The organism is Candidatus Thermokryptus mobilis, from assembly GCF_900070205.1.
Lineage (GTDB): Bacteria > Bacteroidota > Ignavibacteria > Kryptoniales > Kryptoniaceae > Kryptonium > Kryptonium mobile.
Map to the genome: position 1 here is coordinate 188,010 of NZ_FAOO01000001.1, position 45,671 is coordinate 233,680.

Sequence of the window (45,671 nt, forward strand, 5' to 3'; positions counted from 1 at the left end):
AAAATAACCATGTGTAACGCAAGAAAAACTCAAACGCCAAGGGAAAGCTATGCAAACCCGGAAACGCTTAAAATTGGCGTGATTTTTATTCTGCTGTTGTTCATACCACTTGCTAATCTGAAATCTCAGGGTTGTTGTATTGTAGGAACACCAAAAACTGGTGGAACTTTTGACTATGGGATTCTTCTAAGAAATTCTTTTTTGATAAACGCTGGATATGAATTTTATAGGGGGACAAAACTTTACAATGGGAAGGAACGGGTAGTATCAAGCTTGATGCCCATTAAAGATAAAAAGGTGCACAACTTTTATATTGATTTAAGCTACGCCCCGTTGAATCGTTTAACCTTAAGTATAACCGCAATTTATACGCAAAAAATCCGCAAATTGACCGATGTAGTGCAAAAAAGCTATGGCGTTGGAGATGCAGTGATTTTAGGGAAATTTTCAATCATAGCACCTAATATAACCAATCAAAGGGAACTTACAGTTGGTTTGGGATGGAAAGTTCCAATTGGGAATTCATCCTTCCGTTTAGATGGGGTTAAGCTATCAATTGACATGCAACCAACAATCGGATCAATTGATAAAATCATTTGGTTTTACTTCTATCAAGCGTTCCTACCAAAACCGTTTAATTTCTTCGTCTCAGGGATATTTAAGCTAAACGGGAGAAATTTAGATGGATATAAATTGGGAAACGAATTCTTTTTGAACACCGGTTTCTACATAAAATTAAACAACTACTTATTTCTTACCGCCAGAGGGCGGTTAAAATACTATGCCTCTGATACTTATGCTGAATTACCAGTTCCAAACACAGGTGGGCAGTGGTTTTTTGTGTCACCAGAAGTTATTTATTTAAATGATAATGTGAGTTTACGTTTCTATCTTGATTATCCAGTTTACTTGAATGTGAAGGGCACACAACTTGTTCCTGATTATATCGTCGGGCTATCAGTTGGATATAATTTAAAAATTAAATAACTGATAAAATGATTTTAACCATAACATCAATTGACGGCGTTGAATTGAACATATCCCATAGGTTTTATCGTTTATTGAACGAGTCAAAGGAAAAAAGAGAAATGATATGTAAGGTTTGTGGGAGAGAGGCGTCAAATTCAGTTCGCAGGATAACGATGGATAATCTTGTGAAAGATGAGTATAAAAATTTTATAACCGAAGACAAATACTATTTCTGCGCAACTTTTATGTGTCCGGTTGTTTACTTTAAAAACGATCCAGATATTTACTTTACAAAAAATTCTTTAAAGGTTAGAGTTGGGATAAAAGAAGCAACACCGCCTATAACGGTTTGCTATTGTTTAAATGTTGATGAGCAAACGATCCTTTATGAGATTGTTGTAAAAGGGTGCTGTGATTCAATTGAAAAAATAAAGGAATACACAAAAGCAAGAACGGGTCGTGAGTGCCATATAAAAAATCCCTCTGGAAAATGTTGTGGTGAATTTGTGAAAAGAGTCCTTGAAAAGGGTTTATCATTTAACATTGAAGAAAGCTTGAAAAGGATCGCGATTGAAAATGCAAATCAAATACCTGACGAATAAGGGGCAAGCAAATGCTTGCCCCAAAAGAATCAAACGGTGACTTTTTCCTCGTGAATTATCTTCGTCCCAAGCAGTTCAAGAAACTTCGCAAGCCAATCGGGATGAGCTGGCCAAGCTGGCGCGGTTACAATGTTCCCGTCAACTATTGCTTTATCCCATGGTAATTCAACATATTCACCGCCGGCGACTTTGACCTCTGGTCCAACGGCTGGATAAGCATTAATTTTCCTCCCCTTCACAACTCCAGCTGCTGTTAACACTTGTGCTCCGTGACAGATCGCTGCGATCGGCTTATTATTGTCAGCAAAATGACGCACAATTTCAAGCACCTTTTCATTCATTCTGATATATTCGGGTGCTCTACCGCCTGGGATCACAAGCGCATCGTATTCAGCTGGATTGATGTTGTCAAATGTCGCGTTAAGCGTGAAATTATGCCCGGGCTTTTCACTATAAGTTTGATCACCTTCAAAATCGTGAACAGCGGTCCTTACCTTTTCCCCGGCTTTTTTACCCGGACAAACGGCATGAACGGTATGTCCAACCATTTGAAGTGCCTGAAATGGCACCATCACTTCATAATCTTCCACAAAATCACCAACAAGCATCAAAATTTTTTTCCCCGCCATGATACCCTCCAAATTTTTGTTTTTAACTTTGCAAGTTTAATTTAAATAAATAATCTGACTTTGTCAAGAAGGAAACTTCAAAAGCATTCAAGCATTTTTAAAATTTCACCGCGCGAGAAATCATTTACCACTAATTTTTTCTTTATTATCTTCTCCACTGTGAAAAATTTTCCCCTAATATGTTGTCATCTTTAAACCCGATTCTCTATGGCAACTTGCGCTTTAGGAAAACTTGTTTTTCATCCTGTCATTTTTTAAATTTTTTAATGAAACATTGCCCGGGTGGCGGAATTGGTAGACGCACAGGACTTAAAATCCTGTGTCCCCCAAAGGGACGTACCGGTTCGAGTCCGGTCCCGGGCACTTTCAAGGTCCGATGTTTGGGTCAGGTCCTGCGCAACGGGATGTTGCCAAACCCCGCCAGGCCCGGAAGGGAGCAACGGTAGGCAAATTATTCCGTGTGACGCAGGGTCGCCTGCCCATCATCGGACCTTCTTTTTAAAAGAAACAACTATTGATTCATCCCTTGGCCATCTCTCCAATGCTTTGTGGTCCTCATAAACATGGATGTGAAACTTCACCCTTGGTAAATCTCCAAAAGCGCAAAGCGTCTCACGGCTTATCTCAAGCTCAAAAACCTCACCAAAAGCATATTTCAAATCAAAAACCTCCTGCTTATTTCTCCGGCTAATTTTTCTAACTGAAAATCCCTCGTGATTAAATTCAATTCTTATCTCGCATGGTTCAACAAAATGAACCTCTATGCGATTTCTATCTGTCAATCCCCTTGAAGTATCAACGCGAATGAAAAATTTATCCTCATTATAGCCGAAATAAATCCTCTTAACAATACTTGTGACTTGATGCATTGCCGTTCCTGTTCGGGCAACATCATAATAGCCAGCCCCTTCCCACTCAAAATTTTTCTTCCTCATTCCATCAATACTCGGATAAATAAATCTTCTCGGTTCAACGATAAAGAACTTAACAAGCTTTCTCTTTATCGGATGATAAAGTTCAACAGGCGCTTCATAACCGAGAATTTCATAGACATTTATCAAATGTTTTCTAAAAAGGAAATCAAACTCATCTGCTTGTGCGCTCACATGCTCATCGCCAAACCACCAACACCAATCGCTCCCCTCAGCGATATAAATCTCCTCCCAAGCCCTTTTTATCGTCTCTTCACTATGCCTTCCGCTTGAAATCTCCCTCACAAGCAAATCCCTCACACGCTTCAAAAGGTCCCACGCTTTATTGTCCTCATCATGACCAATCCAAATGTTAAAATTAGCATTTATCCAAGAGCCAGGGAAAATCTTCTTCAAAGCGATGGCATCACAACTTTCAAAGAAATCACTTAATCTTACAGTTTCAAGCCTTTCATCATTTGAAATCAACCAATATAAAGTTCTTAAAAAATCCTTCCCATCGCTTTGGTAATACTCCCAGCAATTCTCACCATCAAGAATGATGGCAACAATTGAGTTCTTTAATGCTTCTTCACCCTCCCTTTGAATTATTTCATCACGTATCCTTAAAATTCTATTGACAAGATCATTCGCTGCGTCATCCGGAGACCAACTTGAATAAACAAATCCGATCAAGTCGGATAAAATTCTATCCCTAAATACGATTTTGACTTCTCCAAATGGCGTAACAAATTTATATGGTTTGTAAATTCTAATTCTCTCATTTACGCCATTTTCAACGAGAGATAAAGATTTTAGCAATACTTCCTCATCGGAAGCTGTCCATCTCAAGCCATTTTCAGCCATCAATTGAATCGCTTCTTCACTTATACTCCCTTCACTTGGCCACATGCCGACGGGCTTTCGCCCAAAAATTTCTTCATATAATTTTATCGCCTTCTTAATTTGTGCGTCCGCATCTTCCGGGTGGGAAAATTTTACCTTCGGCAACTTAATCTCGGGAGATGAAACTTTAGCAATTGAAACATCGCATAAAAGTGGTAAAATCGGATGATAAAATGGACTTACACTCACCTCTATCTGCCCGCGATTTTGTGCTTCAATATGTTTTGGGATTATCCTCCCCAAAATCTCATAATGACCGTTGATCAAAATATGTTTGTCATCCTCTGTAAATCCACCGCCTTTTTCAAAAAGTTTCTTAAACGGCTCGTCATACTTGCTGTATTCCCCAACCCAAATAAGGTTATACCAAACTTGAAGATCAAGCCAATCCTGGGAACTAAACCTTGTGACAACCTCATTGAAAACTTCAACACTAAAAGAGAAACCACCACGCTTATTAAAAAGCTCAAGATACCTCGGAAATGGCTTTATCATCCTGTCAAAATTAGCCAGAAAAAAATTCTTCAAAATCTCAAGCTTATCGTCCTCTGTTAGTTCATCAACCCTTTTTTTCGTCAATTTTAAAATTTTATCCTCAGCTCTGTTTTCAACATAATCCAAAATTTGAACTATAAGCGAGGGCGCAAGGTTGAATGTCTGCTTTATCCTTGGATAATCATCAAGTATCCGCACCATATCCCAATAATCCTTCACCCCGTGAAATCTAACCCAAGGCAATAAATACTCCCCATCTTGCTTATAATACGGCTGATGCTGATGCCAAAGGAAGGCAACTTTTATCGGCTCCATCAATAGATCCTAAAATTTGTTTTTTCAGTATAGTTTATGTCACAAATTTAAATTTACCCAAATCAATGCTCAAATTAAAGTTTGCTTTTATCAGTGCAAATTCTTTAAATTTTTTAAAACGAAAACAAAACCACTTGGAAATTTGCCCTGGGTTCTTAGGATGACACTTTTGCTACTTGGACTTCTTCTTTTAATTTACATCTACTTGTCGTCTAAAATTTCCTTCGCTTTAAGACAATTGGGGTTCAATCACTTGAAATTTCTCCCGCTTTTCATCTTGATTTATTTCCTCTCTTATCCATTAATTGGACTTTTCGGCTTCTTGCTTGGTTCACAGGCGATAATCTCAACATTTCGTTTTGGGAATAAAATTTTTGATGTGACTTTCACTTATCCATTCTGGGTTGGTCTCGTCTTTGCGCTTCAAACATTCTTCCCATTTCTCTTAATTGACATAGCAAGGTTAATTTTAAAATCAACAACGCTCGCTTTAAATCAGGCAAGGTTAAATATCATTTTCCCCTTGCTGATAATTTTAATAGCCGTCGTAAACCTAATATACGCTGGGGTAAAAACATACATTGACACGAACAAGATAAACATCAGCAGGGCAACTTTAAAAGTTGACAATCTTCCGGGAAGTTTGAACGGTTTTAAAATCGTTCACATAAGCGATATTCAAGCCGATGAAAGAACCGGAAGGGAAAAGATTGGGAGATACATAAACATTGTAAACTCGCTTGAACCTGACATTGTAATTTTCACTGGTGATATAGTCACTTATGGAACCAAACACATTCCATTAGCGGTTGAAATGATTTCAAAGGTGAATTCAAAATTCGGCTTATATTCTTGCATTGGTGACCACGATTACTGGGCTGGCGTTGAAAACATAAATACCGAAATGGCGAAATACGGCTTAAAACTCTTTGATAATGAAAATGTGAAATTAAAAATTGACGGCGCAACGCTTGGCTTAACCCTCGTAACTAACATATATAGCAAACGACCGCAGACGGATATACTTGAAAATCTCGCATCAAGTAATGATGCTGATATAAAAATTTTTGTTACCCACCAACCATCTGAGTTCCTTGTTAATTTTGCAAAAGAAAGAAATTACAAACTTTTCCTTTCGGGTCACACTCACGGTGGTCAAGTTGTCATTTCGCTTTTCGGATTTGAGATAATACCTTCAAGAATTGAAACAAAATTTGTCTCGGGGTTCTATGATCTCGGCTCAATTTTGGTAAGTGTAAATCGCGGGCTTGGTTTTACAGCTGCGCCAATACGGTTCAATGCACCCGCGGAGGTGACGCTAATAAAACTCGTCCCAGGAAGTTAAAATGAAGCGCCTTTTAATCGTTCTTTTCACTTTGCTAATTCTCGGATGCTCAAGGGAATTAAATGAAATGACAGGTCCTGACACAACTCCACCCTCACCACCCCAAGGACTTTCTGTTTATTTCGCCGGCGATGGTATGGTTATTCTCGTCTGGCAAAATAACACAGAACCAGATGTTGATTTCTACAAAATTTATCGCTCAAATGACAGCATAAACTTTCTCAATATAGGTCAATCTTATGAAAACATATTTTCCGACAAAGGACTTTATTATGATACGGTTTATTACTATTACATAACCGCTGTTGATAACTCTGGAAACGAGAGCCAACCGAGTTCAACTGTAAGCGCAAAACCTGTGAATAAGTATCCACCCACTCAACCTTTCGGTTTAAGCGTTGATGCACACAATGACCCTGATGGCATTTACTTTAACCTGAAATGGTATAAAAATCCAGATGGAGACATAAATCTTTACAAGATCTACAGATCAACAACGCAAAATTTCACTCCCAGCGATTTAAATTTAGTTGGATGGACAAAGGACAATTACTTTCGCGATACTGTTAATTTAAGCGTAAATCAGAGATATTACTACAAAATCGTAGCAGTTGACAAAGGAGGACTTGAAAGCAAACCAAGCTACGAAGACGATGACATAATTTTGAAATGCCCGAGTTTGCTAAATCCACAAGACAATGGCACAACGGATTACAACCCGGTTTTCAAGTGGGAAAAAGTTGAAAACGCTTCTGGATACATAATTTTTGTCTCAACCTCAAAATTTGGAAATGAGATATGGAAAAAAGTGATAAAAGGTGAAGATTCCGATACATTTAGCGTCACTTATCTTGGTCCGTCACTCTATGATGGCAGGATTTATTTTTGGAAGGTTGCAACTTTTACAAAAAGTGAAAACCTGATAAATTCAATAAGTGAAACAAGGAGCTTCAGGGTTAGCATAAGATGATTGAGGCAATAAACATAGTCAAATACTATAACGATAAACTTGTGCTTAAGGGTGTAAGTTTCAGCGTCGGTGAGGGTGAAATATGTGGTTATATTGGACCGAACGGGGCTGGAAAAACAACAACGATAAAGATTTTAACTGGGATTATAAAACCAAACTCCGGCTTGGCTTATATTAACGGGATAAATGTGGTTGAAAAACCAGATGATGTAAAAAAAATAATTGGTTATATCCCGGAACATGCACCTATGTTTGAAACATTGACGCCGATGGAGTTTTTAAGTTTTGTCGGGAAAATCTACGGAATGAGCGAGGGGGAGATTGAAAGAAATGTCTTTGAACTTATGGAAATTTTTGAAATTTACGATTTCAAAGATGAACCGATGTTAAGTTTTTCAAAGGGCATGAAACAGAAGGTCATTTTAATTTCAGCCATTATGCACGACCCGAAGGTTTTATTCCTTGATGAACCGCTTAATGGTCTTGACACGAACGCAATTCAAATTTTTAAGGAGATGATCAAAAAAATGGCGAAAAATGGAAAAACGATTTTTTACTCCTCACATCTACTTGATGTGATAGAAAGGATATGCGACAAGCTTATAATAATAAACAAAGGTAAAATAATAGCAAGTGGAACCGTTGAAGATATCTTGCGAGAAGCCAATGTCTCGCAGTTAAATGAAGCGTTCATCAAATTGACGGGGATTGAAACCCCAAGCGAAAAGATAGATAAATTTTTAAATCGTTCAAAATGACCTCACGAAAATAACTTAATCCCGATAGCACATGCGTTACAGAGCGAATTTGAACAATAAAATTTATAAAGTTGAATCCCGCCCTGATGCATCACCGCTGAAGGTGAAATTCTAACCTTCCCAAGCAAAAGCTCTTCCTCAATTTTTGAAGTTATCCAATTTGGTGAAAGACCTGGGAAATTCTTATAAATCTCTATAACTCCATTCTCTAACACCCTGTTATTAAAAATTCTTGCAAAGGTCAGCATCATCGGCAAAACTCCGTTCACAACAATTTCGCTTGCTTTTGAGGTACCAATAGCGAAACCAGTTTTAACCCGACTGCTACCACCAAAATTATAATGGTTCTCCCAATAGCCCTCTGACCTCACACGAAATAGTTCAACAAGATGTTTTGCCTTTTCAATCGGCTTCAATTTTGAGGTTATGATATCGCTCATCTTCGCAAAAAAATCCTCGTGAATTATTCTCCACACAATTTTAGAAGCACCGCTGAGTTTAAAAATCGGCGAATTGGCAGGTCTGGTAGAGGAAAATTTCCATTCCGAATAGTGCAAAAGTTCCCTGCGATAATTTTTCTTTACCTCAAGCCATTCTCTCTCCAGCTCATTAAGAAAAATTTTCGTCTCCGCATCGCTTCTTTTCCCCTTGTAATGCTTAATGAAACCAGCTACACCGAAAAGTATAGATTGAATTTTCAAAATTTGTCTTTCATATGTATGAGCGAAGGAATTATCGGCGATGAACCTCAAGGTTAAATTTCGTGCAAGCTTTTGAAATGGCTCTTTGTTCTTTGAATACCCAAGGGCTTCCATAACTTTTTCATAAAGAAGTTGATCCCAAACAAATTTATGTGAAAGCTGGAAAAGAGAATAACCTTTATATGTTGAGAAATAATCTGATGGGGACTCTGCTATCATAAAAAAGTTCTCATCAATTATCTCAGCCAATCTCTCGCTTAAGTTCCTCGCCTTGAAAAACAACCTTGTCAGACCAAGCTTCTTAATCCATTTCAATTTTTCGTCCATCGGGACATTTTTATTAAAAGCATAGCATTTTATCCTTTCATCTCTTTTGATCGCTTTGCTAAACTCATTTATATTGGATATTTCAGCCGTGAGGACGCCTCTGCCAGAAACCGTATAAACAAAGCCATTGTCTGTATCGTCATTGGCAACGACATGGAGTATGACAGTGTTATATCTTTCATCAATGTGATGTTTGTGATTTTTCCAATCAGATGCCTTAAGGTGTATTTCAACATCGCCTCTAAGAATTTTCCCATTTATCTTTATTCTTGCATCTGTGAAGTCAGCCCCATCGCTTGTGTTCATCTCGCCAGAATTTAAAACTTCAATTTTATCCGAATTTTTCGTCCGAAGTTCAAGCTTGTCCCAAAACGAAAGCCAAATTGAATAAAGATATGTTTCATCTATTGCGCGAGGCATTTGAACTTTTTTCATCTATGTATCTCTTGACCTTGTCAAAAAACTCAACCCAGCGCTTTGGATTCTCGCTGTAAACCCTTGAAAGCGAATCAAACTGTTGATAGCTCATTTTTTTAGATTTGAGAAGCGAATCAACCTTTGCTTTCAACAGAAGCGAATCGCTACTAAATTTTTCAGATAAGAGCAAGACCTCGCCATAAACCTCAACAAATTTATCATCGCTTTTTCCCTTGCCCGAACGACAAGAAAAAAATAAAGCTAAAAAGATCAAGCAACAAACCCACTTGAAACCCATTTTAACAAGAAATTTACTTGAGTAAATCTTTAAAGAAGTTCGGTAAAGCGAAAGATGCCCAGTGTATCTGCTCGTTGTAGTACTTAAGTTGAAATCCGGCAACTCTGTTGGGGTTGAAATCCTCCACTGGGTCAAATTTCTTAGAACCAAGAACAAAACTTATAAGACCGCTTGCATATGTTGGGACATTTGCGAGATAAAAACGAACTATTGGAAAGTATTTATTGAAAACGGAATGAATTTTTTTTATCAAGTCGGGGAAAACGAACGGTGATTCCGCTTGCGCGACAACTATACCAAAGTCATTCAAAGCTGAGAAGACATCTTTATAGAAGTTTTCTTCAAAAAGACCAACCGCCGGACCTATTGGGTCTGGCGAATCTATCAAAATGACATCGTAAACGCCATTTTTTGACTTGATGAATTCAACCCCATCTTGAAATATCACCTCAACTCGCTCATCATCAAGATAGGACGATACTTGGGGAAAAAATCTTCTCGCTGCGTTTACAACTTCTTCATCTATTTCAACAAGTTCAATCCTTTCAACTGATTTATGCTTTAAAACTTCTCTTACAACACCGCCATCTCCTCCACCTATAACCAAAACTCTAACTGGATTTGGGTGAGTAAACAACGGCACATGAGCTATCATTTCGTGATAAATAAACTCATCCTTTTCCGTCAGCATTATAAATCCATCAAGCACCAAAACCTTTCCATAATCATAAGATTCAAAAATCTCTATTCTTTGAAAAGGCGTTTCCTTCTCAAAAATTTTGCGCGATATCTTCAACGATAAAGCGGTATTCTCCGGACCGTATTCCGTAAACCAAATTCCTTCGCTGTTACTATTCGGGATGTCAGTATTTACTTCACCTTTCTCCTGCAAGAACCCCTGCCATTATTTTCTTTGTGCTTGTGCTAATGATATTCTCTGACAGACCTCTTTTTACCTCCATGATGTAGGAGGCTTTCGCTTTAAATTTTTCCTTCAGATACTCATAGCTAACATATGGATCAACATCATCCCCACAGGTGAAAACATCAATTGCAGCGTAACCATATTCTGGCCATGTGTGAATTGTCAGATGTGACTCAGCGATCACAACGACACCGCTGACCCCGTGGGGATTGAAAGTGTGAAAAAATGTTTTAACGATCGTCGCCCCTGCAAGCTCAGCCGATTTCGTCAGGATTTTCTCAACAAAAGAAACATCGTTAAGGAGTTTCCTATCACAGTTAAAGAGTTCAATTAAAAGATGCCTTCCTAACGCTTTCAATTTCACCTCCTCCTGTTTTTTAGAGTTTAACTCTAAAATGCAATAATTAATAATAAATTTTTTGTTAAGTTTCAAGTTTTAATTCATTTTATCTGCGATATCTCGTAGAAATACCTGACGAATGTTTTCATACCTCCGGATGCTTGACGCCAATCATAGTTTTCATTCGGTTCATGATAACCGTGCTCTGGCAAACTTAAACCGATGAAGACAATTGGAACTTTCAAATGTTTTTTCATTGTGACAACCGCTCCTATTGAGCCTCCCTCCCTTATAAAAGCTGGCTTCAAGCCGAAACCATATTGAATAGCCCTAACGGCTGCTTCTGCATACGGACCTGTGAATTCACCATAATATGGCTCAAGCGCATTCTCCCTTATAACTTGAACATCAGGGTTCAGTTTCTTAACATAATCCTTCAAAAGTTTAAACACTTTATCCGGTTTCTGATCTGGGACAAGTCGCATGCTTATTTTAACCTCTGCTCGTGGGGGGATAATCGTTTTTATCCCAGGTCCAGTATATCCGCCGACGATACCGTGAACTTCAAATGTCGGCTCAGCCCATATCCTACGCAATATCTCAGCTTTATTCTTAGTCCTTACGCTCTTAAACCCATAAACTTGAATCCAACGCTTGACATCAAATCCTGAAGCGAGGAAGTTTTTCAACTCCTCTTTGGAAAGCTTTCTCACATCCTTATAAAATCCGGGAATTTTAACTTTTCCGGTCTTTGCATCATACAGCTGTGATACAAGTTGACAAAGTTCGCCGATCGGATTTCTGGCTACACCGCCAGTTGTCCCTGAGTGAACATCTTTAGTCCCGGTATCAAGCACAAGACGAGCGCCTTGAAGTCCCCTCAAACCATAAGGTATTGACGGTTTTTCAGGGGAAATCCACAAAGTATCGGAAACAAGAATAGAATCAACCTTTAAATCCGACTTGTTATTTTTGATGAAGTATTCAAAATTCGGGCTTCCATTTTCTTCCTCAAACTCCCATATGAATTTGATGTTTATCGGAATGCCATTTTCAACAGCAAAACGAGCTGCAAAAAGCGCCGTTAAAGCCGGACCCTTATCATCGGTTGTCCCTCGCCCATAGTATTTCCCATTCTCCTTAGTGAACTTAAACGGCTCTCTAACCCATTCAGGTCCACCAGCTGGCTGAACATCAAGGTGATTATAAATTGCAACAGTGGGATTTTTTGAGTCAGTTATATAAGAACCTAAAACGACTGGATTCCCTGGTGTTTCGCACTTCTTTGCATCAAAACCAAACTTCTTTAAAAACTCAACCGCAAGATCAGCTCCTTTCTCAATCTCACCCTTATAAGATGGGTCCATGCTAACTGTCGGAATTTCCACTATTTGCCCGAGCATATCTTCAAATTCATTCCTGACATCCTCAACATAACTTGATAGTTTCTCGGATATGTTCTCCCAGTTTGGAAGTCCATTTGCCATTTTTGTTCCCTTTTTTGGTTTTTAATTTGACCTTGGGTGATAAAGAAAATAAACCTCTTTTAAGTTCTCAATGTTTTTCGCACGGATATAAATTTGAGTCGTTGATATATCAACATGACCAAGCATTTCTTGAACGGCTCTTAGGTCAGCTCCATTTTCAAGAAGATGTGTTGCGAAAGAATGACGCAATGTGTGCGGATGAATTTCTTTTTTAATCCCAGCCATTAGAGCATATTTCTTAACGATTTTCCAAACCGCCATCCTTGTAAATCTCTTTCCTAATCTACTCAAAAATAAAATATCTCCACTTGTAATTTTAACAAATTTCGGTCTAACTTTCAACTGATACTCCCTGATCCATTTGATCGCGGTCTCCCCAATCGGTATCAACCTTTGCTTTGAACCTTTCCCAAAAACCCTAACGACTTCCTTATCTATAAACAAATCCGACTGCTTAAAATTTATTAATTCCGAAACCCTAACCCCAGTTGCATACATAAATTCAAGCATAGCCCTGTCCCTTACGCCTATCTCCGTACTAACATCTGGTTGTTCAAGAAGCGAGAAAATCTCTTCTATCGTTAAAACCTCGGGCAATTTTCTCCTAATCATAGGTCCTTCAATGTCATCAACGGGATAATTTTTTGTGTATGCCACATTCCATAAGAACTTGTGAAATGTCCTTATTGATGATATGTTCCTTGACACACTTGATTGGCTTAATCCAATGCTTTGCAGTTCAGTGATATATCGCTTCACGATTTCCTCGCTCACCCAATCGGGATGTTCTATCCCGTTTTCCTCAAGAAATTTTATATATCTCACCAGATCAATTGAGTAGGAAGATACGGTGTTCTTTGAATAACCTCTTTCAACTTCAATTGATGTCAAAAAATAAGTCAAACTTTTTCGCCAAATCTCGCCTTTTATCTTTTCCCGCTCAAACATAATCACTATTTAACCTTTCTGCTTTTTCTTTGTCTTGTCTTTTCATTTTCAGAAACCTTATCCTTCGTCCTCTCTTTCTCCTGTCCGGGATACTTTATCCTTGGATGGTATAAATTCACAAGAATTTGAACGAAAGCCTTCTTTATCTCTTCAATATCTTTCAAAGTTAAATTTGACTCATCAAGCTGACCATCCTCAATTCGGTTTTCAAAAATTGCATCAACGATCTTCTCTATATTTTCTGGCGTTTTCTCATCAAGCGAGCGGGTTGCTGCTTCAACCGAATCAGCAAGCATAACGATAGCGGTTTCTTTTGAATCTGGCTTTGGTCCCTTATATCTAAAGTCCGACTCCTTGATTTCAACATTTTTGAGTTCCCTTCTCTTCAACGCCTTGCCATAAAAATAGGCAACGAGCGTCGTCCCGTGATGCATAGGGATAAACTTTATTATCTCTGATGGAAGCTTATATTTTTTAGCAAGCTCTTGCCCGTCTTCAACATGGGATATTATTATTTGAACGCTTTGCTCCGGGGTTATAGAAGTGTGAAGTTTTTCTGATTCCATTTGATTTTCAACGAAGAACTCGGGATTCAAAATTTTTCCAATGTCATGATAATAAGCCCCAACCCTTGCAAGAATGGGATTTGCACCTATTGCTTTAGCTGCAGCTTCTGCAAGAGTTGCAACCGCAATGCTGTGATGAAATGTCCCAGGAGCTCTTGCTGAAAGCTCACGCAGAAGAGGATGATTGAAATCGGAAAGCTCAAGAAGGGTGATTTCAGTCATTATTCCAAATATCCTCTCAAAAAAAATCAATAAACCATAAGTTATGATTGGCGAAAGCAATGCATTTGCCCCAGCAAAACCAAACTTCGCAAGAATATTGCTAAAGCTTTCATATTTTTGGAGCGAGAAGCTAGCGATCACAAAAACATAAGCGATAAGTATAAATATGAAACTTCTAAAAATTTGCATCCTATTCCCAATGTTCCTGACGGAATAAATCGCAATTGTTCCGGCTATAAGAGAAGCACTTGTCACATCATAATTGTAACCGACAGCGGAGCCAACTATAAGTGAAATCGCAACCGTCCCCCAAAAGGCAACCCTTGAATCAAAAATTATCGTCAATAACATTGAAGATGAAGGAACAAGCACAAAATAATTTACCTCATTCCCGACCTTTATCTTCGTGATCAAAAACGCAACCAAAATTTGAAATAAGAAAAGCGCATCTATCAATAAAAGAAGTTTATTGTCAAAATAAATTTTTTTCCGATACATATAAATGTAAAGCCAAAAAATCGCAAGAACACTTCCTGTAAAAACAAATCGTCCAAGGTCTTTAAGAATTTTACCAGCGCCGATACCACGCTCCTTTTGCGCCTTTTTCAATGACTCAAGTTTTAAATATGCCTCTGGCGTAACAATTTCATGTCTTGAAATTATCTTCTCGTTTTCCCTAACGATTCCAACCGTCTTTAAAATTTTTCCCTTTTCCCGCTCCAATAGTTCCTCTGTCTCCCCTTGATTGAAAATTAAATTGGGCTTTACAAAGGAAAAAAGAATTTTTGACATCAAATCAAAAGCACCTGTGTCAACCAAAGCAATTTCCCCAAAATTTCTCTTTGATAATTCCTTCGCCACTTCAAGGCATTCGCCTAAATCGTAAAACTTTCCCTGCCTATAAATCTCCTCAAACCTTCCCTTTCTCAAGACAATCTCGTTCCTTCTCAAAGATGTCCTCGGTATTGAAATAACCCCAGCAGAGGAATAAATCAAGGATAGATATGTCTCCCCCGTTATTTTAAACTTACCGACATCAAAATATCCAACTCTATTCAAGTACTCAATCCTTTCAATTTCATCAGCCGAAATTTTATTCAATAGTTTCACCCTTAATCTTTCAATTTCCACCGAATCGCGAGCGCTCACATGTTTAAATTTCTTTATGTCAAGATACGATTTTAAATCAGTTATGAACGCCTCAAATTCCTTTTTCTGCTTTTCAACCACCGTTGTATCAACATCAAAAATGAAATAAACCTGCGAATATACCTTGTTTATCTCCTCCTGATACTGTTCCTCGCTCTTGTAAATAGGGAAAGAGAAAGGGGCAACGACATCATCATAAAGCCAAACGCTTCCAATCTCATACTTATAATCAATTCCATAAGGGGATGGGAACATTATAACAACGGTGAAAGGGATCAAAAGGAAAATAAGAAACTTTAAAGTTAAATCACTTAAAAAAATCCCTTTTATTTTGCCGAAAAATTCCCTCATGGGTTTGTTCTTTTCTTTGAATCAAGCAAAATTTCAAGAAACTCACCAACACCATCTTCATCATTTGTCCTTGAAGTCACATAGTCAGCGTTAAACCTTACCTCTGCCACCGCATTTCTCATTGCAACAGAAACTCCGACGCTTTTCAAAAATTCAATATCATTGTAAAAATCACCAATGCCTGCGATTTCTCTGCGCTTCAATTTGAAAAACTTTCGGACATATTTCAATCCCGTCGCCTTTGAAATTCCCCTGCGCTTCACCTCAAGATATGTAAGATGATCATATTTAAGGGATGGATAAATTGTAGTTGATATATTTGAAAAGAAAGGCGGTTCAAGCTTATGCGCAACTTTATAAAGGATATAATTCCTATCTGAACTTAAAACAACTCGGAGGACCTTATCAGTATAATCATAGTAAGAGTCAACTTCCATTGTCTCTGCTTCAAGGTTTCCGATATAGGATGGGAAAATTGTGTTCTCAGGCGTGTAAATGACTTTATCCTCAGAATAAAAAAGTATATTGACGAAAAATCTCTCTGCAAGTTCAAGCGCCTTTAAAACCTTTTTCTCGGGAAGATAAAATGCTTTTATCGTCCCCCCTTCAGGAAACTTAACTAAAGCCCCATTTAACGAAACTATCGGGTCATCAACACCAAGCATTTTAGCATACTTTACAGACGCGGAATGAACGCGTCCTGTTATAAGCGTAAATTTAACCCCGTGTTCCTTCAATTCTTTAACCAGTTGAATTGTTCCCTCACCAACTCTATTATCTGAAGAAAGTAAAGTTCCGTCAATGTCACAGGCAACGAGCTTGATATCCTTTAATCTTTTTTTAAGCTCATCAAGTTCAACCTTCGCCACAGCTTATGACTAATTTTTTTCAAAAATTTAGCAAAAAAAGACGAATAAAAAAAGATATGAAAACCCACGATTTGAGGATTTCCTGAAATTTTTGTTAATTATAAATAAAAATCTTGAAAACTTATGGAAAACTTATCTCTGATAACGTTAAGCATTCTTCTCCTAACCGCCTATATTCTGGATTTAACATTATCAAGGATACAAATACCACCTGTTATCATACTGCTTTTAATAGGATGGTTTATATCACAGATTTTCTTTTTGCTTAATATCACCGACATCCCAAACTTTCAAAATCTCCTCCCAATTATGGGAACGCTTGGGCTTATACTTATAGTTCTTGAGGGTTCATTTGAACTTAAAATTGAAAGAGATAAAATCAAATATATCATACGTTCCATGACCTCAGCGCTTCTATCGGTCATAATCATTATCTTTTCTTTGTCCTTAATTTTCCACATAATTTTTCAAACTGAATTTAAAAAAGCCCTAATAAATACTGTCCCGCTTTCTGTCATAAGCAGTTCAATCGCTATACCGAGCGCATCAAATCTTACAACACATCTTCGCGAGTTTGTCATCTATGAGTCAAGTTTATCCGACATCTTGGGAATAATTTCTTTTAATTTCATATCACAAGCCGTGGAAAGTTTTGACTTGAGTACAATCTTTTCAATGCTCTTTCAACTCTTACTGATGGTCTTAATTTCAATTTCATCAACCGCTTTTTTGATATCCCTGCTTGGCAAGTTAAACCACCCCGTTAAATTTATCCCGCTGATTTTGATGATCATTTTGATATATTCAATTGCGAAAATCCTTCATCTGCCAGCGCTTATATTTATTCTAATTTTTGGGCTTTCGCTCGCCAACTTCAACAAGATTCATCGTTCCCTGAACTTGAAATTTGTAAAACTTGAGGAAGTGGAAGAAGAGATCGGGAAATTTCAAAATCTTGTCATTGAATTAACCTTCCTCGTGAGGTCATTCTTCTTTCTATTGTTTGGATACACCCTGGAAACAAAAGAAATACTCAAACCCGAGGTTCTCCTCTTAAGCGTCGTGATAACAGCGCTTATAATCGGGACGAGATATTTGACCTTAAAAATAGTTGGAGAACAAATCATTCCATTGATTTACATTGCCCCACGTGGTCTGATAAACATTTTGCTCTTTATCTCAATCTCACCAAACTTAGGGATACCTAAAATAAATCAAGCGCTTATAACACAAGTCATCATTCTAACAAACCTTTATATGGTGTTCGGCTTGATCAAATCATCAAGAGAGAAGGGAACGCAAAGTTTTTAAGATACTTTTTGAGGTTGACGACCTTGGGTCTTTGAGATGTTTTTTCCCCTTTGAACCGAACCGATATATTGCTCTATTATTGATAGCAATTCATTTTTTCCAACACCGGTAATGGCTGAAAAAGTTACAAATTGCTGACAATACCTAAGCTTTCCAAACGCATTTTTTATCATTTCCACCTGTCTTGCGATTTTACTTCTTGCGATTTTGTCAATTTTCGTTATCACGATAACATATGGGATCTTGAAATAATCAAGCCAACCAGCCATCATTTTGTCAAGTTCGGTGGGCTCGTGTCTTGCATCTACAATGTGAAGGACGAGTTTGAGTTGTTCCCTTCCGCCCAAGTAATTTTCAATCAATTTGCTCCATCCAGCTTTAACATGTTCTGGCACTTTTGCATAACCATAACCGGGTAAATCAACGATATAAAACGACTCGTTTATGAGGAAGAAATTTATCGTTTGTGTTTTCCCCGGGGTTGAACTAACGAAAGCGAGGTTCTTTTTATTGCAAATTTTATTTATCAAGGACGATTTTCCAACATTTGACCTTCCAACTAGAGCCACTTCGGGGAGACCATCCGTTGGGAGTTGTCTTATATCGGAAAGGGAGGCTATAAACCTTGCTGATGTTATTTTCATATTCTTTAGGGGATATGTTTTTTAAACGACAAGCGGGGCGTTTTAACCCCGCTTAAAACCTATCATTATTGAGTTGTTGCTTGTTCTGTCGGTTGAGTTTCAACTTTCTTTTCTTTCTTAGGCTTGACCATTCCCGTTCCGATGTTGTAATCAACCAATTCAAGGACGGCAAGTTCAGCTGAGTCCCCACGTCTAAAACCAAGGCGGACAACCCTCGTATAACCCCCTGGTCTATCCATAACCCTCGGTGCTATCTCATCAAATAATTCTTTCAACGCTTTTCTATTTTTGATAAATCTCGCCACAAGACGTCTTGCATGGATATCCCCTCGCTTCGCTTTTGTTATAAGTTTTTCAGCAAATCTTCGCGCTTCCTTTGCTTTTGCAACAGTTGTCACAATCCTCTTATGGAGAAAAAGAGAAGTTGCAAGCGCTGATAAAGTCGCCTTCCTGTGACTATGTGTCCTTTTTAGCTTTCTTCCCTTCTTTAAGTGTCTCATTGAAAGTCATCCAGAATTATTTTTTTAATCCTGATACTTGTCAACATCAAAACCGAAATAAAGTCCGTAACTTTCAATCGCGCTCTTTATCTCATTTAAAGCGGTCCTTCCAAAATTTCTGAAGCTTAAAAGTTGATTTTCGTTGTATCTGACAACATCACCAATGGTGTTAATCCCATTTTGTTTCAGAGCGTTGAATGTGCGAACTGTAAGCCCAATGTCCTCTATAGGTGTTTTCAAAATTTTCTTTATCCTTTCCTTCTCGGGTAAACCTTCGTCTTTTATTATATCTGCTGGTTGTGCTTTCGGATGAAGTTCTACCACGATTTCAAAATGTTCCTTCAAAATTTTAGCTGCTAGAACTAACGCATCGTCAGGAGTTATTGAACCGTCCGTTTCAACCTCAATTGTAAGTTTTTCATAATCTCCCCTTTGTTTCAAGCGAACATTTTCAATAAAATATCTGACATTTTTAATCGGCGTAAAAATAGCATCAAGAAGAATTATACCTGGTTCTGGCTTAACGGGTGGCGCTGGCCCAAGCATCTCAATTTCTTCGGAAGGAACATATCCTTTACCATAACCAATCCATAGGTCCATCTCAAACTCAACATTACCAGTTATTTCAGCAATATGATGATCTGGATTCAAAATTTCTATACCTGAATTTTGTTTCTGTAAATCCCCTGCTTTAAATTCACAAGGACCCTTGACGAGAACATTTATTTTTTTAAGTGATTTCTCAAGCAGTTTAAATCTCACGCCTTTTAAATTCAAGACGATATCAGCTACATCCTCAACAACACCTGGAATTGTTGAGAATTCATGCAATACACCTCCTATCTTGACAGCAACGAAAGCATAACCTGGGATAGAGGAGAGCAAAACCCTTCTTAAAGCATTTCCTATCGTAACGCCATATCCTCTTTCAAGTGGTTGTAAAATAAATCTTCCAAAAGTATTTGAATAACTCGCCTCGTCCATCACCACATTTTCTGGAAAAGTTAACAAAATGTTTGGCATTTCTGTCCTTTATAACTTAATTTTTATTTGGAATAAAGTTCAACGATCAATTGTTCGTTCACATTTACAGGTATTTCAGAACGTTCAGGTGTATACATAAAAACACCGCTTAAATTCGCCTTATTAAGCTGAAGCCAAGGGACAAGCGATGTCTCTGTAACTCTCCGGAGAGAATTATGGATAATTTCCAGTTCTTTGCTTTTATCTCTGACTCTTATCTCGTCACCCGGCTCAACAAGATAAGATGGTATATCAACGACTTTACCGTTCACAAGGATATGTCTGTGTTTCACAAGTTGCCTTGCAGCTTTTCTTGAAGGGGCAAATCCAAGCCGATAAACAACATTGTCAAGTCGCCTTTCAAGTATCTTTATTAGATTTTCACCCGTTTTGCCTTTTTGTTTAGTCGCCATTTCAAAATATCTTCTAAATTGTCTCTCAAAAACACCGTAAATTCTACGAAGCTTTTGCTTTTCCCTGAGCTGAATTCCATACTCAGACAACCTCGCTCTTCTGTAAGGACCATGCTGTCCGGGTGGATAATTTTTCTTTTCAAGCGGACATTTCTCCGTATAACATTTCTCACCCTTCAAGTAAAGTTTCATTCTCTCTCTTCTGCATAGCTTGCAAACTGGACCTGTGTATCTTCCCATGATTTTTCAATTTTTAATTTTTTAAACTCTTCTTCTCTTCGGTGGTCTGCAACCATTATGTGGAATTGGAGTGACATCACGGATCGTCAAAATTTCAAGCCCAGCTGTTTGAAGAGCGCGAATTGCCGCTTCTCTTCCCGAGCCTGGACCTTTGACAAGAACATCAACTTTCCTTACACCAAGATTATACGCCTCTTTCGCAGCCGCTTCAGCAGCAAGCTGAGCAGCAAAAGGTGTCCCCTTCTTCGTCCCCTTGTAACCAATCCTTCCACCAGATGACCAAGCTAAAACATTACCATATCTATCGGTTATCGTCACAATTGTATTGTTAAAGGTCGCCTTAATATGCGCTATTCCGTGAGCATCAACTTGAATTTTCTTCTTTTGCTTTTTCGTCTTAGCCAATTTAAACCTCCGAAATTATTTTTTACTTTTTAGCTGTTGCCTTCTTCTTCCCTGGCACTGTCTTCCTCTTACCTTTTCTCGTCCTCGCATTAGTCCTTGTTCTCTGACCCCTGACAGGCAAGCCGCGACGATGTCTTAAACCGCGATAACAACCTATATCCATAAGACGCTTTATGTTCATCTGAATTTCAGCCCTTAAAGCCCCTTCAACTTTATACTCAGTGTTTATAATATCCCTGATCTTACTTATCTCCTCATCTGTAAGCTCGCCTATTTTCTTCATCGGGTCAACACCCGCTTTCTCAAGAATTTTAAGTGCTGAACTCCTACCTATGCCATAAATGTAAGTTAAAGCGATAAAAGCCCTTTTATTTCTCGGCAATTCAACACCCGCTATTCTTGCCATAGTTTAACCTTGCCTTTGTTTGTGCTTTGGATTCTTTTTGCAAACAACTCTAACAACGCCCTTGCGCTTGATAATCCTGCAGTGCTCACAAATTTTTTTAACAGAGGAGCGAACTTTCATAGTCTCATCCCAAAGTTTTATTTGTACCTATAAACTATCCTTCCTTTCGTTAAGTCATATGGAGAGAGTTCAACCTGAACTTTATCACCAGGCAAAATTTTTATAAAATGAATTCTCATTTTTCCTGAAACATGAGCTATAACTTCGTGTCCAGTGTCAAGCTTCACCTTAAAAGTCGCGTTCGGCAACGCCTCCAAAACCACTCCATCAACTTTTATGCCCTCCTGTTTCGCCATCACAAAGTTAAAATCTCTGGTTTTCCTTTTCTAACAACGATTGTATGTTCAAAATGAGCCGATGGTAAGCCATCAAGCGTGTAAACAGTCCAACCATCGCTTCCAAAGTAAACTTGCCAAGTTCCGGCATTCACCATCGGTTCAATCGCAAGCGTCATACCTTCACGCAATTTAATGCCCTTCCCTTTTTGTCCAAAGTTTGGGACCGCTGGTTCTTCGTGTAATCTTTTACCTATACCATGCCCAACAAGGTCCCTGACAACAGAAAATCCCTGCGACTCAACATAATTTTGAATTGCATAACCAATGTCAAAAAGATGATTTCCATCAACCGCCTGTTCAATTCCAATGTAAAGCGCCTCCTCAGTAACCTCCATTAATCTTCTTTTTTCTCCATTCACATTACCAACGGCAAATGTCCTAGCAGCGTCACCATAAAATCCATTTTTATAAGCACCAACATCTATTGAAACTATCTGACCTTCGCGCAAAACTTTATCGCTTGTTGGAATCCCGTGAACGACTTCGTCATCAATTGAAACACAAATCGTTGCCGGATAAAGATTTTTCTTATCAAACCCGTATCCTTTAAAAGCAGGTTTTGCACCTTGTGAAAGTATGAAATCCTCGGCTATTTTATCAAGTTCATATGCTGAAACTCCCGGTTTTATGTACTTGCCCAACAATCTCAATGTATCCGCAACTATTTTACAAACCTCTCTCATCAAATCTATTTCCTTTTCACTCTTTATGCTCACTCCCTTAATAGCCAACTCTACTTTTTATTCTACCTGTTTTCATAAACCCATCATAATGACGCATCAAAAGATATGTCTCAATTTGCTGAAGTGTATCAAGTGCAACTCCAACAACTATCAACAAGCTTGTCCCACCAAAGAAAGAAGCCATCGTCGGTGAAACTCCGAGTCGGATCATAAAACCAGGCAATATTGCTATTACTGCAAGAAATATCGCTCCCGGCAGAGTTATCTTCGTGAGTATATTATCAATGAAATCAGCGGTATTCTTCCCAGGTCTTATCCCCGGGATAAATCCACCCTGTTTTCTCATCGTGTCAGCTATGTCTTGCGGATTAAAAACAATCGCTGTATAAAGGTAAGTGAAGAAAATCACAAGCAACGCATAGATAAAACTATACCAGAAAGATGTATAATTAAAGTTTGCTGCAAACTCTTGAAGCGATTCACTCTGAGGGAAAAAGGTTATGATAGTGCTCGGCAAAAACATAACCGATTGAGCAAAAATTATAGGCATTACACCTGCTGCATTAACTCTAATTGGGATATACTGGGTCACGCCACCATAAACTCTTCTTCCCACAACCCTTTTTGCATATTGAACAGGAATTCTACGCGTCCCAGTGGTGACGAGTATGACAAGAGCTACAACCAAAACCATTCCAGTGATTATAAGCAACTCTTCAATTATACTCCTTGAGCCAGTTTTTATCATTTGAAATTCTTCAAGCAAAGCGTTTGGGAAACGAGCGATTATTCCAACGAAAATTATCAACGAGATACCATTTCCGATTCCTCGTTCTGTGATTTGTTCACCAAGCCACATTATAAAAATTGTCCCGGCAGTTAAAATAAAAACCGTACTTATAATAAACCCAATACCTTTAACTGCCTCTGGAACTATCGGAAGTCCTCCTGGGGTTGTCATATTCATCAATCTTATGCTCACTCCCCATGCTTGCAAAGCAGCAACTAAAACCGTTCCCTGTCTTGCATATTGTTCAAGTTTTCTGCGACCTTCTTCACCTTCTTGCTGTAGCTTTCTAAAATATGGAACAACAGCACCAAGCAGCTGCAAAATAATCGCAGCACTTATATAAGGCATTATCCCAAGCGCAAAAACAGCAGCGTTTTGAAAAGCGCCTCCCGCAAAAAGATCGTATAGTGCAAAAAGTGAATTTTGTGATTGACTCCTTATCACCTCGGCGAGAAGCGATGCATCAACACCAGGCAAAGTTATATGGGCTCCGACTCTGACAACCGCAAGCAAAGCAATAGTAAAGAGAATCCTATCACGAAGCTCCTCAATCTTGAAGATGTTTCTGAGATTTTCAACTAATTTACTCATAGTTTCAACGCCTTGCCTCCTATTGCTTGTATCTTTTGTAATGCTGATTTACTGAAAGCGTGCGCTGAAATTTCAAGAGCAACTTTTAATTCTCCATCACCAAGTATCTTAACCGGAAGCGTTCTCTTTGAAACAGCTCCAACTTCATAAAGCAACTCTGGCGTAACCTTCGCATCGGGCGAAATTTTACCTTTGTCCACCAACTCCTGAAGACGACCTAGATTCACCACTTGGTACTCAACTTTAAATGGATTTCTAAAACCTCTCTTTGGTATCCTCCTTATAAGTGGCATTTGACCGCCTTCAAACCAAGCGGGTATGCTAGCACCAGACCTTGACTTTTGCCCTTTATGTCCACGAGTTGATGTACCTCCGTGCCCAGAACCTTGTCCCCTTCCGATCCTTTTCTCTTTTTTCCTTGAACCGGGTGCTGGCTTTAAATTGCTCAAGATATTAGGCATTTTCTCCTCCGTCTTCTATTTCTTCTACAACTACAAGATGTTTAACCTTATTTATCATACCACGAATCACAGGCGAATCATAATGAATCACCGTTTTGTGCGGTTTACCAAGTCCAAGTGCCCTTATAGTCCTGCGCTGTTTCTCTGGAGTTCCGATTATACTTCTCACTTGTGTGATTTTAAGTTTTTTCGCCATCTTGCAAAACTCAGTTTAAATTTTTACAAGTGAATCAGATTCAAAAAGCTCTTTTAATGTCATACCTCTTTTTCTTGCCATCGTGTGAGCGTCAATCATACTGCTCAAAGCCTTGAGAGTTGCTTTTGTAGTGTTGTGCGGATTTGTCGAGCCGAAACATTTAGTTAAAACATTTTGCACACCCGCAAGTTCAAGCACTGCTCTTACGGCTCCACCAGCGATTATACCAGTTCCCGGAGCAGCCGGCTTAATTAGAACTTTTGATGCGCCAAATTTCGCAACTATCTCATGAGGAACAGTCCCATTTACAATTGGAACTTCAATTATATTTTTCTTCGCATTTTCGCTCGCCTTTTGGATAGCATCAGTAACCTCACGCCCCTTACCAAGCCCAACACCCACATGTCCATTTTTATCTCCAACAACAACAATAGCACTAAAACGGATTCTCTTACCACCTTTAACGACTTTCGCAGTCCTATTAATTGCAACAAGCTTTTCCTTTAAACCTTCAAGCTCCGATGGTTTAACTTTTTTTACCTTCGGCAATTTCCCAATTTCAATTTTGTTTTAAAATATCAAACCACCTTCACGAGCTGCTTCAGCAAGCGCTTTAACTCGCCCGTGATATTTATAACCATTTCTGTCAAAAACAACTTTAGTAATTCCTTTCTCAAGCGCCTTTTTCGCAAGAGCTAAACCAACAATTCTGCTAACCTCTGTCTTTGTCTTCACCTCTTTAACCTTATCTCTTATCTCCTTTGACAAACTTGACATTGCAACAAGCGTATGACCCTTCGTATCGTCAATTATTTGCGCATAAATATGTTTTAAACTCCTATAAACCGACAATCTTGGTCTTTCTGGTGTCCCGAAAATTTTTGACCTAACACGCTTGCGAATTTTCTCCCTGCGAATCTTCTTCTTTTCAAATTCTCGCTTTATCATCTGTTAAATTTAACCAATTTTATTTTAAATTCCGAACGAGGTTACGCCCTGAAAAGGACCCGCCTCGTTCATCAAACTACTTACCAGCTGACTTTCCTGCCTTCATTCTTATAACTTCGCCCTCGTAGCGAATCCCTTTGCCTTTGTATGGCTCAGGGGGTCTGAAAGAACGAATTTTCGCCGCAACCTGCCCAACAAGTTGCTTGTCAATACCACTTACAACTATATTCGTCGGCTGCGGAACCTCAACCTTCACACCATCAGGTGGAATAAAAATTATCGGATGGGAATAACCCAGATAAAGAACCAACGCCTTCCCTTTCAACTCAGCCCTGTATCCAATGCCGACTATCTCAAGCTTTTTAGTATAACCTTCCGTGACCCCAACAATCATATTATTTATCAACGATCTCCACAATCCATGAAGCGCCTTATCAATTCTCGTATCGCTTTTCCTCTTAACCAAAATTTGATCAGAACTAATTTCAACCTCTATCCTCGGATGAACTTGAGCTGTAAGCTCACCTTTGGGACCTGAAACCTTTATAACGCCATTGCTTTTTTCAACCTTGACACCTTTAGGTATCGGTATCGGCTTCCTACCAACTCTTGACATTTTCTTAACCGAAAATTTATTTTAAACCAAAACTTAAGATTTCCCATATCACAGCTACAACTACCGCTGTATATGCGATTGTTGTCCCGACCATCCGCCTGATTAAACTTACCTTTGAACTTTCTATCCTATCTATCAACCCGTTTCTCAAAGCCTCATTCTCATCTTTCAATCCACCCCTTGAAGATTCAATCTCACTTCTCACAAATTCAATTCTTCCTATTAAATCACTCTTTGTCATTTCCATTCTCTCAATCATCTCGCTACGCAAAGTTCCGATTTTCTCCATCAAATCTGTTTTATCCCTTTCCGTCTTTTCATATAAAATTTCTCTGACATCGCTTATCACTCCATCATATAAACCTTCAAGTCGCGAGACCCTTTCTGCTAATTCTTCAAGTGTAGTTGACATTGAAATTTCTCACTTGTTTTTACTTTTCACCAAACATAACATATAACTTCTCCGCCGACTCTCTCCTTCCTCGCACGCCTATCGGTCATAACTCCTTTTGAGGTTGACAGAATAGCAATCCCGAGTCCATTCAAAACCCTCGGAATTTCCTCAACACCAACATAAATCCTTCTTCCCGGTTTACTAACGCGGACAAGGTTCGTAATTGCTGGCTCACCGTCCTCTGCGTACTTCAAATAAATCCGCAAAATTCCTTGTTTCCCATCTTCAATAACCTCATATCCATTTATAAACTTTTGCTCAAGCAAAATCTGAGCTATCGCTCTCTTAAGCTTTGAAGAAGGGGCTTCAACAACCTTATGTCTTGCTCTAACAGCATTTCTAATTCTCGTCAGGAAATCCGCAATTGGATCTGTCATCATAGATTCCTTAAACTGTTAATTTTTACCAACTTGCTTTTCTAACGCCAGGGATTTTCCCCTCAAGCGCTAATTTTCTAAAACAAATCCTGCAAAGCCCGAACTTTCTGTAATAACCTCTAGGTCTTCCACAAATTGAACAACGATTTCTTTTTCTCACCTTATACTTCGGTTCTCTTTTCGCCTTTTGAATTGATGCCTTGCGTGCCAAATTAATCTCTTTAAATTTTGTTTTTATGCAACCGCTTTCTCTTCAACAACAACTTCCCGTTTCCTAAACGGCATACCAAACAATCTCAACAGCTCATACGCCTCTTCATCTGTTTTCGCAGTCGTAACAATAGTAATATCCATTCCGAAAATCCTCTCAACTTCATCAACATTTATTTCAGGGAAAATTATATGTTCCTTAATCCCAAGGGTATAATTCCCTCTCCCATCAAACGATTTATCCGACAAACCGCGAAAATCCCTTATCCTCGGAATAGCTGCATTTATCAATCTATCAAGGAACTCATACATACGCTCGCGCCTCAAAGTTACCTTGCATCCAATAGCCATACCAGCTCTTAACTTAAAGTTTGAAATTGACTTCTTTGCTCTTCTTATAACTGGCTGTTGTCCGGTTATCTTCGCTAACTCTTTCATCGCCATCTCAAGCAATTTCGGGTCCTGGGTTGCTTGACCAACTCCCATATTGACAACAATTTTAACAAGGCGAGGAACTTGCATCACACTCTTATAGCCAAACTTCTTCATCATCTCAGGTATTATGACATCACGATACAATTTCTTCAACCTCGGGACAACTTTTTCCTGAGTTTCCTCAACTTCTTGTATTTCTTGCTCTTGTTTTTTCTTTTTTTCCTTTGCCATCTTTCAAAATCCTAAATTTTTTAATTAAAACATTTCACCACACTTTTTACAAACTCTCATCTTTGCCTTTTTACCGTCACTTGAGACAAGTTTTGTATGACCAACCCTTGTCGCCTGACCGCACTTTGGACATACAAGCATCACATTTGAAACATGAATTGGTGCCTCCATTTCAATTATTCCACCCTGCGGATATTTCGGCGACTTTCGCACATGCTTTTTAACAATGTTCACACCCTCAACAAGGACTCTTTCCCTTTCGGGGAAAACTTTTAAAACTTTACCAATTTTACCCTTGTAATTTCCAGCGATTACTTTTACAACATCGTTTTTCTTAATGTTCATCCTCTCCCAAAAATTAAATTTTTATATGACTTCAGGTGCAAGCGAAATAATTTTCATAAACTGCTTCTCCCTTAACTCCCTCGCAACGGGTCCGAAAATTCTTGTTCCTCTCGGCTCACCATATTTGTCAAGTAAAACAACAGCGTTTTCATCAAATCTGACATATGAGCCATCCTTTCTTCTTATTTCCTTTTTTGTACGAACGACGACAGCCCTTGTCACTTCTCCTTTTTTAATTGGCGCTCCTGGGATTGCGCTCTTGACTGAGACAACTATTATGTCTCCAACCGTTGCTGTTAATCTTTGATGTTGACCTATAATTCCGATGCAACGGACCTTCTTAGCGCCTGAATTATCCGCCACCACAAGGTCAGTTTCTCTTCTTATCATAGCAAATCCAGAATTTTATTTTGCCCTTTGGATTATTTCAACAAGACGCCACCTTTTATGCCTGCTCAAGGGTCTCGTTTCCATGATTTTAACAATATCACCGATATTACACTCGTTGTTCTCATCGTGTGCCATAACCTTCGTCGTCCTCACATAAACCTTTTTATAAAGTGGGTGCATAACTTTCCTTTCAATAGCAACAACTATCGTCTTATTCATCTTGTTACTGACAACTCTCCCAATTCTAACTTTCCTTTGTCCTCTCTTCGGTTTCTCAGGCTGTGTTTGCTCCTGTTGTTCTTGAATTCTCTCTTCGCTCATCAAGCAACCTTACTTTTTGTTTTCTCCCTTTCAATTTCTCTCTCCCTTAAAATTGTCTTCATCCTCGCTATATCTTTGCGTATCATCTTAAAGCGATGTGGTTTCTCAAGTTGACCTAATGCTTTCTGAAACCTCAAATTAAAAAGTTCCTCCTCCAACTCCTTTATCCTTTGCTTTATTTCCTCATCGGAAAGCTGTCTTATTTCACTTGGTTTCATCTCAATGTTATAAAATTTTATTTTTAACCGCCTGTTTCCATTCTCGCAACAAACTTCGTCTTTATAGGCAACTTATCAGCTGCAAGTTTCAATGCTTCCTCAGCCACATCCCTGCTAACTCCACTGATTTCAAACATTATCCTACCTGGTTTTACAACAGCGACCCAACCTTCAACATTTCCTTTTCCCTTTCCCATACGTGTCTCAGCTGGTTTCTTTGTGTATGGTTTATCTGGGAAAATTCTAATCCAAATCTTTCCGCCTCTTTTTAATGTCCTTGAAATTGCAACACGAGCCGCTTCTATCTGCTTATTTGTGATCCAAGCTGGCTCAAGCGCCTTTAAGCCGTAATCTCCAAAAGCAAGGGTTGAAGCCCGATATGATTTACCCTTCAAACGACCTCTCTGTTGTTTCCTATATTTAGTCCTGCTTGGCATTAACATAACCTTAAAACCTCACAAATTAATTTTAACGAAGTTGAACTCTCTTTCCTAAAACCTCTCCCTTGAAAATCCAAACCTTAACACCAATTTTCCCATAAATCGTCAACGCTTCTGCAATTGCAAAATCAATGTCCGCCCTTATCGTATGCAGTGGAACTCTTCCTTCAAGATACCACTCACTTCTTGCAATTTCAGCCCCAGCCAATCTTCCCGAACACATCACCTTAATTCCCTGTGCTCCCATCCTCATAGCAGCTGTAACTGCTGCTTTCATCGCCCTCCTATAAGAAACCCTGTTTTCAATTTGAGCTGCTATCGCCTCAGCCACAAGGTAAGCATCAAGTTCGGGACGCTTAATCTCAACAACTTCAATTTTAACTTCCTTTTTGGTCAAATGCTTCAACTCCGCCTGCAATTCGTCTATATCTTTTCCACCCTTACCTATAACCATTCCCGGTCTTGACGTATGAACCTTAATCTCAATTTGCCTTGTCTTCCTGTCAATTATAATTCTTGAAACACCGCTTCTTTTGAGACGAGCCCTCAGGTAATTCTGAATCATTATATCCTCTTGAAGCTTTTCAGCGAAGTTCTTATCATCAAACCAATGAGCATCCCAATCCCTTATGATTCCAAGCCGAAAACCTATCGGGTGTGTTTTCTGTCCCAAGACGCCTCCACCTTGCTACTTTGTTTTTGATTTGTTCTTTTCTCTTTCAGATTTTTCAGCAACAACTATAGTCAAATGATTGCTTCTTCTTCTGATGATATAAGCCCTCCCAAATGGAGCTGGCAAAATTCTCTTCAACATTGGTCCAGGGTCAACATATGCTGCTTTGACATAAAGGTCCGATAAATCAACTCTCCTTTCTGTCTCCTTGTTCATGAAATTCGCAACCGCAGAGCGTAAAACTTTTTCCGCAATTTTAGCCGCGCGCTTCGGAGTGTAATGTAAAATGTTCAATGCCTCATCAACTGACTTACCTCGTATAAGGTCAATCACAACTCTCATCTTCCTTGGAGAAGATGGTATATACCTTGCCACTGCCTTCGCTTCCATTTCTATGTCCGAATTTACTTTTTCATTTTACTTGCTTTTTCCGCCTTTGTCCCAGGATGACCTCTAAAGGTTCGCGTTGGAGCAAACTCACCGAGTTTATGTCCAACCATATTTTCGGTTATATAAACTGGAATGAACTGTTTCCCATTGTGAACCGCAAATGTAAAGCCAACGAATTCCGGGATTATAGTGCAATCACGCGCCCAGGTCTTTATAACTTTCTTCTGACCCGTCTTTAACATCTCTTGAACTTTCTTTAAAAGTTTCTTATCAACATAAGGACCTTTTTTAAGCGAGCGAGCCATATTCTAAAAGTTCGGTTTATTTTTTCTTTCTCCTTGCAACAATATATTTATCCGACGCCTTGTTCTTCTTTCTTGTTTTCTTTCCCTTCGTATGCCAACCCCAAGGTGAAACCGGATGCGGATTTCCTTGTGGCGCTTTACCCTCACCACCTCCATGAGGATGATCAACCGGGTTCATCGCAACACCACGAACATAAGGTCTTCGCCCAAGCCAACGAGCCCTACCAGCTTTACCTATAGTTATATTCTCATGATCAAGATTTCCAACAATTCCAATCGTCGCATAACAATTCAAATGAATCTTCCTTAATTCACCCGATGGCAAACGCAACAGGGCGTAATCTCCCTCCTTCGCCATAACCTGCGCATATGTGCCTGCACTTCTTGCTATCTGCCCACCCTTACCGGGACGAAGTTCAACATTGTGAACAAATTCACCCACAGGTATATTTCTCAACGGAAGCGCATTACCAACTTTTATCTCAGCATCCGGTCCAGACATAACCATGTCTCCAACCTTCAAGCCATCCGGTGCAATTATATATCTTTTCTCACCATCAACATAATGCAGAAGCGCAATCCTCGCACTTCTATTCGGATCATATTCTATAGCCGCAACCTTCGCCGGTATCCCAATTTTATCTCTTTTGAAATCAATTATCCTGTACATCCTCTTATGACCACCGCCACGATGCCTTACTGTAATTCTTCCTTGATTGTTCCTTCCAGCATGCTTCTTTAAAGGGACAACAAGCGATTTCTCCGGCTCGGTCTTTGTTATATCAGAAAAATCCGAAACAGTGTAAAACCTTCTTCCCGGAGTTGTTGGCTTAAATGATTTTACTGGCATTCCAATAGCTCCTCAATTTTTTAAATGTTCTCAAATATATCAATCTTATACCCTGGCTCAAGCACAACAATTGCCTTCTTCCAATCCCTACGCTTTCCTTCAAATCTCCCTCGCCTTGTCAACATAAACTTCCTCTTTCCCTTAACGATCATAGTACGAACCTTCTTAACCTTAACATTAAACCTTGCCTCAACCTCTTTCTTTATCTCAATCTTATTAGCATTCATCGCAACCTCAAAGACATACTGATTGTTCTCCCTCAAAATCGTTGATTTCTCCGTAACTATAGGTCTAATTAAAACACTTGGCATTTTCTCTCAAAAATTAATTTTCACTCGGTAAATGTACTTTGCAAAACATCAACAGCGCTTTTTTGAATCAAGATCATTTGATTGTTCAAAATATCATATGTTGATGCCTTGTATGCTTCAAGGATATTAAGCCCTGGTATATTTCTCCCGGACTTATAAACATTAACATCTGTCTTCGCTGTCAAAAGCAAAACCTTTTTATTCAAAAGATTGAACGCCTTTAAAATCTCAATCATTTGTTTCGTTTTTGGCTGTTCAAATGTAAAGTCCTCAACAACTATAATTTGTTCATCTTTAAGCTTATACGATAGAGCCGACTTTCGTGCAAGCTGTTTAACTTTCTTCGGCAAATCCAGGGAATAATCCCTTGGAACGGGTCCGAAAACAGTTCCACCTCCAACCCACAAAGGCGATCTTATTGAACCAGCCCTTGCTCTACCTGTGTGCTTCTGTGGCCAGGGTTTCCTGCCACCGCCTCTGACTTCACCCCTAGTTTTCGTCTTATGTGTCCCTTGCCTTTGATTAGCAAGATATGCCTTGACAGCAAGATATATCGCATGGTCATTTGGCTTTATCTCAAAAATATCGGGTCTTAATTCAACAAATTCACCCGTTCTCGTTCCGTCAATTTTATAAACCTCAATCTTCATCCCAATTTTTCACTTACTTTTTAAGTTAACTTAACTACCTTGACATAACTATTCTTCGCCCCCGGGACAGAGCCCTTAACAACAAGCAAATTCGCATCCGGTATCACCTCAACAACTTCAAGATTTCTCACCGTGACTTGCTCGTCTCCCATATGTCCTGCCATTCTTTGACCTTTAAATGTATGTGACGGGAAAGAGCTTGAACCAACTGAACCAGGAGCTCTATGTCTATCACTTTGACCGTGCGTTTTTGGACCCCCACCAAAACCATGTCTTTTGACAACTCCTTGAAAACCTTTACCTTTTGAGCGACCAGTAACCTTAACGATATCACCAACAGCAAAAATATCTTCAACCCTTATCTGATCGCCCGGCTTATACTTCCCTATATCAAAACCCTTAAACTCCTTTAGAACCCTCAAGAAAGGCGCACCTGCTTTCTTAAAGTGTCCTTGCAACGGCTTTGTGGTATGCTTCTCTTTCTTAAGTTCAAAACCAAGCTGTAACGCTTCATAGCCATCTTTTTCTTTCGTCTTCACCTGAACAACATAACAAGGTCCAACTTCAAGCACGGTACATGGTATAGCAACGCCATTTTCACCAAAAATTGTAGTCATCCCAAGTTTTTTCCCTATTAAACCGACCATTTTCTCAGAAATCATTTTTTTTATGTCTTTATCTCTACCTCAACACCAGCTGGCAAATCAAGCCTTGTCAAAGCGTCCATCGTCTTAGCGTTCCAACTCAAAATATCAATCAAGCGCTTATGCGTTCTTATCTCAAACTGCTCTCGCGATTTCTTATCAACATGTGGAGACCTTAAAACAGTAAAGACCGAGCGCTTTGTCGGCAGGGGTATAGGCCCTGAGACAATAGCGCCCGTCTTCTTTACCTCCTTAACTATCTTCTCGGCTGACTTGTCAATTAGACGATGATCGTATGATTTCAGCTTTATTCGGATTCTCCTTTGCTGTGCCATCTTTGGAAATTTTTTTATTCAAGTATTTTTGTTACAACACCTGCACCAACCGTCTTACCTCCTTCACGAATAGCAAACCTCAATCCTTCCTCCATAGCAACCGGAGCAATCAACTCTATCGTCAACCTCACATTATCTCCTGGCATAACCATCTCATAACCCTCTGGCAATCCGACAATCGTCCCAGTGACATCCGTCGTCCTAAAATAAAACTGTGGTCTATAACCCTTATAAAACGGAGTATGACGACCGCCCTCTTCTTTTGAGAGAACATAAACCTCTGCCTCAAACTTCGTATGCGGAGTTATGGTTCCAGGTGCAGCTATGACCATACCGCGCTCAAGTTCGTCTTTTTCAATACCACGCAAAAGCAAACCAACATTGTCCCCAGCAATCGCTTCATCAAGTTCCTTGCGGAACATTTCAATACCAGTGACAACCGTTTTCTTATGCTGTCCCAAACCGACAACTTCAACCTCATCACCGAGTTTAACTCTTCCTCTTTCAACACGTCCTGTTCCAACCGTCCCACGGCCAGTGATTGAGAAAACATCTTCAACAGGCATAAGGAACGGCTTATCAATATCGCGCTGTGGCAACGGGATATAGTTATCAATTGCATCAAGCAGTTGATAAATTGGCTGTAGATCAGGATGATCGGGTGTCGTCTCGGGCTTCATACCCGCCTCAAGCGCCTTCAATGCACTACCCCTGATAACAGGAACCTCATCGCCCGGGAACTCATACTTTTTCAAAAGGTCTCTTACCTCAAGCTCAACGAGGTCAAGAAGCTCAGGGTCATCAACCATATCAACCTTGTTCATAAAGACAACGATATATGGAACATTAACTTGCCTAGCAAGAAGGACATGTTCTCTGGTCTGAGGCATAACACCATCATTTGCAGCCACAACGAGAATAGCACCGTCCATCTGTGCTGCTCCAGTTATCATGTTCTTAATATAGTCGGCGTGACCTGGGCAGTCAACATGGGCATAATGTCTCTTTTCAGTTGAATACTCAACATGGGAAACAGCTATAGTAATTCCACGAGCCCTTTCCTCAGGAGCATTGTCAATTGATTCAAATGGCCTTGGCTGAGCAAGTCCTTTCTTCGCAAGCGCATAAGTTATCGCAGCGGTGAGAGTTGTCTTACCGTGATCAATATGACCTATTGTTCCAACATTAACATGAGGTTTGTCCCTTACAAATTTCTCCTTCGCCATAACTCCTTCTCTCCTTAATTTTTAGTTTTTAAACATTTAAAGTTTCTTTAGTTTTGCCTTTGACTTTTTCTATTAACATGTCGGCAATCTGCTGAGGCACTTCTTCGTAATGATGGAATTGCATCGTATAAATTGCCCTACCTTGAGTAATTGATCTCAATCTTGTAGCATAACCGAACATCTCAGCAAGCGGAACAAGCGCCTTTACAACCTGACCATCCTTTCTCATATTTATACCCTCAATTCTCCCACGTCTTGAATTCAAATCACCAATGACATCACCAAGATATTCATCCGGAGTCACTACTTCAACTTCCATTATTGGCTCAAGTAGCACGGGTTCAGCCTGCTTTGCAGCTTCTTTGAAGGCAATTGACGCTGCTATCTTAAAGGCGAGATCAGAAGAATCAACTTCGTGATATGAACCGTCAAACAAAGTAACTTTAACATCAACAACTGGATATCCAGCAATTATGCCGTTTTGCATCGCCTCTCTTATGCCTTGATCAACAGCAGGTATGAATTCCTTAGGGATTACTCCACCAACAATAGCATCAATAAATTCATATCCTTTGCCACGATTTGGTTCAATTTCAATCCACACATGACCATACTGACCGCGACCACCTGTCTGACGAATAAACTTACCTTCAGCCCTTGCCTTCCTGCGAATCGTCTCTTTATAAGCAACCTGCGGTTTTCCTATATTTGCCTCAACTCTGAACTCACGCCTTAATCTATCAACTATAATTTCAAGATGAAGCTCACCCATACCGCTTATCAAAGTTTGACCTGTCTCTTCGTCAACCGTGACTCTAAAGGTTGGGTCCTCATCCATAAGTTTTGAAAGCGCCTCACCAAGCTTATCCTGGTCAGCTTTCGTCTTAGGCTCAATAGCAACTGAAATAACCGGCTCCGGGAATTCCATCCTTTCAAGCAAAATGGGGTCATCCTCCGAACAAAGTGTATCCCCAGTCTTTGTATTTCTTAAACCAACTAAAGCAACGATATCACCAGCATACGCTTCTTCAACATCTTCCCTATGATTGGCGTGCATCCTTAAAATTCTACCAACACGCTCCTTTTTACCTTGCGTAGAATTATAAACATATGAACCCGACTTCAGCGTCCCGGAATAAACTCTTATAAATGTTAATTTTCCAACATAGGGATCAGTCATTATCTTAAAAGCAAGAGCTGTAAACTTTTCATCGTCTGAAACTTGTCTCACTACTCTGTCATCTTTAAATGGATGATGCCCAATTACCTGCCCATTATTTATGTCAAGAGGTGAAGGCAAATAATCAACAACAGCGTCAAGCAACCTTTGTATCCCCTTGTTTTTAAACGCAGAACCACAGAGGACAGGCACTATCTTGAATTCAAGCGTTGCCTTTCTAATTGCACTTTTAATCTCCTCTTCGCTTATCTCCTCACCATCAAGATACTTTACAAGCAAAGTATCATCAAATTCAGAGACCGATTCAAGCATTTTAGTTCTATACTCAACCGCCATATCAACGAGCTCTTTCGGTATATCAAACTCCTCCCAGGTAGATCCAAGCGTTTCTTCTTTATAAACAACCGCCTTCATTTTTATTAGATCAATTATACCTGTAAATAGCTCACCCTGACCCATCGGCAATTGTATCGGGACGGGATTTGCACCGAGTCGCTCACGGATCATATTGACAACATTAAAGAAATCGGCACCAACCCTGTCCATTTTATTCACAAAGGCAATCCTCGGAACGCGGTACTTATTTGCTTGTCTCCAAACCGTCTCGGATTGTGGTTCAACTCCACCAACAGCACAAAAGAGCGCAATCGCACCATCAAGCACACGAAGAGAGCGCTCAACCTCAACCGTAAAATCAACATGTCCGGGTGTATCTATAATGTTAATCCTATGCCCCCTCCAAAAGCATGTTGTAGCTGCACTTGTAATCGTTATACCGCGCTCTCTTTCCTGCGGAAGGAAATCCATCGTCGCTGAACCCTCGTGAACTTCACCCATACGGTGAATTCTTCCAGTATAATAAAGAATCCTCTCGGTCGTAGTTGTTTTACCCGCATCTATATGCGCCATTATACCTATATTTCGCGTCTTCTCTAACGGATACTCCCTTGGCATAAAATTAATGGCTCACCTCGTAAATTTTGTTTTTAAAATTTCACCACCTAAAATGAGCAAATGCCTTATTTGCCTCAGCCATCTTATGTGTATCTTCACGCTTTTTGACAGCCATACCTTCATTCCTTGCAGCAGCCATCAACTCCTCAGCAAGTTTAACCATCATCGGCTTACCCTTTCTTTCGCGAGCATATTGAACAATCCATCTCAATGCCAAAGAGATACTCCTTTCTGGTCTAACCTCTATTGGAACTTGATATGTAGCTCCACCAACTCTGCGTGGTCTTACTTCAAGAACTGGCTTTACATTTTCAACGGCTTTTTTGAAAACCTCAAGAGGGTCCTGACCCGTCTTTTGTCTTATTATTTCAAAAGCGTTATACACAATCTTCCTTGCTATGCTTTTCTTCCCATCGCGCATGACCTTATTTATCAACTTTGCAACAAGCACATCACCATATTTTGGATCCGGTGCTATTTCTCTTGGCTCAGCTCTTCTCCTTCTCATGATTTAATTATTGCCTTTGTTGTTCTTTTGGCCTTTTCGCTCCGTACTTAGAACGACCTTGTTTGCGCCCCTCAACGCCAGCTGTATCAAGAGCCCCACGTATTATATGATACCTCACCCCAGGCAAATCCTTAACTCTACCTCCACGAACCAACACAATTGAGTGCTCCTGCAAATTGTGCCCTTCCCCAGGTATATAAGCGATGACCTCAATTCCATTTGTCAATCTAACCTTTGCAACTTTTCTAAGAGCTGAATTCGGCTTCTTCGGCGTAGTCGTATAAACCCTCACACATACACCTCTTTTTTGAGGACAACCCTGCAAAGCAGGGGATTTACTCTTCCATTTGACTTTTTCTCTGCCGTACCTTATTAATTGATTGATCGTCGGCAAAACCTACTCCTCAAATTTTATTTTTACAAGTTTCAAATTTAGCAAAAAAAATTAACATTAGCAAATTGATTACAAATTAAAGTTCGTGCACCACCCGGGACTCGAACCCGGAACCCACGGATTAAGAGTCCGTTGCTCTACCAGTTGAGCTAGTGGTGCAAACCTCTGATGAGGCGGTTTAAAATATAAAAAATTTTTCAAACAAAATCAAATTGAAATTACCCAGCCACTTAAAAAAATCTTCTTGAAAGAAAAACCAATTGTTCTTATATTAAAACAAAAATAATCCAACGACACAATAATGAGCTATCTCGTCACAGCAAGGAAATGGCGACCAACCAAGTTCGCCGAGGTTGTCGGACAGGAACATGTCACAGCAACACTTCTTAACTCGCTTAAACTTGGAAGAATTGCCCATGCCTATATCTTTGCCGGTCCAAGAGGGGTCGGGAAAACAACAGTTGCAAGAATACTTGCAAAAGCAATCAATTGCCTCAACCCGCAAAATTATGAGCCATGCAACGAATGTGAAATGTGCCTTGAAATCTCAAACGGACGCAGTATTGATGTGCTTGAAATAGACGGCGCCTCTAATAGAGGTATTGACGAAGTAAGAGACCTGCGTGAATCAGTAAGATATACACCTACAAAGGCAAAATACAAAGTTTATATCATTGACGAAGTCCATATGCTTACAAAAGAGGCTTTCAACGCTTTACTCAAAACCCTTGAAGAACCGCCCCCACATATTTTATTCATCTTCGCCACAACAGAACCACATAGAGTTCCACCAACAATTCTATCAAGATGCCAAAGATTTGACTTCAGAAGAATTGAAATAAACAAGATAATTGAACGCCTGAAATTAATATCCCAACAGGATAAAATTGAAATTGACGACGATTCCCTCTTCACCATAGCCAAAAAAGCGAATGGATCACTCAGAGATGCACTAAGCATATTTGATCAAGTCGTCTCGTTCTGCGGTGAAAAAATAAAGTTTGAGGATGTCTCAAAAGCACTCAACATAATTGACCAGGAAATTTTCTTTAAAGTTACGGATTTAGTCAAAAACAAAAATATAAAAGCTGGATTTGAACTTGTTGATGAAATCGTAAAACTTGGCTATGATTTCCAAGAGTTTTTAAGTGGTCTATCTGAACATCTGCGCAACTTCCTCGTTGTCAAGACGACAAACTCATCCGAGCTAATTGAAGCAACGGAATACTATAAGAACCGTTACCTTAATGAATCTAAAAGTTTTAACGAAGCGGATATATTAAGAATGCTTAAAATTGTGAACGAGGCGGAGATGACGATAAAATGGTCACCTCAACCGAGATTAAAACTTGAAATGGTTTTAACACAACTTGCAACATTAGATAGCACGGTTAAAATCCAAGAATTAATTTCAAAGATTGAAGACCTTGAAAGGAGGATAAACTCTGGAAATTTTAATTTCCCCCCTAAAGGGGGACAATCCTCAGATGAAGTGGTAAATCAACAGAAAGAAAAAACAACCTCTCAACAGGGGATTATACTTGAAGACCCGTTATACGGATATGAACTCAAACCGATAAAACCTCAAACATCGCAAGGGCAACTTAAAATTGATGAGCAAACAGCGCTGAACTTACTTCGTCAGAAATGGGATGAAATTGCAAAAGAAGCACAACAATATAATCTAAATCTCGCATCGTCGCTCAAACTTTCCTATCCGATTGAAATAAAAGAAAAGCGACTTAACATTGGTGTTGCTGGTGAAATTTACAGCGATTGGATAAAAAAGAACATAAAATTCATCCATCAAAAAGTAAAAGAAATATGCGGTGTTGAACTTGAAATAAAAACATCAATATGCGACATTGAAAAGTTCAAAGAGGATGTCGTAAATATCAACCCCGAATTAAAATTAAAAAAACTCATGGATGAATCCCCTATCGTCAAATCAATCATTGAAAACCTCGGTGCAAAACCGATTGATTAATAAATTTATCTGCCTTTTTCTCTTATCCCTCACATCTTTAAGCGCCGGGGAATTGAAATTTTCAAAGTATGCCAGTGAATTTATGTCAATTGGAATTGGCGGAAGAGCTCTGGGCATGGGAAATGCATTTACAAGTGTCGCAAACGATGTAACCTCAGGGTATTGGAACCCAGCAGGGCTTGCTGACCTAGTGGCAACTCAAATAATACTTATGCACGACGAAAGGTTCGCAGGAATAGTAAATTATGACTACATCGGTCTTGGGTTCAAACCTTCCTATGTGTACTCATTCGCCATCTCAATTATAAGGGTTGGGGTTGATGATATACCCTACACTGAGAATTCATTCATTGATAACAACGGCAATGGAATCTTTGACCCAGATGTTGATCGCCTTGACCCAGAGAAATTCTCATTTGTCTCATCATCCGACTGGATTGTCTTGACATCATTTGCAAAAGCTATAAATGATAGATTTTCAATTGGAGCGAGCGCAAAGCTTATCTACAGAAAAATCTCAAAAAACACAGGGATTGGCTTTGGATTTGACTTCGCATTAAAATACAAAATCTCAAAAACTTCAATCGGTTTGGTCTTAAAAGATGCAACTTCAACTTTGATATCCTGGGACACCGGGAGAAATGAACTTACCACACCGTCGCTTATCTTTGGTGCGAGCACCGAGCTTGAACTTTTATGGGGGAGATTCACACCAGCATTTGATTTAGTTTTCAGATTTGAAGGTAGAAACAAGACCGCACTTTTAGGCACAAACTTTGCAAGCGTTGACATAAACGCCGGGGTTGAATACATATATAAAGATGTGATCGCGGTGAGATTCGGATACACAGAAAATAAAGAACTCACACTCGGCACAGGTCTTAAGTTAAATCGGCTTGATATTGACTACTCATTTGCAAAATTTAACAGTGAACTTGGAAACACACATCGTATTTCTGCTAAGTTCTCATTGCATTAAAAATAAAGCTACCGAAAACGATGAAACTTTTTGCCCTTGCAGTGGCTGCACACCCAGATGATATAGAGTTAAGTTGTAGCGGAACGATAATCAAATTAACAGATAAAGGTCTCCCTGTTGGAATACTTGATTTAACGCGTGGGGAACTTGGCACAAGGGGAAATGAAAAGATAAGGAAAAAGGAGGCAAAAGAAGCTACGAAACTTATGGGCGTAAGCATAAGGGAAAATCTTGCTCTCCCGGATGGAAAAATACAAGTCACGATGGAGAACAAGATTGAAATAATAAAAATCATCAGAAAATTCCAACCCGAGATAATTTTTTCACCATATTGGATTGAAAGGCATCCAGATCACGAAAACACAAGCCGACTTGTCCGCGAGGCATGGTATCTTTCCGGGCTTGAAAAATTCAAAACAAAATTTAACGGCAAAATTCAAGAGCCATACCGACCGAAGAAAATCTTTTTCTATGTTCAGTATTTTTACCAGCAATTCATCCCGAACTTGATAATTGATATATCCGAAGTATTTGAACGAAAGATCAAGGTGATTGAATGTTATAAATCACAATTTTTCAACCCGAATGTCAATCTGAAAGAAAAGGAAACGCTTTTGAGCACGCCCGACTTCAAAGAATATCTTATAGCAAGGGCGAGATTTTTCGGAGAAATGATCGGGAGAAAATATGGGGAACCATTTTTGACACTAAGCCCAATCGGGTTAAATGGAATTGATGAGGTCGTTTTACCAATAAGAAGTTAAACAAAAAGAGTTTTAAATTGAAACTTGAAGAACTGCTCGGACTTATAAATGTGCTGTTTTACTTACTACACTTTACAATTTTTTTCATCATAACACGAAGTAAATACAAAACCAGTGGTTTAAATTCAGCCCTTCTGATTTTGTTCTTCCTGCTTATAATTTTTTTCATCTCATTTCAAATCGGGAGTTTTTTAGGGCAGTTGCCTCTGCTTGGGAAAGATATGACAACAAGGTTGAAAGCAATACACGATACTTTAAGCATAACGATTGGGACGATAATTGAAACACCAATATGGTTTGCCTTTCTGAAAAAGAAAAAAGAAAAGGCAGATGAAACAACGAACGATAGCACTAATAGCACATGATAGGAAGAAGGCGGACATGGTAGCTTTTGCGACGAAGAATAAAAGGAAACTTGAAAAATTTAAACTCATTGGGACTGGGACAACCGCAAAAATAGTAAAGGAAAAAACAGGTCTAAATGTAAAGGCGTATCATTCAGGACCTTATGGAGGTGATGTTGAGATCGCAGCGCTTGTCGTCAAAGGGAAATGCGATGTTGTTATATTTTTGCACGATCCACTTGAACCTCATCCACACGACCCAGATATAAAGACACTTATGCGCGTTTGCGATGTATACAATGTCCCGCTCGCGACTAACCTTACAACAGCTGAAATAATTTTAAACTCAATCACCAAGTGAATAGCCAAGTTTGATTTTTTTAATTTTGAAAGTTAAATTTTTTTGGCTTAACAAATAAAAATTCAGTTCATCATGAACCCATTAAATGAGCTCATCGTTCGCACCCTGCCTCTCGTCCCAAGAAGGATTGTTCGCCACTTCGCAAGCAGATATATTGCAGGGGAGAAAATTGAAGACGCAATTCAAACCGTGAAAAAACTCAACGAACAAAAGAAACTCGCAACAATTGATGTCCTGGGTGAAAACATCACCACCGAGACCGAAGCAACCGAAGCTCTAAAAACTTACAAACTCGTCCTTAAAACGATAAAGGACTTCAACCTTGACTCAGACCTGTCAATCAAACTTACACAGCTTGGTTTGAAACTTGATTTTGAATTTTGTTATGCGAATGTTGAAGAACTTGTCAAACTGGCGAAAGAATATAACAACATCGTTGAAATTGATATGGAGGACTCATCAACTACGGATGCGACGCTTGAAATTTACAGAAGATTGAAATCAAAATTTGATAATGTTGGTGTCGCAATTCAAGCATATTTAAAACGAAGTGAAGAAGATATAAAATCACTTTTACCGCTAAAACCGAGGATAAGGTTGTGCAAGGGAATTTACATTGAACCTGAAACGATCGCTTACAAAAAGAAAGAACTCATCAATCACAACTTTAAACATCTCTTAAATCTGCTTCTCCAAAGCGACGCATATACCTGTATCGCAACACATGACGATGAGTTGATAAACGAAGCATATCACTTGATCAGAAAGTATGACCTGAAAAATGAACGCTTTGAATTTCAAATGCTTCTAGGTGTAAGACCAGAGCTTGGGAATAAAATCGTCTCAGATGGGTATAAACTCAGAATATATGTTCCCTTCGGTGAGAAATGGTATGCTTATTCAATGCGTAGGTTCAGGGAAAATCCGCAAATTGCAGGTTATGTCTTCAAAGCGATCTTCACAAGAAATTCATTCTAAATTTACGGGAGGTGAAAAAATATGACAGAAGTTTTAAATCAAATTCAGGAAATTGATGTTAAAAACATCCGCGCTCCCAGGGGAAACACTTTGATCTGTAAAGGTTGGGCTCAAGAAGCAGCTCTAAGGATGTTAATGAACAATCTTGATCCAGAAGTTGCTGAGAAACCTGAGGAACTCATCGTCTATGGTGGGACTGGAAAAGCTGCAAGAAATTGGGAATGTTTCCGCGCCATAGTTAACAGTTTGATAGAGCTTGAAAATGATGAGACGCTTTTAATTCAATCTGGCAAACCGGTTGGGATTTTCAAAACGCATGAATTCGCCCCGAGGGTTTTAATTTCAAATGCGATGCTTGTCCCGGCTTGGGCAACTTGGGATGAGTTCAGACGGCTTGAAGCGCTTGGTTTAACAATGTATGGACAGATGACAGCTGGAAGTTGGATTTACATCGGGACACAAGGGATTTTGCAAGGAACTTATGAGACATTTGCAGCTTGTGCAGACAAATATTTTGGAGGAACACTGGCTGGAAGATTTCTTCTAACATCTGGGCTTGGTGGGATGGGCGGTGCTCAACCTCTTGCAGCAACGATGAACGGAGCTTCTTTCCTCGGAGTTGAAGTTGACAGAAAAAGAATTGAAAGACGACTTCAAACTGGATATCTTGACAAGATGACCGATAATCTTGATGAGGCACTTGAAATCGTTTTAAAAGCAAAGGAAAAGAAAGAAGCGATATCAGTCGGACTCGTCGGAAACGCTGCGGATGTTCTCCCGGAAATTTTAAGAAGGGGAATAATTCCTGATATCGTAACAGATCAAACCTCGGCTCACGACACGCTCAATGGTTATGTCCCAAACGGCATACCGTATGAAGAAGCGCTTGAACTTCGCAAGAAAGACCCGCAAAAGTATATCCAAATGGCGAAACGCTCAATCGTTGAACATGTCAAAGCAATGCTTGAATTCAAAAGAAAAGGTGCCATCGTTTTTGATTACGGAAACAATATAAGAGGTGAAGCTTACGCAAACGGTGTTAAAGATGCGTTTGAAATACCCGGATTCGTCCACGAATTTATAAGACCCCTTTTCTGCGAGGGGCGAGGTCCATTTAGATGGGTTGCATTAAGCGGTGACCCTGAAGACATCTATGCAACTGATGAAGCGGTGATAAAGACATTTCCGGAGAATAAATCGCTTGTGCGTTGGATTCAGAAGGCACAAAAGCATGTCAAGTTTCAGGGGCTTCCTGCAAGGATATGCTGGCTTGGATACGGCGAAAGGGCAAAGATGGGAAAGATTTTTAACGAGATGGTAAGAGCAGGCGAAGTAAAGGCACCAATCGTAATAGGGCGAGACCATCTTGACACTGGTTCAGTTGCGTCCCCAAATCGTGAGACCGAGAAGATGAAAGACGGCAGCGACGCAATCGCCGACTGGCCAATACTTAATGCACTATTAAACGCTGTAGCCGGGGCAAGCTGGGTAGCCGTTCATCACGGCGGTGGTGTTGGAATAGGCTTGTCAATTCACGCCGGAATGGTCGTAGTCGCCGATGGGACAAAAGAAATGGAAATACGACTTGAAAGGGTCTTAACAACCGACCCAGGGCTTGGAATTGTCAGACACGCCGACGCTGGATATGAAAAAGCAATTGAAATAGCAAAAAAATTCGGAATAAAAATACCAATGCTGAAATAAACCTACAAAACACACTTGCAAATGGAAGCCAAACCCAATTTAGACGAACTCATAAGCAGATACTCTACTAAAATTTTTCGGGAATGCGAAAAACTATCTTCAAGCGGTGTTAATGAAACCGAGTTTCGTCAACCGATTGACCATATGCTTGAGGATTTTTGTGCTGAAGCGAGATTAAATCCATTGGCTCGTTCTGAGTATACCCTTGCAACGGGACGAGCCGATGCCGTCTTCAACCGCTTGGTCATTGAGTATGAGCGACCGGGGACACTTTCTGATCGGCTTGCTCATCAGGCAACTGCTCATGCTGTTGACCAGGTTAAAAGATACATTTCGGGGCTTGCACAGCGACAACGCCACGAGCTTACACGCATGGCAGGCGTTGTATTTGACGGTCGCTACATCATCTTCGTCCGCTACCGAATGGGTGATTTCGCTGTGGAACGACCCGCTCCCACTACGAAAGAGTCGCTGGAGCGTTTTCTTCGGTGGCTTGCCAGCACCGCCTCGGGAATTGCACTGACGGCTGAAAACCTGAACCGTGACTTTTCCATTGAGCAACTTCGGACGCAAAACATTTTGCGAGCT

59 protein-coding genes, 2 tRNA genes, 1 other RNA gene and 1 pseudogene are annotated in these 45,671 nt (G+C 39.5%); 16 read left to right on the top strand and 47 right to left on the bottom strand.

Translation table 11 applies throughout. The features are described 5' to 3' along the window. A partial coding sequence (locus tag FKZ43_RS00800) for a hypothetical protein (protein WP_219916495.1) occupies positions 1–987 on the top strand: 987 nt, incomplete at its 5' end. Between the two features lie 8 nt (positions 988–995). After that, positions 996–1,571, top strand: a complete 576-nt coding sequence (locus tag FKZ43_RS00805; RefSeq protein WP_140943969.1) for a hypothetical protein — start codon at positions 996–998, stop codon at positions 1,569–1,571. Positions 1,572–1,600: 29 nt separating this feature from the next. Here the strand turns inward: FKZ43_RS00805 and FKZ43_RS00810 are convergent, their stop codons facing one another. Next, complete coding sequence (locus FKZ43_RS00810) at positions 1,601–2,200, bottom strand: DJ-1/PfpI family protein (RefSeq protein WP_140943970.1); 600 nt, start codon at positions 2,198–2,200, stop codon at positions 1,601–1,603. A 276-nt stretch (positions 2,201–2,476) separates the two neighbouring features. On the opposite strand from FKZ43_RS00810, the gene FKZ43_RS00815 reads away from it, so the two are divergent. Both FKZ43_RS00815 and ffs read left to right on the top strand, forming a co-directional pair. Further along, a tRNA-Leu gene (locus FKZ43_RS00815) sits at positions 2,477–2,563 on the top strand. A gap of 20 nt (positions 2,564–2,583) precedes the next feature. Further along, positions 2,584–2,684, top strand: an RNA gene (ffs, locus tag FKZ43_RS00820) — signal recognition particle sRNA small type. Here the strand turns inward: ffs and FKZ43_RS00825 are convergent. Further along, on the bottom strand, positions 2,683–4,827 hold the full coding sequence (locus FKZ43_RS00825) for a glycoside hydrolase family 57 protein (protein ID WP_140943971.1): 2,145 nt from the start codon (positions 4,825–4,827) through the stop codon (positions 2,683–2,685). The genes ffs and FKZ43_RS00825 overlap by 2 nt on opposite strands. Before the next feature lie 160 nt (positions 4,828–4,987). On the opposite strand from FKZ43_RS00825, the gene FKZ43_RS00830 reads away from it, so the two are divergent. Genes FKZ43_RS00830 through FKZ43_RS00840 form a run of 3 tightly spaced genes read left to right on the top strand, consistent with a single transcriptional unit; the run spans position 4,988 to position 7,900 of the window. Beyond that, complete coding sequence (locus tag FKZ43_RS00830) at positions 4,988–6,172, top strand: metallophosphoesterase (RefSeq protein WP_140943972.1); 1,185 nt, start codon at positions 4,988–4,990, stop codon at positions 6,170–6,172. A gap of 1 nt (position 6,173) precedes the next feature. Beyond that, the gene (locus FKZ43_RS00835) at positions 6,174–7,142 is read left to right on the top strand and encodes a fibronectin type III domain-containing protein (protein WP_140943973.1); all 969 of its coding nucleotides are present in this window, start codon (positions 6,174–6,176) and stop codon (positions 7,140–7,142) included. Then, a complete protein-coding gene (locus tag FKZ43_RS00840) occupies positions 7,139–7,900 on the top strand; it encodes an ABC transporter ATP-binding protein (protein WP_140943974.1) in 762 nt (253 codons plus the stop codon). The genes FKZ43_RS00835 and FKZ43_RS00840 overlap by 4 nt, the downstream gene beginning before the upstream one ends. A gap of 2 nt (positions 7,901–7,902) precedes the next feature. Here FKZ43_RS00840 and FKZ43_RS00845 read toward each other — a convergent pair whose 3' ends face one another. The 8 genes from FKZ43_RS00845 to FKZ43_RS00880 form a co-directional block, all read right to left on the bottom strand. Further along, positions 7,903–9,363 carry a DUF2851 family protein gene (locus FKZ43_RS00845; protein ID WP_140943975.1) on the bottom strand — a complete coding sequence of 487 codons (1,461 nt, stop codon included), beginning with the start codon at positions 9,361–9,363 and terminating at the stop codon, positions 7,903–7,905. Beyond that, complete coding sequence (locus tag FKZ43_RS00850) at positions 9,329–9,619, bottom strand: hypothetical protein (protein ID WP_219916496.1); 291 nt, start codon at positions 9,617–9,619, stop codon at positions 9,329–9,331. The genes FKZ43_RS00845 and FKZ43_RS00850 overlap by 35 nt, the downstream gene beginning before the upstream one ends. Before the next feature lie 37 nt (positions 9,620–9,656). Next, on the bottom strand, positions 9,657–10,535 hold the full coding sequence (gene speE / locus FKZ43_RS00855; RefSeq protein ID WP_446661266.1) for a polyamine aminopropyltransferase: 879 nt from the start codon (positions 10,533–10,535) through the stop codon (positions 9,657–9,659). Continuing rightward, positions 10,519–10,926 carry an adenosylmethionine decarboxylase gene (gene speD / locus FKZ43_RS00860; protein ID WP_181180194.1) on the bottom strand — a complete coding sequence of 136 codons (408 nt, stop codon included), beginning with the start codon at positions 10,924–10,926 and terminating at the stop codon, positions 10,519–10,521. The genes speE and speD overlap by 17 nt, the downstream gene beginning before the upstream one ends. Before the next feature lie 83 nt (positions 10,927–11,009). After that, complete coding sequence (locus FKZ43_RS00865; protein ID WP_140943978.1) at positions 11,010–12,395, bottom strand: M20/M25/M40 family metallo-hydrolase; 1,386 nt, start codon at positions 12,393–12,395, stop codon at positions 11,010–11,012. 21 nt (positions 12,396–12,416) lie between these two features. After that, positions 12,417–13,343, bottom strand: coding sequence for a site-specific tyrosine recombinase XerD (gene xerD / locus FKZ43_RS00870; protein WP_140943979.1), 927 nt, complete (start codon positions 13,341–13,343; stop codon positions 12,417–12,419). Positions 13,344–13,348: 5 nt separating this feature from the next. Beyond that, complete coding sequence (locus tag FKZ43_RS00875) at positions 13,349–15,631, bottom strand: HD family phosphohydrolase (protein WP_140943980.1); 2,283 nt, start codon at positions 15,629–15,631, stop codon at positions 13,349–13,351. Then, positions 15,628–16,500 carry a Cof-type HAD-IIB family hydrolase gene (locus tag FKZ43_RS00880; protein WP_140943981.1) on the bottom strand — a complete coding sequence of 291 codons (873 nt, stop codon included), beginning with the start codon at positions 16,498–16,500 and terminating at the stop codon, positions 15,628–15,630. The genes FKZ43_RS00875 and FKZ43_RS00880 overlap by 4 nt, the downstream gene beginning before the upstream one ends. A gap of 123 nt (positions 16,501–16,623) precedes the next feature. Here FKZ43_RS00880 and FKZ43_RS00885 point away from each other — a divergent pair, with 123 nt between their 5' ends. Beyond that, positions 16,624–17,811 (top strand): cation:proton antiporter domain-containing protein, encoded by a 1,188-nt coding sequence (locus FKZ43_RS00885; protein ID WP_140943982.1) that lies wholly within the window; start codon positions 16,624–16,626, stop codon positions 17,809–17,811. Here the strand turns inward: FKZ43_RS00885 and yihA are convergent. The 37 genes from yihA to FKZ43_RS01070 all read right to left on the bottom strand — a co-directional run bounded on the left by yihA (position 17,808) and on the right by FKZ43_RS01070 (position 38,125). Further along, positions 17,808–18,455: a ribosome biogenesis GTP-binding protein YihA/YsxC gene (gene yihA / locus FKZ43_RS00890; RefSeq protein WP_140943983.1), complete on the bottom strand. Its 648-nt coding sequence runs from the start codon at positions 18,453–18,455 to the stop codon at positions 17,808–17,810. The two genes, FKZ43_RS00885 and yihA, sit on opposite strands and share 4 nt — an antisense overlap. A 65-nt stretch (positions 18,456–18,520) precedes the next feature. Next, positions 18,521–18,955 carry a 50S ribosomal protein L17 gene (gene rplQ / locus FKZ43_RS00895; RefSeq protein ID WP_140943984.1) on the bottom strand — a complete coding sequence of 145 codons (435 nt, stop codon included), beginning with the start codon at positions 18,953–18,955 and terminating at the stop codon, positions 18,521–18,523. A gap of 24 nt (positions 18,956–18,979) precedes the next feature. Next, on the bottom strand, positions 18,980–19,978 hold the full coding sequence (locus tag FKZ43_RS00900) for a DNA-directed RNA polymerase subunit alpha (RefSeq protein WP_140943985.1): 999 nt from the start codon (positions 19,976–19,978) through the stop codon (positions 18,980–18,982). A gap of 23 nt (positions 19,979–20,001) precedes the next feature. After that, complete coding sequence (gene rpsD, locus FKZ43_RS00905; RefSeq protein WP_140943986.1) at positions 20,002–20,631, bottom strand: 30S ribosomal protein S4; 630 nt, start codon at positions 20,629–20,631, stop codon at positions 20,002–20,004. A gap of 21 nt (positions 20,632–20,652) precedes the next feature. Then, complete coding sequence (rpsK, locus tag FKZ43_RS00910; protein WP_140943987.1) at positions 20,653–21,036, bottom strand: 30S ribosomal protein S11; 384 nt, start codon at positions 21,034–21,036, stop codon at positions 20,653–20,655. Between the two features lie 22 nt (positions 21,037–21,058). After that, positions 21,059–21,442, bottom strand: coding sequence for a 30S ribosomal protein S13 (rpsM, locus tag FKZ43_RS00915; protein ID WP_140943988.1), 384 nt, complete (start codon positions 21,440–21,442; stop codon positions 21,059–21,061). A gap of 3 nt (positions 21,443–21,445) precedes the next feature. Next, on the bottom strand, positions 21,446–21,562 hold the full coding sequence (rpmJ, locus tag FKZ43_RS00920) for a 50S ribosomal protein L36 (protein ID WP_140943989.1): 117 nt from the start codon (positions 21,560–21,562) through the stop codon (positions 21,446–21,448). A gap of 17 nt (positions 21,563–21,579) precedes the next feature. Beyond that, a complete protein-coding gene (gene infA / locus FKZ43_RS00925; RefSeq protein WP_140943990.1) occupies positions 21,580–21,798 on the bottom strand; it encodes a translation initiation factor IF-1 in 219 nt (72 codons plus the stop codon). Further along, positions 21,798–22,571 carry a type I methionyl aminopeptidase gene (gene map, locus FKZ43_RS00930; protein ID WP_268904354.1) on the bottom strand — a complete coding sequence of 258 codons (774 nt, stop codon included), beginning with the start codon at positions 22,569–22,571 and terminating at the stop codon, positions 21,798–21,800. Before map ends, infA begins: the two co-directional genes overlap by 1 nt. Further along, complete coding sequence (gene secY, locus FKZ43_RS00935; protein ID WP_140943991.1) at positions 22,561–23,904, bottom strand: preprotein translocase subunit SecY; 1,344 nt, start codon at positions 23,902–23,904, stop codon at positions 22,561–22,563. Before secY ends, map begins: the two co-directional genes overlap by 11 nt. Continuing rightward, positions 23,901–24,365: a 50S ribosomal protein L15 gene (gene rplO / locus FKZ43_RS00940; RefSeq protein WP_140943992.1), complete on the bottom strand. Its 465-nt coding sequence runs from the start codon at positions 24,363–24,365 to the stop codon at positions 23,901–23,903. Before rplO ends, secY begins: the two co-directional genes overlap by 4 nt. After that, positions 24,358–24,561 (bottom strand): 50S ribosomal protein L30, encoded by a 204-nt coding sequence (gene rpmD / locus FKZ43_RS00945; RefSeq protein WP_140943993.1) that lies wholly within the window; start codon positions 24,559–24,561, stop codon positions 24,358–24,360. The genes rplO and rpmD overlap by 8 nt, the downstream gene beginning before the upstream one ends. A 15-nt stretch (positions 24,562–24,576) precedes the next feature. Beyond that, positions 24,577–25,110: a 30S ribosomal protein S5 gene (gene rpsE, locus FKZ43_RS00950; RefSeq protein ID WP_235894653.1), complete on the bottom strand. Its 534-nt coding sequence runs from the start codon at positions 25,108–25,110 to the stop codon at positions 24,577–24,579. Between the two features lie 21 nt (positions 25,111–25,131). After that, on the bottom strand, positions 25,132–25,509 hold the full coding sequence (gene rplR, locus FKZ43_RS00955) for a 50S ribosomal protein L18 (protein ID WP_140943995.1): 378 nt from the start codon (positions 25,507–25,509) through the stop codon (positions 25,132–25,134). 76 nt (positions 25,510–25,585) lie between these two features. Further along, positions 25,586–26,125, bottom strand: coding sequence for a 50S ribosomal protein L6 (gene rplF / locus FKZ43_RS00960; RefSeq protein WP_140943996.1), 540 nt, complete (start codon positions 26,123–26,125; stop codon positions 25,586–25,588). Positions 26,126–26,141: 16 nt separating this feature from the next. Further along, positions 26,142–26,537: a hypothetical protein gene (locus FKZ43_RS00965; protein ID WP_140943997.1), complete on the bottom strand. Its 396-nt coding sequence runs from the start codon at positions 26,535–26,537 to the stop codon at positions 26,142–26,144. A 26-nt stretch (positions 26,538–26,563) separates the two neighbouring features. Beyond that, entirely contained in the window at positions 26,564–26,959 is a 396-nt protein-coding gene (rpsH, locus tag FKZ43_RS00970; protein ID WP_140943998.1) for a 30S ribosomal protein S8, read from the bottom strand. Between the two features lie 22 nt (positions 26,960–26,981). Next, positions 26,982–27,167, bottom strand: a complete 186-nt coding sequence (locus tag FKZ43_RS00975) for a type Z 30S ribosomal protein S14 (protein ID WP_140943999.1) — start codon at positions 27,165–27,167, stop codon at positions 26,982–26,984. A gap of 23 nt (positions 27,168–27,190) precedes the next feature. After that, positions 27,191–27,832, bottom strand: coding sequence for a 50S ribosomal protein L5 (gene rplE, locus FKZ43_RS00980; RefSeq protein WP_140944000.1), 642 nt, complete (start codon positions 27,830–27,832; stop codon positions 27,191–27,193). Between the two features lie 24 nt (positions 27,833–27,856). Then, complete coding sequence (rplX, locus tag FKZ43_RS00985) at positions 27,857–28,177, bottom strand: 50S ribosomal protein L24 (RefSeq protein ID WP_140944001.1); 321 nt, start codon at positions 28,175–28,177, stop codon at positions 27,857–27,859. A 21-nt stretch (positions 28,178–28,198) separates the two neighbouring features. After that, complete coding sequence (rplN, locus tag FKZ43_RS00990) at positions 28,199–28,567, bottom strand: 50S ribosomal protein L14 (RefSeq protein WP_140944002.1); 369 nt, start codon at positions 28,565–28,567, stop codon at positions 28,199–28,201. Positions 28,568–28,582: 15 nt separating this feature from the next. Further along, the gene (gene rpsQ, locus FKZ43_RS00995; protein ID WP_140944003.1) at positions 28,583–28,888 is read right to left on the bottom strand and encodes a 30S ribosomal protein S17; all 306 of its coding nucleotides are present in this window, start codon (positions 28,886–28,888) and stop codon (positions 28,583–28,585) included. Next, positions 28,888–29,106: a 50S ribosomal protein L29 gene (gene rpmC / locus FKZ43_RS01000; protein WP_140944004.1), complete on the bottom strand. Its 219-nt coding sequence runs from the start codon at positions 29,104–29,106 to the stop codon at positions 28,888–28,890. Before rpmC ends, rpsQ begins: the two co-directional genes overlap by 1 nt. Positions 29,107–29,129: 23 nt before the next feature. Next, positions 29,130–29,549, bottom strand: coding sequence for a 50S ribosomal protein L16 (rplP, locus tag FKZ43_RS01005; RefSeq protein WP_140944005.1), 420 nt, complete (start codon positions 29,547–29,549; stop codon positions 29,130–29,132). Positions 29,550–29,574: 25 nt separating this feature from the next. Then, positions 29,575–30,219 carry a 30S ribosomal protein S3 gene (gene rpsC, locus FKZ43_RS01010; RefSeq protein ID WP_140944006.1) on the bottom strand — a complete coding sequence of 215 codons (645 nt, stop codon included), beginning with the start codon at positions 30,217–30,219 and terminating at the stop codon, positions 29,575–29,577. A gap of 15 nt (positions 30,220–30,234) precedes the next feature. Continuing rightward, positions 30,235–30,609: a 50S ribosomal protein L22 gene (gene rplV / locus FKZ43_RS01015; protein WP_140944007.1), complete on the bottom strand. Its 375-nt coding sequence runs from the start codon at positions 30,607–30,609 to the stop codon at positions 30,235–30,237. Positions 30,610–30,623: 14 nt separating this feature from the next. Next, positions 30,624–30,914 carry a 30S ribosomal protein S19 gene (gene rpsS / locus FKZ43_RS01020; RefSeq protein ID WP_140944008.1) on the bottom strand — a complete coding sequence of 97 codons (291 nt, stop codon included), beginning with the start codon at positions 30,912–30,914 and terminating at the stop codon, positions 30,624–30,626. A 16-nt stretch (positions 30,915–30,930) separates the two neighbouring features. After that, positions 30,931–31,764, bottom strand: coding sequence for a 50S ribosomal protein L2 (gene rplB, locus FKZ43_RS01025; RefSeq protein WP_140944009.1), 834 nt, complete (start codon positions 31,762–31,764; stop codon positions 30,931–30,933). 20 nt (positions 31,765–31,784) lie between these two features. Continuing rightward, a complete protein-coding gene (rplW, locus tag FKZ43_RS01030; RefSeq protein ID WP_140944010.1) occupies positions 31,785–32,075 on the bottom strand; it encodes a 50S ribosomal protein L23 in 291 nt (96 codons plus the stop codon). 20 nt (positions 32,076–32,095) lie between these two features. Further along, entirely contained in the window at positions 32,096–32,725 is a 630-nt protein-coding gene (gene rplD, locus FKZ43_RS01035) for a 50S ribosomal protein L4 (RefSeq protein ID WP_140944011.1), read from the bottom strand. 20 nt (positions 32,726–32,745) lie between these two features. Beyond that, on the bottom strand, positions 32,746–33,372 hold the full coding sequence (gene rplC, locus FKZ43_RS01040; protein ID WP_140944012.1) for a 50S ribosomal protein L3: 627 nt from the start codon (positions 33,370–33,372) through the stop codon (positions 32,746–32,748). 20 nt (positions 33,373–33,392) lie between these two features. After that, the gene (gene rpsJ / locus FKZ43_RS01045; RefSeq protein ID WP_140944013.1) at positions 33,393–33,704 is read right to left on the bottom strand and encodes a 30S ribosomal protein S10; all 312 of its coding nucleotides are present in this window, start codon (positions 33,702–33,704) and stop codon (positions 33,393–33,395) included. Between the two features lie 14 nt (positions 33,705–33,718). Further along, on the bottom strand, positions 33,719–34,930 hold the full coding sequence (tuf, locus tag FKZ43_RS01050; RefSeq protein WP_140944014.1) for an elongation factor Tu: 1,212 nt from the start codon (positions 34,928–34,930) through the stop codon (positions 33,719–33,721). Between the two features lie 28 nt (positions 34,931–34,958). Beyond that, the gene (fusA, locus tag FKZ43_RS01055; RefSeq protein ID WP_140944015.1) at positions 34,959–37,064 is read right to left on the bottom strand and encodes an elongation factor G; all 2,106 of its coding nucleotides are present in this window, start codon (positions 37,062–37,064) and stop codon (positions 34,959–34,961) included. 40 nt (positions 37,065–37,104) lie between these two features. After that, positions 37,105–37,572 (bottom strand): 30S ribosomal protein S7, encoded by a 468-nt coding sequence (gene rpsG / locus FKZ43_RS01060; protein WP_140944016.1) that lies wholly within the window; start codon positions 37,570–37,572, stop codon positions 37,105–37,107. Positions 37,573–37,579: 7 nt separating this feature from the next. Continuing rightward, a complete protein-coding gene (gene rpsL / locus FKZ43_RS01065; protein WP_140944017.1) occupies positions 37,580–37,966 on the bottom strand; it encodes a 30S ribosomal protein S12 in 387 nt (128 codons plus the stop codon). 86 nt (positions 37,967–38,052) lie between these two features. Then, positions 38,053–38,125 (bottom strand) — tRNA-Lys (locus FKZ43_RS01070). Positions 38,126–38,267: 142 nt separating this feature from the next. Here FKZ43_RS01070 and dnaX point away from each other — a divergent pair. The 8 genes and pseudogenes from dnaX to FKZ43_RS01110 all read left to right on the top strand — a co-directional run. Further along, a complete protein-coding gene (gene dnaX / locus FKZ43_RS01075; protein ID WP_140944018.1) occupies positions 38,268–39,953 on the top strand; it encodes a DNA polymerase III subunit gamma/tau in 1,686 nt (561 codons plus the stop codon). A 52-nt stretch (positions 39,954–40,005) separates the two neighbouring features. Beyond that, positions 40,006–40,932 carry a PorV/PorQ family protein gene (locus FKZ43_RS01080; protein ID WP_219916497.1) on the top strand — a complete coding sequence of 309 codons (927 nt, stop codon included), beginning with the start codon at positions 40,006–40,008 and terminating at the stop codon, positions 40,930–40,932. A gap of 20 nt (positions 40,933–40,952) precedes the next feature. Beyond that, complete coding sequence (bshB1, locus tag FKZ43_RS01085) at positions 40,953–41,696, top strand: bacillithiol biosynthesis deacetylase BshB1 (protein ID WP_140944020.1); 744 nt, start codon at positions 40,953–40,955, stop codon at positions 41,694–41,696. Positions 41,697–41,713: 17 nt separating this feature from the next. Beyond that, positions 41,714–42,061: a hypothetical protein gene (locus tag FKZ43_RS01090; RefSeq protein ID WP_140944021.1), complete on the top strand. Its 348-nt coding sequence runs from the start codon at positions 41,714–41,716 to the stop codon at positions 42,059–42,061. After that, positions 42,027–42,401: a methylglyoxal synthase gene (locus FKZ43_RS01095; RefSeq protein WP_140944022.1), complete on the top strand. Its 375-nt coding sequence runs from the start codon at positions 42,027–42,029 to the stop codon at positions 42,399–42,401. Before FKZ43_RS01090 ends, FKZ43_RS01095 begins: the two co-directional genes overlap by 35 nt. A 72-nt stretch (positions 42,402–42,473) precedes the next feature. Beyond that, a complete protein-coding gene (locus FKZ43_RS01100; protein WP_140944023.1) occupies positions 42,474–43,379 on the top strand; it encodes a proline dehydrogenase family protein in 906 nt (301 codons plus the stop codon). Positions 43,380–43,400: 21 nt separating this feature from the next. Next, complete coding sequence (gene hutU, locus FKZ43_RS01105) at positions 43,401–45,083, top strand: urocanate hydratase (RefSeq protein ID WP_140944024.1); 1,683 nt, start codon at positions 43,401–43,403, stop codon at positions 45,081–45,083. 21 nt (positions 45,084–45,104) lie between these two features. Continuing rightward, positions 45,105–45,671: pseudogene (locus tag FKZ43_RS01110) on the top strand (SAM-dependent DNA methyltransferase); the annotation flags it as partial.

Bases quoted from the DNA above. Each gene is read 5' to 3' on its own strand.
- FKZ43_RS00805 (WP_140943969.1), top strand. From the start codon at position 996: ATGATTTTAACCATAACATCAATTGACGGCGTTGAATTGAACATATCC.
- FKZ43_RS00810 (WP_140943970.1), bottom strand. From the start codon at position 2,200: ATGGCGGGGAAAAAAATTTTGATGCTTGTTGGTGATTTTGTGGAAGAT.
- FKZ43_RS00825 (WP_140943971.1), bottom strand. From the start codon at position 4,827: ATGGAGCCGATAAAAGTTGCCTTCCTTTGGCATCAGCATCAGCCGTAT.
- FKZ43_RS00830 (WP_140943972.1), top strand. From the start codon at position 4,988: ATGACACTTTTGCTACTTGGACTTCTTCTTTTAATTTACATCTACTTG.
- FKZ43_RS00835 (WP_140943973.1), top strand. From the start codon at position 6,174: ATGAAGCGCCTTTTAATCGTTCTTTTCACTTTGCTAATTCTCGGATGC.
- FKZ43_RS00840 (WP_140943974.1), top strand. From the start codon at position 7,139: ATGATTGAGGCAATAAACATAGTCAAATACTATAACGATAAACTTGTG.
- FKZ43_RS00845 (WP_140943975.1), bottom strand. From the start codon at position 9,363: ATGAAAAAAGTTCAAATGCCTCGCGCAATAGATGAAACATATCTTTAT.
- FKZ43_RS00865 (WP_140943978.1), bottom strand. From the start codon at position 12,395: ATGGCAAATGGACTTCCAAACTGGGAGAACATATCCGAGAAACTATCA.
- xerD (WP_140943979.1), bottom strand. From the start codon at position 13,343: ATGTTTGAGCGGGAAAAGATAAAAGGCGAGATTTGGCGAAAAAGTTTG.
- FKZ43_RS00875 (WP_140943980.1), bottom strand. From the start codon at position 15,631: ATGAGGGAATTTTTCGGCAAAATAAAAGGGATTTTTTTAAGTGATTTA.
- FKZ43_RS00885 (WP_140943982.1), top strand. From the start codon at position 16,624: ATGGAAAACTTATCTCTGATAACGTTAAGCATTCTTCTCCTAACCGCC.
- yihA (WP_140943983.1), bottom strand. From the start codon at position 18,455: ATGAAAATAACATCAGCAAGGTTTATAGCCTCCCTTTCCGATATAAGA.
- rplQ (WP_140943984.1), bottom strand. From the start codon at position 18,955: ATGAGACACTTAAAGAAGGGAAGAAAGCTAAAAAGGACACATAGTCAC.
- FKZ43_RS00900 (WP_140943985.1), bottom strand. From the start codon at position 19,978: ATGCCAAACATTTTGTTAACTTTTCCAGAAAATGTGGTGATGGACGAG.
- rpsD (WP_140943986.1), bottom strand. From the start codon at position 20,631: ATGGGAAGATACACAGGTCCAGTTTGCAAGCTATGCAGAAGAGAGAGA.
- rpsM (WP_140943988.1), bottom strand. From the start codon at position 21,442: ATGGCAAGAATAGCGGGTGTTGAATTGCCGAGAAATAAAAGGGCTTTT.
- rpmJ (WP_140943989.1), bottom strand. From the start codon at position 21,562: ATGAAAGTTCGCTCCTCTGTTAAAAAAATTTGTGAGCACTGCAGGATT.
- infA (WP_140943990.1), bottom strand. From the start codon at position 21,798: ATGGCGAAACAGGAGGGCATAAAAGTTGATGGAGTGGTTTTGGAGGCG.
- secY (WP_140943991.1), bottom strand. From the start codon at position 23,904: ATGAGTAAATTAGTTGAAAATCTCAGAAACATCTTCAAGATTGAGGAG.
- rplO (WP_140943992.1), bottom strand. From the start codon at position 24,365: ATGCCTAATATCTTGAGCAATTTAAAGCCAGCACCCGGTTCAAGGAAA.
- rpmD (WP_140943993.1), bottom strand. From the start codon at position 24,561: ATGGCGAAAAAACTTAAAATCACACAAGTGAGAAGTATAATCGGAACT.
- rplR (WP_140943995.1), bottom strand. From the start codon at position 25,509: ATGATAAAGCGAGAATTTGAAAAGAAGAAGATTCGCAGGGAGAAAATT.
- rplF (WP_140943996.1), bottom strand. From the start codon at position 26,125: ATGTCAAGAGTTGGTAGGAAGCCGATACCGATACCTAAAGGTGTCAAG.
- FKZ43_RS00965 (WP_140943997.1), bottom strand. From the start codon at position 26,537: ATGTCAACTACACTTGAAGAATTAGCAGAAAGGGTCTCGCGACTTGAA.
- rpsH (WP_140943998.1), bottom strand. From the start codon at position 26,959: ATGATGACAGATCCAATTGCGGATTTCCTGACGAGAATTAGAAATGCT.
- rplE (WP_140944000.1), bottom strand. From the start codon at position 27,832: ATGGCAAAGGAAAAAAAGAAAAAACAAGAGCAAGAAATACAAGAAGTT.
- rplX (WP_140944001.1), bottom strand. From the start codon at position 28,177: ATGAACATTAAGAAAAACGATGTTGTAAAAGTAATCGCTGGAAATTAC.
- rplN (WP_140944002.1), bottom strand. From the start codon at position 28,567: ATGATAAGAAGAGAAACTGACCTTGTGGTGGCGGATAATTCAGGCGCT.
- rpsQ (WP_140944003.1), bottom strand. From the start codon at position 28,888: ATGAGCGAAGAGAGAATTCAAGAACAACAGGAGCAAACACAGCCTGAG.
- rpmC (WP_140944004.1), bottom strand. From the start codon at position 29,106: ATGAAACCAAGTGAAATAAGACAGCTTTCCGATGAGGAAATAAAGCAA.
- rplP (WP_140944005.1), bottom strand. From the start codon at position 29,549: ATGTTAATGCCAAGCAGGACTAAATATAGGAAACAACAGAGAGGTCGT.
- rplV (WP_140944007.1), bottom strand. From the start codon at position 30,609: ATGGAAGCGAAGGCAGTGGCAAGGTATATACCATCTTCTCCAAGGAAG.
- rpsS (WP_140944008.1), bottom strand. From the start codon at position 30,914: ATGGCTCGCTCGCTTAAAAAAGGTCCTTATGTTGATAAGAAACTTTTA.
- rplB (WP_140944009.1), bottom strand. From the start codon at position 31,764: ATGCCAGTAAAATCATTTAAGCCAACAACTCCGGGAAGAAGGTTTTAC.
- rplW (WP_140944010.1), bottom strand. From the start codon at position 32,075: ATGCCAAGTGTTTTAATTAGACCTATAGTTACGGAGAAATCAACGATT.
- rplD (WP_140944011.1), bottom strand. From the start codon at position 32,725: ATGAAGATTGAGGTTTATAAAATTGACGGAACGAGAACGGGTGAATTT.
- rplC (WP_140944012.1), bottom strand. From the start codon at position 33,372: ATGGTCGGTTTAATAGGGAAAAAACTTGGGATGACTACAATTTTTGGT.
- rpsJ (WP_140944013.1), bottom strand. From the start codon at position 33,704: ATGGCACAGCAAAGGAGAATCCGAATAAAGCTGAAATCATACGATCAT.
- tuf (WP_140944014.1), bottom strand. From the start codon at position 34,930: ATGGCGAAGGAGAAATTTGTAAGGGACAAACCTCATGTTAATGTTGGA.
- fusA (WP_140944015.1), bottom strand. From the start codon at position 37,064: ATGCCAAGGGAGTATCCGTTAGAGAAGACGCGAAATATAGGTATAATG.
- rpsG (WP_140944016.1), bottom strand. From the start codon at position 37,572: ATGAGAAGGAGAAGAGCTGAGCCAAGAGAAATAGCACCGGATCCAAAA.
- dnaX (WP_140944018.1), top strand. From the start codon at position 38,268: ATGAGCTATCTCGTCACAGCAAGGAAATGGCGACCAACCAAGTTCGCC.
- bshB1 (WP_140944020.1), top strand. From the start codon at position 40,953: ATGAAACTTTTTGCCCTTGCAGTGGCTGCACACCCAGATGATATAGAG.
- FKZ43_RS01095 (WP_140944022.1), top strand. From the start codon at position 42,027: ATGAAACAACGAACGATAGCACTAATAGCACATGATAGGAAGAAGGCG.
- FKZ43_RS01100 (WP_140944023.1), top strand. From the start codon at position 42,474: ATGAACCCATTAAATGAGCTCATCGTTCGCACCCTGCCTCTCGTCCCA.
- hutU (WP_140944024.1), top strand. From the start codon at position 43,401: ATGACAGAAGTTTTAAATCAAATTCAGGAAATTGATGTTAAAAACATC.